This is a genomic window from Thermostichus sp. OS-CIW-20 (genome assembly GCF_054061455.1).
Genome location: NZ_JBSSEF010000002.1, coordinates 57330 through 114236, shown reverse-complemented (window position 1 = coordinate 114236; position 56907 = coordinate 57330). Strand labels below are relative to the sequence as shown.

The window sequence follows — 56907 nt, the reverse complement described above, 5'->3', positions numbered from 1 at the left end:
ACTCGAGAACGGCTCGGGCGCATCTTGTCCAAGCGACGCTGCGGGGGCAGGGATCCCCTCTGTTGCTGCGCCCACCCCCAACCCAATGGCCGACGATCCGGCCTCCGAAGGACAGGGGATCCCGCCCTGGTCTTGTTACAGAAATTTAGAATCGTTACAATAGTTAGCATCTTTGCATTGCAGGTTGCATCTCATGGCACTCACTCAGCAGTTTCCCGTGCTGCTCGTCTCGGTTTTGCGTCACGACAGCGTTCCTCCGCGGTGGTCCCAGTTGGGGTGGACCGTCTTGCGGGTGGTGGCGGGGCTATTCATGATTCACAACGGCCTCGACAAGCTGGCCGATATCGAAGGGTTTGCGGCGGCCTATGTGGAAGTGATCGGCTTGCCGTTCCCCATCTTTTTCTCCTATGTAGCCGCCTACACTGAACTGATCGCAGCTCCCCTGGTGGCCCTGGGCCTGTTCACGCGGCCCGCCGCATTGAGCCTGGTGGCCACGATGGCGGTGGCCATGTTTCACCACATCAAGGTGGCCGGCTTCAGCATTCCTTACCTGGAGCTATCGGCCATCTACGCGGCCATCTTCTTGGCCTTTGCCGTCAATGGCGGCGGTTGGTTCTCTCTGGATCAGCTCTTGGTGAACGGCATTGAGGCGGGGCTGAACCGCTCCAGCCGACAAAAGTTGGAGAGCTTGCAGTCTTCGCTGCAGGCCACCGAGCAGGTGATCGCCCTGGGCGAGCAAGAGGCCGAAGCTGCCCAAACCCCTCGCTCCTAAGCCAACTTCCCAGAGGGAGAGGGGACCGGGGGTGAGGGCTAAAGGCGGCTGGCGGCCCGCTCCATCAGGCGTTGGTGGGTGGAGCGTACCGGCTCTCCCGGCTTGGGCTGTCGCTGTACGTAGGTGCCATCGGGACGCAATTCCCAAGCTTGCCGGTTATCCGTCAGACAGATCTCCAAGATCGCCTTCAGCTCTTGCTGCAACAGGGGATCCTCTACAGGGGTTACCACCTCGACGCGGCGATCCAGGTTGCGGGTCATGTAGTCGGCGCTGCCGATGAAGTACTCTTCCTGGCCGCCGTTGTAGAAGTAGAAGATGCGGGAGTGCTCCAAGAAGCGCCCGATGATGCTGATGACACGGATGCGCTCGCTCAGGCCCGGGATCCCTGGCTTCAGGCAGCACATGCCACGCACAATGAGGTCGATCTCCACCCCTGCCTGGCTGGCCTCGTAGAGCACTTGGATCATGCGCGGGTCGGTGAGGGAGTTGACCTTGACGATGATGCGTCCCCGCTGGCCGGCTTGGGCATGGCGCATCTCTCTCCGGATCAAGGCTTCCATCCCCTGGCGCAGGGTGCGAGGGGCCACCAGCAGCTTGCGGAAGTGCCGTTGCCGCGAATAGCCCGTCAGCAGGTTAAACAATTCTGTTACATCGTTACAGAGAGTCTCATCGCAGGTAAACAGGCCCAAGTCAGTGTAGATGCGGGCGGTCTTGGGGTTGTAGTTGCCGGTGCCGATGTGGACATAGCGGCGCAGGGATCCCCCCTCTTCCCGCACCACCAGCGCCAGTTTGCAGTGGATCTTCAGCCCCGGCAGGCCGTAGGCCACGTGCACCCCAGCTTTTTCCAGCTTCTTGGCCCAGAGGATGTTGTTTTCTTCGTCGAAACGGGCTTTGAGTTCCACCAGGGCGGCCACCTGCTTGCCGTTCTCGGCAGCCTGGATGAGGGATCCCACCACCGAGGAGTCGCCGGAGGTGCGGTAGAGGGTTTGCTTGATGGTGAGCACCTGGGGATCGTTGGCCGCCTCCTCCAAAAACCGTTCCACACTGGCAGCAAAGGAATCGTAGGGGTGGTGCACCAGCAGATCCCCTTCCCGGATGACGGAGAAGATATCCACCGGCTCATCGCTGACCGAGGCAGTACGCAAGCGGGGAGGGGTGACGGGCCCCCAAGGGGGATCTTTTAAATCAGGGCGGTTGAGGTTGAGAAACGCCATCAGCCCCCCCATGTTGAGGAGCCCATCCACCTCGTAAACGGAGTCGGCATCCAGATGCAGCTCTTCGCACAGCCGTTGGCGAATGGCAGAGGGCATCGACTTGGCGATCTCCATGCGCACCACCGAGCCAAAGCGCCGTTTGCGCAGCTCTTCTTGAATGGCTGCCAGCAGATCGTCGGCCTCGTCCTCTTGGATCTCCAGATCGGCGTCGCGAGTGATGCGGAAGGGGTAGTACTCCAGCACTTCCATGCCCACGAACAGGGCCTCCAGGTGATGGGCGATCACCTGATCCAGCGGCACGAAGCTCACCCCGTCCCGCAGCGGCACAAAGCGGGGCAGGGTGTTGGGCACCTTGACGCGGGCAAAGTGTTCCTTGCCGGTCTCCGGATCCCGCACCACCACCGCCAAGCTGAGGCTGAGGTTGGAGATATAGGGAAAAGGATGGCCCGGATCCACCGCCAAGGGGGTGAGCACGGGAAACAGGCGGCGGTCGAAATACTCCCGCAGCTCCTGCCGCTCCGGTTCGGCCAGCTCGGAAAAATCGCGGATGTGAATGCCCTGTTCCGCCAGCTTAGGCACCAGTTCCTGCCGAAAACACTCGTGTAACTTTTGAATCAGGGGGCGCAGGCGATTGGAGATCTGCCGCAACTGCTGCTGCGGTGTGAGGCCATCTGGAGTCAGCACCAACACACCCGTCTCCAACTGACGGCGAATCACCGCCACTCGCACCATGAAGAATTCGTCCAGGTTGCTCTCGAAGATGGCCAGAAACTTCAGCCGCTCCAACAGGGGAGTGCGCTCGTCCAGAGCCTCGTGCAACACTCGGGCGTTGAACTCGATCCAGCTCAGCTCGCGGTTGAAATACTGCTCCGGCAAGGCATAGCCCTCCTGGATGGGCGCAGTCGGGATCCCGGGCTGTCCGGCATCGGGATGGCAGCCTGTCGCGTCGGGGTTGTGGGGCGACAAGGGAGAGTCCGTTTCCTGGGGGCGCGGAGTCATGGTGGCAGAGGTCTGGGTTGTCTCAAACACGTCAACAACGGCTGCAGCCGACCCCATCCTATCCTGCTGGGTTCTGCTTAGACGAAACGGAAGTAGCCACAACAGGCTTGGGCGGACGTTCTGGCAACAGCCCTTGGGAGCGCGTGAGAAGAATCACCTGCAGCAAGATCCCGATCAACAAAATGCGCAAGGGGCCGGCCCGGGTGGCCCATTGGGGCGGCAGACGGTTGGTCAACCATTCGCTGCCCGACCACACGCCCCAAATCACCAGCGCCCCCAGCAGGGCGCCGCGGTTGTTGCCGCTGCCCCCGGCAATCAACATCACCCAGACGATGAAGGTGGCAAACTCCGGCTGGAAGGCTTCCGGGCTGATGAAGTTGACAAAATGGGCATAGAGCGCCCCCGCCAGCCCCATGAGCATGGATCCCAGGACAAATGCCTGCAAACGAAACTGGAGCACATCTTTGCCAGCGGCTAGGGCTGCCGGCTCGTCCTCGCGGATAGCCCGCAGCACCCGTCCCCAAGGAGAGCGATAGGCCCGCTCGCTCAGCCAGTAAACCACCGCCAAGACCAGCAGCACCAAGCCCAAGTACAGCAGCGTATCCTGTCCTGGGATCCAGCCGCGAAAGGGCCGCGGAATGCGGGTGATGCCACGCACGCCGTTGGTCAGCCAGCCCTCGTTTTTCAGGATTTGGCTGATGATCTCGGCAATGCCGATGGTGGCGATGGCCAAGTAGTCGGAGCGCAGCTTGAGGGTGATCAAGCCGATCAAAAAGGCGATCGCCCCGGCGGCGACCACCGCCATGGCAAAGCCCACCCAGAACGGCAGATCGAACCCGCCCAGGTGCTCAGGGGTGGGCGGCGTCGTGGCAATGGCGCTGGCGTAGGCCCCCACAGCAAAAAAGGCCCCCACCCCAATGTTGAACATGCCGGCGTAGCCCCACTGGATATTGAGGCCCAGCACCAGCACGCCGTAGATCCCCACTAAAACCAAAAAGAAAATGGCGTAGCTCAACATCAGGCCCGTCCTCCCAACAGCCCTGTGGGCCGCAAGATCAGCAACAGCACCAGAATGGCAAAGGCCACCCCCGTCTTGTAGGCTGGGCTGAGCACCAAAGTAGAAAACTCCTCCGCCAGGCCAATCACCAGCCCCCCGGCGATGGCCCCGTAAGGGCGACCAATGCCGCCGAGGATGGCTGCAGCGAAAACGGGCAACAGCAGCCGCCAGCCCATGGTGGGGTGCAGCCGCGTATCCAGGCCCAGGAAGATGCCCGCCACACAGGCCAAGGCGGCGCCAATGGCCCAAGTCCAGAGAATGATCCGCTCCGTATCGATGCCGGTCACCTTGGCCAAGTCAAAATTGTCGGCCATGGCCCGCATGGCTTTCCCCACCCGCGTGTGCTGCAAAAACAGGTGCAGCGCCACCACCAACAGCGCCGTTCCCACCAGAATCGCTACCCAATCCGGCTTGACGCGCAGCCCCCAAAACTGCCAGGGCAACTGGATGCCGCTGCGGTACACCTGGTTGTTGGGCCCCCAGAGAATCTGCACCAAGCTGCGCAAGATCAGGGCCGTGCCAAAAGAAGAGATCAGCAAAATCACCGGCGCTTCCCGGCGCAGGCGGCGATAGACCAGTTGGTCGATCCCCACCGCACACAGTGCTGTCGCCAAGGCCGCCGGGATCCAGCTCACCTCTAGCGGCCAACCCCAGCCGACAAACGTCAGGGCAAAGTAGGCCCCCAAGGTCATCAGATCCCCGTGGGCAAAGTTGGCAAAGCGCAAAATGCCAAACGTGAGAGACACCCCAATCGCCCCCAAAGCATAGATGCTGCCCAGGACGAGGCCGTAGATGAACAGTTGCAACAGTTGGGTCACACCTGCCCCCGCAATACCCTGCCCTGATGATGCCACAGCGGGATCCCATCCGGCCCAGCGGCAGGGTAAAGCTAGGGTAGGAGAAAGCGCGCAAGAGAGAGAGCCATGCAGCCCAGTTCTTCTCGGATCCTAGGTTGGCTAGTGGTTTTGGCCCTGCTGAGCGCTGCCTGTGGTGGGCCGGAGCCACCCCCGGCCAGGGATCCCGAGGCTCCTTCCGCACCCATCTCCACCCCCCAGTTGATCTACGAAGACATCACCCTCACCCAGGCCAAACCCGATGGTGGCCTGCTCTGGCGCCTCCAGGCTCGCCTGGCCGAATACGAGTCCCCCCCAGAAAATGGCACCACTCCCGTGCAGTTGGGATCCGCCCATTTGCAGTCTATCGAGGGAGAGTTTTTCGACGCAGAGGATCGCGCCATTCGCGTCCGGGCCGAGCGGGGATCCGCCTACCCCGGCGAGCGGCGGCTGGAACTGACGGGCCAGGTGGAGGTGGAATCGGAGCGGGACAACCTGCGCCTGCAGGCAGAGCGGCTGCAGTGGTTGCCGGAACAGCGCCTCCTCGAAGCCGAGGGCCAGGTGCAGGTGGAGCTGTTGGACGGCCGGGGATCTCTGGAGGGGGATCGCTTGCGCATCGACTTTGGCCAAGCCCAGATGCAACTGGAGAATCGGGATCCGAGCCAACCGGTGCGGGCCAAGTATCGGGATCCGGAGCTGGAGCTGGCCGCCCGCCGTTTCTTGTGGGAATTTGGCGCCGGCGAGGTGCAGGCGCTGGGAGCAGTCGAGGTGGATGCCCCCCAGCAAAGGGTGCGCCTCAGCGGCGAGCAGTTGCGGGCTCCGCTGCCCCTAACCGAGCTGCGCCTGCTGGGCAACGTGAAAGCCAAAGCCGTTCGCGTTGGCGGGACGGAGTCCCTGCAAACCGGCCAAGAGTTGCAGGCCCAAGAGATCCGCTGGCGCATCGGCTCCACCCAACTGCAGGCCCTGGGCAATGTGCGCTACCGCCAACCTGGTCAGGCTTTGACTGTGAGTGGCGACAGGGGCCTGCTCGACTGGCAGAGCAACACCATCCGGATCCAAGGCAACAGCCAAACCCATCTCACCCTGCCCTAAGGGCCAAAAGGCCGGCGGGAGCGTGTCAAGATAGTTTAAGAACCCTCTGGGGTGGGTTGTGGTGAGGTTTCCAGAAATGGCAGAGATGCCGAAGGGGGAGCGCCCCAACATTCTATTGATCGTGCTCGATACCCAGCGGGCAGATCGTCTCTCTTGCTACTGGTCGGAGGAAGAGCGGGCCCGCCAAGTCCCCACTAGCCCCAACCTGGATCGGCTGGCGGCAGAATCCACCCTCTTCGAGCGGGCCATCGCCCCCGCCCAGTGGACGATCCCCTCCCACGCCTCCCTGTTTACGGGGGAATATCCCAGCACCCACCAGACTGTCCAGGCAGACCTGGAGCTGAGCCCCGCCCTGCCCACCCTGGCGGAGCTGTTGAAACTGGGCGGCTACACCACCGTGGGCTTTTGCAACAACCCCCTGGTCGGGATCCTGAAAAACGGACTGCGGCGCGGCTTTGACACCTTCTACAACTACGGCGGGGCCCTGCCCACCCGCCCCCCCGAAGGCAATCCCTTGCCCACCCCCCTCAACCGCTGGCTGGCCGCCTACACCCAGTTTTGGCGCCGCCTCTCCTACCCGGTGCAAAACGCCTTTGCCCGCTCTGATACTCTCTTCCAACTGGCGCTGCACCCCTGGTTTGCCTCCCTCTGGACTCGGCTGATGAACTTCAAGGGCAACACGGCTGCCTCCATTGCTGACCTCAACGGTTACTTGCAGCAGATGGCCCGCCGCCAGTTGGATGGGCAAGCGCCGCCCTTCTTTTGCTTTGTCAACCTGATGGAGCCCCACCTGCCCTACTGGCCGCCGGAGCCCTTTGTGCAGAAATATGCTCCCTACTTCAAGACCAACCGCGAGGCGCGCGACTTTTTGCGGGAGTATAACGCCCAGCCCTACCGCTGGATGGCGCCCCTGCCCCAGCCGCTTTCCCCGCTGCAGGCCCAGGTGCTCAGGGACATCTACGATGCCGAGGTGGCCTACCAGGATCACCTGCTGGGATCCGTCTTCGAGACCCTGCGCCACACCGGCCTAGAGCAGAACACCCTGGTGGCCATCGTCGCCGATCACGGCGAAGGCTTAGGGGAACACGACTTTGTCGGCCACGCCTTTGTGGTTTACGAAGAGCTGATCCGCGTCCCCCTGATCCTGCACTACCCCGGCTACTTTCCAGCAGGAAAGCGCGTGGCCACCCCCGTTTCCACCCGCCGCCTCTTCCATACTCTCTTGGAAGCAGCCGGCTTCCGCCCCAGCCTTTCTCTAGCCAACGGCGCCCCCCGCGTCAGCCTCCAGCTTCGCCGCGAGATCGCCCGCCTCAGCCTGAGCCGCACCCTGGCCGGCGAGGATCCGGAGCAGGGAGTGGTGCTCAGCGAAGCCTTCCCGCCCCAGATTCTCCTGCGCGCCATGGAAAACCGCAACGACAACCTGCTGCAGGCGCGCGCCTGTTACGACACCCGCCGCGCTCTCTACGAAGGGGTGACCAAGCTGATCCAAACCGGAGATCGCCCCAGCCTCTACAACCTGGAGCAGGATCCGGCGGAACTGCAGGACTTGCTGGCGGCCGGGATCCCTTCTGAGCCGGGATCCCTTTCCCCCCAGGCTTGGCTAGACCGCCTGCGGCAAGGGCTGAGGCAGTGGTTGGAGTGGGCAGAATCGCGCCGGCCCAGCACCGCTCCTCGCCGAGTTGACATGGAAAGCAACACAGACTTGGTGCGGCGGATGCAAGAGCTGGGCTACCTGGAGTAGGAGCTATTCCAGCTCTCCCTCTTCCCCCCAATGATCCCGCAGGTAGCCGTTGAGATCATCATAGACATCGGTCTCCTCGGGATCCGGTGTTGGCCAGTCCTCGTTCTGCCCGCCGATGATGACGCGGCTGAGGTTAATGTACTCGAGGCTGAGGGTGCGCAGGGCGTTGATCAGCACATCCAGCGCCAAGGCATCGGCCGTGCCCAGGTCAAACCAGCAGCGGGCCCAGTTGCCCTTTTCTTCCAAGGATCCCATGTTGTGCATCAGGGAGGTCAAGGGAGCTGAGTCGCTGGGGTACTCCAAATAGCTCAGATCCACCTCCGCCTCTTGGGCCACCAGGCGCTCGGCGTTGAATCCCCCCAGCTTGCCCAGCACATACCAGGATTCCAGCACCTCCTTGAGGTACTCCAGCTCCGCTGGAACCGGCGGCTCCGCAAACTCAAACCAGATCCAGAGATTTCCCGGATCGCACTCGCGAAACTCCACTTGCATGGACGGTTCCTCGGCTAGGCCTAGCCATCGATCTTAATCTGGCCCAGCTTACTGGTTTCTCCCCAGAGGGCAAGGATCCTCCTGGCGTCAGCGCTTAGGGAACACCGTTCCGCTTGCGCGAGCAGCGACAGCACCTACCGTTGGGGCCTGCGGCCCGCTGACGCGAGGGGGTCTCCCCAGCCAGTTGCTCAAACGCTCCGCGCTGCTGATGCGACCAGCCGCGGCCCCTCTCCCAAGAGGAGCTAGCCCTCACCCCCAGCCCCTCTCCCAAGAGGAGAGGGGAGTTTGGGATCGAGGCGACAGGCGGTCTCATCGCTGTTGGAACGGCCATAGGGGGGAGTCTTCCCGCCCCAGACAAGGCCAAAGCATCCTATACTGTTGCGGCGGTAGAAATAAGCGGGAAGCTGCTGCCTATGTCTGAACTTCTCCCCTTGCCCTCGCTCCATAACCAGGTGGCGGTGGTCACCGGAGCCAGCCGGGGCATTGGCCGGGCCATTGCCCTTCACTTGGGGGCGATTGGCGCCAAGGTGGTCGTCAACTACGCTCGCTCCGCCGCCGAGGCCGAGTCGCTGCTGCAGGAGATCGCCGCCCTGGGGGGCGAAGGGATGGCTGTGGCCGCCGATGTCTCCCAGCCGCAGGCGGTGGAACAACTCTTCGAGCAGGTGATGGGGCGCTGGGGCCGGGTGGACGTGCTGGTGAACAATGCCGGCATGGCCCGCGACACCTTGCTGCTGCGCATGAAGCCAGAAGATTGGCAGGCGGTGCTGGATCTCAACCTGACGGGGGTCTTTCTCTGCCTGAAGGCAGCCGCCAAGATCATGGTGAAGCAGCGCCAGGGGCGCATCATCAACATCACCTCGGTGGTAGGCTTGGTGGGCAATCCCGGCCAGGCCAACTACAGCGCCGCCAAAGCAGGGGTGGTGGGCCTGACCAAGACGGCAGCCCGCGAGCTGGCCAGCCGCAACATCACCGTCAACGCCGTGGCACCGGGGTTCATCACCACCCAAATGACCGAAAAACTGGATCCTGGCCCGATTTTGGCGCAGATCCCCCTGGGGCGACTGGGATCCCCGGCAGAAGTGGCGGGGCTGGTGCGTTTTTTGGCGGCAGATCCGGCGGCGGCCTACATCACGGGACAGGTTTTTGCCATCGATGGTGGCATGGTGATGAGCTAGGCACTCTACCACGCCAGGGCTAGGCCATCGGCACGGGGTTCGGAAGCCGCAATGAAGTGATCCCCATCCCGCAAGAGGATCTGTCCCCGGCCAAAAAGACCGCAATCCTCTTCTGCGTCCACCACCTGCACTGCATGGCCGCGGGCGGAGAGTTCGCGCACCACCTGGGGCGGCACCGTGCTCTCCAGCGCCACCTGCGGGATCCCCTGATCCCACAGCACTCGCCAGCGGGGCGCATCCAGAGCCGCCTGGGGGTTCAGGCCGTAATCCACCAAATTCACCACCACCTGCACATGGCCTTGGGGCTGCATCGTCCCTCCCATCACACCAAAAGGGCCGAGAGGGATCCCTTCTCTGGATAGAAAAGCGGGGATGATCGTATGGTAGGGGCGCTTGCGGGGGCCCACCTGGTTGGGATGGCCGGGCTCCAGGGTGAAACCCGTGCCGCGGTTGTGGAGAGCAATGCCCGTGCCCGGAACCAGCAGACCACTGCCGAAGCCATCGAAATTCGACTGAATCAAAGACACCATCAACTCACCATCAGCTGCAGCCAGGTAAACCGTTCCCCCCTCCGGCAGCCCTGGCTGGGCCAGGGGGATCGCCTCCCTCTCGATCAACTGCCGCCGCCGCTGTGCATAAGCCTTATCCAGCATCTGGGCAGGACTGACCCGCACATACTCCGGATCCGCCACCTGTCGGCTCACATCGGCAAAGGCCAGCTTCATTGCCTCAATCTGCAGGTGATAGCGCTCGCCGGCATCGTAGGAGATCCGACCCAGCTCAAAACCCTCCAAAAGGTTGAGCGCCATCAAAGCGGCAATGCCCTGCCCGTTGGGGGGGATCTCCCAGACGGTGTAGCCGCGGTAATCTGTATGGATGGGTTCCACCCAATCGGCCCGGTGCTGGGCCAAGTCGGCGGGGGACAGGAAGCCGCCCGTGGCCTCCGAGAAAGCCAGCAACTTCTCCGCCAGCTCCCCCCGGTAAAAACTCTCCCCACCGCTACGGGCAATCTCTTCTAGGGTTTGAGCATGCGGGGGGCTGCTCCAGCGCTCCCCAGCCCGTGGGGCACGCCCTTGGGGAAAGAAAACGGCCTTGAAGGCCTCGTGGCGGGGATCTGGCAGGGGCAAATAGATGGACTCCGCCGCCTGCCACAGTTGGGCCACCCGGGGAGAGACCGGAAATCCCTCTTGCGCCAGACGAAGGGCAGGCACAAACAGACGCTCGAACGGCAGCTTTCCCCAGCGCCGGTGCAAGGTCTGCCAAGCGGAAACTGCCCCCGGCACCGTCACCGCTAACCAATCGTAGGGGGGGATCCGCCCATGGTCCCGGTACCGCTCCGGCGTCAGGGCGGCTGGGCTGCGACCGGAAGCATTCAACCCGTACAGCTGACCCTCCTCCCCCCCCTCCCACACCAGAGCAAAGGCATCGCCGCCAATGCCATTGGAGGTTGGCTCCACCACCGTCAAAGCCACCGCCATTGCCACGGCTGCATCCACAGCATTGCCGCCCGCCCAGAACATCTCCATGCCCGCCATTGCCGCCAAAGGTTGGCTGGTGGCCACGGATCCCTGTCTGCCCATCACCACCCGTCGCCGCGAAGCAAACGGATAGCGATCCAGGGCCTGCCGCAAAAAAGTGGGTGCTGGAGTGGGTGCTGGCATATCGCTACGCGACGCTCTCGCGAATGGGCTGGGCTCCCTACACAGGCAGGTTATCGCTACGCGACGCTCTCGCGAACAGGAGTGCGGCCAACTCCGCAAAGCTGTCCACCACCACATCTGCCCCGGCGTGGCGCAGTTCCTCGGCGGTGAAAGCCGTGGTGAGGCCCACCGCAAAACAGCCAGCCCCCTTAGCGGCGCGGATCCCATGGGTAGAATCTTCAATCACCCAACACAACGCCGGATCCAACCCCACAGCGGCAGCCGTTTTCAGGTAAGGCTCTGGGTCGGGCTTGGCCCGCTGAATGTCTTCGGCGGTAATCACCGCGTCAAACCAGCGGTGCAGGTCGAAGCGCTGGAAAATCTGCGCTTGATCCCGGCGGATGGCCGAAGTGGTGACGGCCAGGGCAGAAAAGCGCTGGCGGCTGGCCGCCAAAAACTCCAGCACCCCCGGCACCAGGGGTACCTCTGCCAGCAGCTCGCCAAAAGCCTTGGCCTTTTCCTCGATCAAGCGCTGCACCAGCAGGGGCTGTTCCGCAGGCGGGGTGTCTGTCTGGTGTTGGACGAGGTACTCGAACATATCGCGGTCGGTGCGCCCTTTGAACTGCAGGGAGATGGGGGCCAAATCCAGGGATAGGTGGCAGCGTTGCAGGGCAATGGCTCCGGCGCGGGCATGGATTGGTTCCGAATCCACAATCACCCCGTCCATATCGAAGAGCAAGCCGGCAGTCACGTCAGCCTTCCCCTGTTGTAGGCACAGCACTTTGGATTGCATAGACATTATATTGCATAGACATTATCGCTACGCGACGCTTTCGCGAATGGGCAAGCACGGGACAGGGATCCTCTTAACAACCATACTGCCCCGTCTCCATCCCCCACCCGCAGAAGCGGCTGGTGATCTGCCAGATGGGATCCAACACATCCGTCAGGGCGTGGTCACTCTCCACCGCCACCAGTTGGGCCCAGGGGCGACGGGCCACATAGTCTCGGCTGGCTTGAATGGGGATGGTGTCGTCTTGGATCCCATGCACAATTAGGGTGGGCACAGGCCGTCGCAACGCCCCATCCGGGTAGCGCTGGGCATCGGCAACAAAGCCGTACTCCAAAGGGAGAGGGCGGCCTTCTCCGTAGTGAAACACCATGAGTTGTCCGGTTCGCTGCCAAGTCTCCACCGCCTCTGCCCCCAGCCGCGGCAGCCAATGGCCCAGAAAGCCAAAGGCCGGTGCCAAGAGCACCAGACGCTGCACGCAGGGTTGCTGCTCGGCCACCCAGGCGGCCACCAGTCCCCCCAAGCTCGAACCAATAAGGGTAACGGGAGGATGGCCCATTTGCGCCAACTGCTCAGAAACCTGCCGGATCTGGCGGGTCAAGGTAAGCTGGGCAAAGTTGCCCTGGTTGAGATCGGGCACCTGCAGAGGGATCCCAAGCTGCTGCAGCCGCTGCCGGAAAAAAGTAGCCTTAGCCGATTGAGGCCCAGAGCCGAATCCGTGCAAGTAGATGACCGCCACGATGACAGGGATCCCTAGGGGCCTGTGGCTGCCGAGAGCCAGCCTGCCCCCAACACCACGCTGATGGAGAGGAAGAGGGTGGCCACCGTCCAGGTGATGCGGTTGAGGTTCTGCTCGGCACTTTTGGAGCTGGAGAACAATTGGGCCTGGCCGCCAATGCCCGCCAGCCCATCCCCTTTGGGGCTATGCAACAACACCAGTATCACCAGCAAAACGGCCGAGGCAGACCAAAGGAACTCGAAGAAGGCTTCCATCGCAGAGGATCCCACTAGGGCACGTTGCTGAAGCTATTATCGCCTGTATCTCCACCCTGGCACACCCTGCGCTCCCCTTCCAAAATCCATTAGATTGGAGTTTCAGCGTGGGATCTCTCACTGCCAACTTTTCCCTCTCTGGGGGACGTTATACAGCCGAGCCTGACCCCGTCTTGACACTTCCCCGACTAAGGGGGGGGATTCTTACGCAGTTCAAAAACGAACTTGTAAAGGCGTTGCCAAACCGCCTCTAGACAGTTCTTTCAGTCAAAGCCCCAAGGTTCTGCTTACTTGTCTGATCGCGTCAGCGGGACGGAGTCCTTGCAGGTTGGCCGAGAGGTTGGCATCTCGCAGACGCTTGCCACCGGTCGGGTTTTTCACCGTGATTAGAGGCTCGCCTGGGAACGGTACGCCTCGTCTACACTATTGGCAAGCAACTAAAGCTGCTTACGGGCTTTTCCGCTCCGCACTAAAGTACGGGGCTAGCAAGCTATCCTTCTGTATTGCCGGTGTCCTGTATGAGCTCTCTTCCGCCTCCTCTGAGCGGGGCCATCGCGTGGCTATTGCTACTCTTGCCGTTGTGGACGGTGGCCAGAGCAGTCGCGGACTTCTTGCATCAAGCTCAACAGATGCACCGCATCCCCTGCCACAAGTGCAGGTTTTACAGCGGCGATCCCCACCTCAAGTGCGCTGTCCATCCTCAGCAAGCTCTGACAGAGGCGGCAATCGGCTGCCCCGACTGGCTTCCAATTTCTGGAGATCCTCGCCAGGGGAGCGCAGTAACCAACAACTGAGCTGCCAGAAGGTGATACTTGCGAGTTTCCCAGGGGATCCCCTAAGTGGGGGGAAACAGTCTCTGATGAACATCGCCGACAAAGGCTTCCACCGCTTCTCGGATCACCTCTCGCAGGTTGGCGTAGGCTTTGGCGAAGGGCGGGATCCGCTCGCTGAGGCCGAGCAGGTCGTGGGTGACGAGAATTTGGCCGTCGCAGGCCGGGCCAGCCCCAATCCCCAGAGTCGGGATCCCGACTTGCTGGGTGATCTGGGCAGCCAATTCCGCCGGCATGTGTTCCAAAACCAGGGCAAAGGCTCCTGCTCGCTCTAGGCTCAGGGCTTCCTGGCGCAGCCGCTCCGCCTCCGAGGGGGTTTTCCCCTGCTGGCGATACCCCCCCAGTTGATGTTTGGCCTGTGGGGTGAGGCCGATGTGGCCCAAGACCGGGATCCCTCGCTGGACCAGAAAGGCCACTGTTTCCACCATGTCTGGGTAGCCCCCCTCCAGCTTCACCCCATTCACCCCTGCCTCCTTCATCAGACGTCCTGCCGAGAGGAGGGCCTGCTCTTTGCAGACTTGGTAGCTCAAGAAAGGCAAGTCGGCCACCAAAAAGGCTCGTTCTACGCCGCGGCGCACTGCCTGGGCGTGGTGGATCATCTGTTCCAGAGTCAGGGGCAAGGTGCTGCTGTGCCCCAAGCTGGTCATGGCCAGGCTGTCGCCTACTAAGATCAAGTCGATCCCGGCCCGATCCAAGATCTGCGCTGTGGCGTAGTCAGCAGCCGTGAGGGCCACCAACGGTTGACCCGCCTGTTTGGCCTGGCGAAAGTGGTGAATGGAAAGGGCAGCCATACCTCTATGATCTCATTTGCCCCGCCATTTCCGGCTGGTCGGGCCGTACCCCCCAAGGGCTTTGGCCCTGGGGTGCTTGGCCAGCTTGCATCTGCCCCATTCCACGAGAGGGGATCCGGGCAGGATAGCCCGTTTGCCGCTAAGATGGTAAAGCCCTATGCAGACTGGAAGGGTGACAGAGTGGTTGATTGTGACGCTCTCGAAAAGCGTTGTGGCCGCAAGGTCACCGTGGGTTCGAATCCCACCCCTTCCGTCCTCGATCAATCCAATGGCGCTCAACGCTGCCAACGCCCGCTAGGGTCAGCATCCGGCCCTCTCCACCTCCGCCAAAGCCCCCGGCAGCCCTGGACTGGCTGGGATCCCTCGCTTTATTAAGTCCCACCTCAGCTTCCTGAAACCTGGATCTCAGGAGGGCACCTTTGCGGATTGGCCCGGCAGGGCTTTCGAGGACTTGTCGCTTAACCGGTCTTCTTGGCTCCCATGTTCACCGCCCCTGCTCTGCAAGCGCAACTGCATCCCCTCATCCAGCGCCTTTCGGAGGCGATTCTGAGCATTTGGGGATCCCACCTCAGCCTGGCTCCCTATGCCCTGCCGGCGGAGCTGGGCTATGTGGAGGGCCGCCTGGAAGGCGAGAAACTGCAGATCGAAAACCGATGCTACCAAGGGGATCCCTTTCGCAAGCTGCACCTGGAGCTGGCCCAGGCCGGGCAAAGCCTGGATATCCTCCACTGCGTCATGTTTCCGCAGCCGCAGTACCCGCTGCCGCTGTTTGGCTGTGACATTGTGGCCGGCCGCGGCCAGGTGAGCGCCGCCATCGTCGATCTCTCGCCGGTCACCCCCACTTTGCCGGATCCCTACATTCAAGAGCTGGAAGCCTTGGGAGCTCATCTCGCCCCTTTCCAAAACCGGCGCCAGTTGCCGCCGTGGGGGACGATTTTTTCTCCCTACTGCCTGTTCATCCGGCCCGGCGATGAGGCGGAAGCCGACCGCTTTTTGTATTTTGCCTGCCGTTACCTGGAAATCCACTGCCGGCTGGCGCAACAGATCCCCCCGCAGACAGATCCTGTCCAGATCCTGGCCCACTACCAAGGGCAGCAGCGCTACTGCAGCCAACAACAGCAAAACGACCGCACCCGCCGCGTTTTGGAAAAAGCTTTTGGCCCCGCCTGGGCCGAGCGCTACCTGAGCACCGTCCTTTTCGATTTGCCCCCCAGTCCTATGCAGATCTAGTGCCGATTAGACGGGATCCCCTTGTAGCCGCTGCTGGATGCTCAACGCCAATTTTTGCCCTAGGAACTCCGGCAGGGTTGGAGTTGCATCCGGCCCCAGCAAGTAGAAAATGAAGCGCGTCTGCTTGCGGCGGAGCATCAGATTGAGGTGAACAACGGTCAACTCCTCCTGCGCCAGAGCGGTCATCACCCGGTAAAACACCCCCGGCTGGTTGTCCACATCCACCAACAGCGTGGGCAGATGAAACACCGGGTCAAAATAAAAAGAAACCTGGGTGTCTTTCAAGCCGGCCTTGAGATCAAACTCCAGCGCCAAGGTTTCGTGAACGGGAAACACCCCCGCCAAGCACTCGTGAATAGCCCGTTCTAGGTTGAGCTTGGTCTGGGCAGAAAGGCTGTGGCCATCGCGCGAGACGGTGACGCGGATAAACACCAAGTGCGGTGAGTAGATCTGCCCGTAAAGGTGGATGCCGTGCACCGAGAGATTGAAAGCGGTGAGCACCCCAAACAGGTCGCTGAGCAGAGAAGGGCGGTTGCGATAGGCCAGACAAACCACCGTCTTGCTGCGCTCGTCCCGCATCTGTACCACGGCCTTGCGGGTTTGGTAGAGGGCATAGGCCAAGCGCAGATTTTGAGCCTGCACCTCGCTGCTGACGAACTGGCTATAAAAAGGCGGAAAGCTGCGGTTAAAGCGCTGCATGAGAGCCGTTCGCGCCAGCGGGACGGAGTGCTTGCGAGTGCTGACTGCGAGCGGCTGGGGATCCTCGTGGCCAGCCCTTTCCCCTCTGGCAAGAGGAGCCACCTTCGGCTGCTGCGCTGACTGCTCGGTTGACATCGACTTTGCCGCCTGCATTGCTTCCTCTCCATCGTTACTCAGCATGCCCCGGCCAAACCTCATCTATCAGTAAAATCACTGAGGCTGGAAAGCACGTCAACGCTGTACCCAATTCTTGTTCAATGCTTTTGGATTTAATCTATCTCACAAGGCCGAGCTGGGCATCCAAGGAACCGCTGAGGGCCATCCCCCAATTGGGGGGAAGTCCATCCCTGCGTCGCTGCCAAGCCGACGGGTGTGCGCCTTCAAATCCCAGACCAACCAGGAACAGTGGGGCAGGCTCTTAAAGCCTAAACTATGAATTGAGGGGAGAACTGCAATTTTTGATATAGAGTGCTGGATTAAGTGCTAGCCTGCTGGCAACTTGGAGTGCTATTCTGTTAGCCAAAACTTCGGTTTTCCTTAGGTTTGTTGAAGGGATCCCCGTGAGCACAACCGTTGCCGACCCCAGCCTGCTCTCGCCTGCCCAAGCGCCGGATCCCGGTGGGGCCTGGTGGGCTCTCAACATCATCGCTTCCCCTGCCCAGGAGGATCAGATCTTTTGGCGGCTGGAGAGCTTTGGCTGTCAGGGCATGGCCAGCCAGGCTCATGGCGAAGATCGAATCAGCATTCACGCCTATTTGCCCTGGTTCCGCGCCACCCTTTTGGATTTGGCCGCTCTGGCGCTGCGCCTGCGGCAAGACGCCCTTGTGGCTGGCCAGCCCATCCCCAAACTGCGCTGGGAACGCATAGAAGCGGAGGATTGGAGCAACAGTTGGAAGCAGCACTGGCAGCCCGAGCCAGTTGGGGACAAGCTGCTCATCTGTCCGGCCTGGCTGGATCCCCCCCCCCATCCCGGTCGTCTCCTGTTGCGGCTGGATCCGGGCATGGCCTTTGGCACGGGCACGCACCCCACCACCCAGCTCTGCCTGGAGGCTTTGGAGATGCGCCTGGGGGCGGGCACAGAGGGGGTAACAGTGGCCGATGTGGGCTGTGGATCGGGCATTTTGTCGGTGGCGGCGGCTCTTTTGGGGGCAAAGCGGGTGTTTGCGGTGGACATCGACCCGCTGGCGGTGCAGGCCACGCTCTACAACCGCGACCTCAACGGCCTCACCGATCGCATTGTGGTGGCCCAGGGGAGCCTGGAGCACATTCCCGAGATGGTGGACGGGCTGGTGTGCAACATTCTGACGGACGTGATCCTGGATATGATCCCAGAGTTTGGCCTGGTGGTGAAAAAGGGGGGGTGGCTGATCCTCAGCGGTATCCTCCTCGAGCAGGCCAAGTTGGTGGCGGAGATGTTGGAGGCCAACGAATGGGCGGTGGCAGCCCTCTGGCGACGGGGAGAATGGTGCTGTCTGAACGCACGCATGACCTGAGTTCTCTGCCCCGCCTGGCCATCGACCCGGCTCAACGGGATGCCGGCGGTGTTCTCCGTTTAACCGGCCCGCAAGAGCACTACTTGCAGCGGGTGCGCCGCCTCAAGCCGGGGGATCCGTTCTTGGTTTTGGATGGCTCCGGCAAGCTGTGGCTGGCCCATTGGCAGCCGCAGGGATCCCAGGTTATGGGCGAGGTGGAGGCGCTGCCGCGGGAGCTGCCCGTTTATTTGCATCTGGGCTTGGCAGTGGTCAAGGGGCCGGGGTTTGACGAGGTGTTTCGCCAGGTCACCGAGCTGGGAGCGGCGCGCATTACCCCTCTGCTGACGGAGCGCACCGTGGTGGAGCCGGGATGGGGCCGGCGGGAACGCTGGCAGAAAATTGTGCAGGAGGCCGCCGAACAATGTGAGCGGCTGCGCTGGCCCCAGGTTGATCCCCCTACCCCTTGGACAAGTTGGCTGGCCGAGCTCAAAGCCGATTGGTGGGGCATTGCTGTGGCGCGGGAGAACGCTCCCCTCCTGCTGCAAGCCCTGCCGAAGCTGAGGCTCTCGGAGAGGGATCCCGTCTTGGCGGTGGCCATCGGCCCAGAAGGCGGCTGGACGGAGGCCGAGCACCGTCAGGCGGAAGCCCATGGCGGAGTGCCGGTTTCCCTGGGCACCACCATTTTGCGCTCCACCACCGCCGCTGTGGCTGCCAGCAGCCAAGTGGCCGCCACCTACTCCTGTTGGGGTTTAGCTCAGGCTCAGCTTGCCCCGTCGGCAATGGGGAACGCGGCTGCCGATAGCCGATAATCGATAATTGAGTTGATAGGAAAAAACTGACGCCGACCATTGGCGCAGCAAGCCGTGGTTCTGGGCGGGGGAGAACAGGCATGGAGATGATCCAGGCGGTGCGCGGCACCCGAGATATCCTGCCGCAGGAGGTACGGCTTTGGCAGCAGGTGGAGGCCAGCGCCCGCGAGATCTTGGGGCGAGCCAACTACCAGGAGATCCGCACCCCGATTCTGGAGCTGACAGAACTCTTTGCCCGCAGCATTGGCAGCGCCACCGACGTGGTGGGCAAGGAGATGTACTCCTTTAGCACCCGCGGCGAGCAGGAGGTGAGCCTGCGCCCCGAGAACACCGCCGGCGTGGTGCGGGCCTACATCCAGCATGGGTTGCAGGTGGCCGGCGATGTGCAGCGCCTCTGGTACTGTGGGCCGATGTTTCGCTATGAGCGTCCCCAGGCGGGGCGGCAGCGCCAATTCCACCAGTTGGGGGTGGAGCTGCTGGGCAGCCGCGATCCCCGCGCCGATGCCGAGGTCATCGCCTTGGCCTGGGATCTGCTGCGGGCAGTGGGGGCGGAAAACCTCACCTTGCGGCTCAACTCCCTCGGGGATCCGCAGGATCGGCGGGCCTATCGCCAAGCCCTGGTGGACTACCTTACCCCTTTGAAGGAAGAGCTGGATCCGGACTCCCAGGAGCGCCTTGTCCGCAACCCGTTGCGCATCCTCGACAGCAAGGATCCCCATACCCGCACCATTGCTGAACAAGGGCCCAAGCTGCCCGATTACCTCAGTGCTGACTCGCGGGCCTTCTTCGAGCAAGTGCAGGCCCATCTCCAAGCCCTAGACATTCCCTATGAGCTGGATCCCTACCTGGTGCGCGGCCTGGACTACTACACCCACACCGCCTTTGAGATCGTCTCGCCGGAGCTGGGATCCCAAAGCACCGTCTGTGGGGGTGGCCGCTACGACGGTCTGGTGGAGGAGCTGGGCGGGCCTCCCACCCCGGCGGTGGGCTGGGCCATCGGCCTGGAGCGGCTGGTTTTGCTGCTGCAGAAGAAACAACAGGAGATTCCGCCAACATCGGTCGAGGTTTACGTGATCTCCCGCGGCGCCAAAGCGGAGGCCCAATCCCTTCAGATTGCCCAAGCTCTGCGCCAAGCCGGCTTCTGCACCGAGCTGGATCTGAGCGGCAGCGCTTTCAGCAAGCAGTTCAAGCGGGCCAGCCGCAGCGGTGCGACCTGGGCTGTCGCGCTGGGGGATGCGGAAGCTGCGGCCGGGGAGGTGCAGCTCAAGCACTTGCCCACGGGGCAGCAGCAAACCCTCTTGCAAGCTGACCTGGTGAAGTATTTGGTGTCCCAGAGGTGAGGGAGCGATGTTGAGTTTTTGGGTGCGGCGCAACGGCCGAGAAGACTGGCAGCCGGTACCAGCCGAGGGAGCCATTCTGGAAGAGGACACCTACACCATCGTTGCCCGTTCTCCCCAGCCCCACTTCACCATCACAGTGGAAGTCCGCCAGCGCCCTCTGCCGACCGAAAATAGCGGATCCCCAGCGGTAGCCAACCCCAAGACAGCCGCCTCGCTCATGCAAACCCGTTCTGTTCGCACCAACGAGGAGGGGATCGGCGTCATCCTGCCGGCCACCCACCTCGCCCCTGGTTTTTGGGAGTTGCACTGCCGAGATGCCGATTTGATCGCCGAGTTATTTGGCGAGGCGGAGCTGAACAATTGCCTGCGCTTCCAGGTTGTGCCCGCCCCGGTGCAGCGGAAACAGGCACTATCCCCGGCGGCCCAAGAAGTCGCGTCTGAACCTCCTGAGCTGGCTCAGAAAAAAGAGGTTGCCATCCCGCCAGAGCTGTTTTCCCTGATGCACAGCGAATTGGAGGGATCTCCGGGGGAAGTGCTGGTGGTGACGGGGCGGATTGGCTGTAGTGGCGAGCTGCGGGTACGAGTTTGGCAAGAAGATGAAGGGGAGCAGAGCCCGGTTTTCGAGGGGCAACGGCTGATTCAATTTCCGACTGAAGCCCGGACGGCAGTGTTCAGCATTCCCATCACCCTGCCGAGCCATACCTGGAGCCGTCCGCTGCGGGGGGAACTGCGCCTCACTCCCTCTTCCTGGTCGGATCCAGAGCCGCTGCGGATCTCCTTTTCCGTTCGCTGTCGCGGCCAGGGGGAAGTCCTCCCACCCTCCCCAGGGATCCCTGCCGGTCAGCAGCGGCAAGAAGAAACGCCAGCCGCAGCCGGCAGTTCTTCCCCGCCCTCACCCTTGCTGTCCCCCGAACGCACCCTGCAGAAGTTGTTGCGCATCTCGCAGCGCGGCGCCCCTGCGGAAAAAGAGGAGGCTGGAGAAGTTTTGGGCCCGCTTCAGCCAGAAGAGCTCCCAGCCTCCCTAGCAGACACCGCGCCCGAACCTGCCGCCCAACCTGAGGTTGGGCCAGTGCCCATCTCATCCTCTTCTCCACCACCCCAACCTGAGCCACCTCGCGAGGAGGCGGTTCCGCCGCCACCGCTCGCCGCCGCCAGTCCGGGAACCTCGCCTCTTTCCCCGCAGGTGCCGGGAGCTTGCCCGGCGCCGCAACTGGTGGTGCCTGAGCAACTGCGGGCAGGTGACAACTTCGATGTAGTGCTGCGTTTGCCGGCTTCCGTCAATTCTGCCAGTAGCTCCACCGCTCAGCCTCCTTTGTGGATTAAGTTTTGGGTCAAGCACGGTCACACCCGCTCTTTGGTGGATGGCCCCCGGTGGTTGTTGGACTTCTCCCGCGACGAGCAGGGGCGGTGGCAAGCCCTCACCCGCATGACCATCCCCCCTGGCGTCCCTGAGCTCATCTTCGAGGCTTGGGCCGTCAGCCCGGATCGCCAGCAGCAAAGCGACCGCGTGACGGAGCGCCGTTCTATCCTGCCTTAGGGAGTGACCAGTCTCTAGTCTTGAGCAGACCGCACCATCAGCACGGGGCAGCCGATGTGCACCCGCACATAGTCGGAGATGGAGCGCCCCAGCAGGCGATCCAAATCGGGGATGCTGCGGGCAATGCTGGGCCGGCGATCTGGGGATCCCATCACCAGCAGGTCGGCCTTGCTCTCTTCCGCCAGGCGCACGATCTCGGCGCCGGGATCGCCGACCGCCGTAAACACCCGGTGGGGGATTTGGCGGCTTTTGAGGGTGGCAATGGCCTTATCCAAAGCCTCGTCCCGGCCTTGGGCATCGGCATCCAGTTGCACCGAGGCCAAAAAGATCTGGGCCCCTGGGATGCCGGCAACCAGATCCAGGGCCGTGGCAAAGGCGGCCTGGGCGGCGGGGGAGTTGTTGAGGGCCACCATGACGTGGCTGGGGTATTTGACGTAGGCGTCGTCTTTGACCAGCAGCATGGGGCAGGAGGCGAGCTGGAACACGTATTGGCTGACCGAGTTCTGCAAAATGGCCATGAGGCGGTTGCGCCCCCGCGATCCCATCACGATCAGGGGATCGGGCAGGGACTCGGCCACCTGCAGCACCACCACCTTGGGATCCCCTTCCACCAGTTGGGTGGTGATTTTGACGCCGGGCTGGGCGGGAAAACTCTGCAGGGTTTTGGCCAGCAGCTCCTGCCCCTTTTGCCAGGCAGCTCGCATCTCCTCGGCAGAGGTCTGGGAAGGCACCGCATGCAGCAGGGTCACGTGGCACTGGGCAAAGGCCGGCAGAGACAGCAGCGTGTGCAGCATCTGCTCGGTGGGGCCGCTGCCGTCGATGGCGGCAATGATGTTCTCAAAGCGAGGCATGGGATCCGTTCTCCGGGCCGTAGTTTGCCAAGACTCATCCTAGATCTGCCCCTGCGGATCCCTGTTACCGTAGGGGATGTCCTGCAACATTTTGTTGGGTTTCAGTAACTTAGCCACACATAGCCGGTAAAGCCGCCGCCGGCATTGGTGTTGCGACCGGCCAGGAACTGAAACCCCCCCAAGCCCAGCGTTAACCCTCCCTCCAGCCGCCAGTTGAGCTGGCCCGAAAGCTTGAGGTTGTCGTAGTCGGGATCCTGAACGGCCAAATCCCCGAACAACAAAGGCGCGCCGTTGCCCAACGTAAAATCCCCATCCAGGGCCAGGATGGCCTGCAGCTCAGGAGTCAGGTCTGCCCCGAAGGTCAGGTTGGCCTTGACCCGATCCCCGGGATAGCCCAAGTAATCTCGGAACGTGAGGCAGGAGTCGAAAAAGGCGGGCAGGGATCCCAACTGGGTATTGGCTGCCGCCCCAACTTTGAGATCATAGCCGAAGACGCCGTACCCCAAGGGCAGGGGGATGTCTCGGGTGGCGTATCCCGGCGGGATCAAGGCCGTTAGCTGAGCCGAGAAGAAGGGATCCCCGTTCCCCCAAGTATGGCGCAGGCCCAGTTCCAGATCCCGCAGGCCCTGGTTGCGCTGGGTAACGGTGTCAGCCCCGCTGGCAAAGCGATTTTCGATGAAAACGTAGCTGGTGTTGAGGTTGAGAGTGAGCTGATCGCTAAGGCCAGTCTCGGCGAAAAGGTTGAGGCGGGTTTCTCCGTACTCCGAAAGGGCCGGCTGCAGGCGTCCCCCCTGATCAAAGCGGGTGCGAGGCCGATAGACCTCGGGCTGCAGCGAAAAGAAAGTCTTGCCTGCACCGCGGGGAAAGCCGCAGCCCGCCCAGGCCAGCTGCTCCGGCGGCATTGCACTAACCACCAGACTCGCCAGCAGGCTTGCCCTTAGAAATCTCAGCTTCTCCATGGCAGGGATCCCGGCAGCTTCAGGGGGATTGTATCCCCAGGATCAAGCTCTGGGCCAAGATCCGGGACAAAACCGGCTTTGGAACGACTGCTAACTATGAGGTGGCAGCCGGTAGGCCCACCTGTGCCCGGAATTGGCGAGCGGCGGTCAGCGCTCCGAAGGGATCCCCCTTATACAGGCCGTAGTGCATCAAGGACAGGTGCCGCAGCCCCAGTTGAGACACTTCCTGCAGCCACTCCGGCTGGCTCATGAGCTGAAAGTCTGTATGGACGGTGTCGGCCCGTCCGCCGCTGGGGTGCTTGTCCTTAATCGATGGCTCGTAGTGGGCCAACATCAGGTTGGGGTGGATGGGGGAAAACAGGCGGCAACAGAGGCGGATCTGCTCCGGGTTACCGGGATCCGGGCCGTTCAGCTCTGGATTAAACTCCCCTGGCCGCCGCTGGCGCATCGACTGGAAGGCGATCCCGTCCATCCGGCTCATGGTCTCGGCAAAGGGCTCCACCATGCTGCGGCCTGCCCCCCGGGAAGGGTCGTCAAAGGTGGCAATCCAGCCCCCCCAGCACAGGGCCACTTCGGCCTCTGGCAGCCGCTCTTTGATGGCCTGTCGGGCTGTGAGGACATTGCGCATCAGGGCTTGGTAGTAGAAAGCAGTGTCGGCGTTGTAGGTATCTGCTGGGATCCGCCAGTAGGAAAACTCAGTAGCCAAGCTCCAGTAGGTGGGGCGGCCCTGAGGATTGGCTTGGGCAATATAGCCCGCCAGCTCGGCCACGTCCTCCACAAATTGCGGGGAGATGTGATAGTCGCCGCTGGGACGGGTGGTGTCGTCTTCCCAGGTGATGATGTGGAGGGTATAGCCCCGCTCAAACCACTGCCGCAAGAGCCCGGCCTGGTGCCAGTTGCGCCAAAAGGAGAGATCCCCCTGGCGGTGATCAAAGCTGTTCAGCCAGCCGCTCAGGAAATGGGGATCCCACCCCTGCGCCACTGCCGCCACCTGCGGATCCGACTCGATCTCCCAGAGGAAGCGACCGGGATCCTCGCCAATGCCCACCTGCCAGCGGGCCAGCAGCTCTGACAAGTTCATGCTTCCCGTCTCGACATTTTCCGGGCTGCGACTCCCCTGCTGACTCAAAAACTCCTGGCCACAGCCGGCAACCCCATAGGCAGCCAGCAGCGCTCCGCCCGCTTGCAGCACCTGTCGCCGCTGCCAGGATCGTCTCCTTTTCATCTCCTCTCCTCCTGCGGTTCCTCTTGGTGTTGGCGAGCCCACAGCCGCACTTGGGGGGAGCTATAAACCTCCCTGAAGCCCGGCAGCCCCTCAAAATTGAGCTCAGGCCAAAATTGCAGAATGCGATCGGCGCTCCGCAAGGGATCCGCCAGCCCCGCTACCAAGAGGTAGTCCACCCTTTCCTGGGGGTGCTGCAAAGCCAGGGCAAACTCGTACTGGTGAGGGGTGAGAAACAGGCGCGGGTCTCTTGCCCAAAAGATAGCCTCAAAGTGGATGTCGTCGTCCACCAGCACCTTCTCGCCGGGCAATAGGTGGCGATAGAGATACTGCCCAACCTGGCGCTTTTCCTGGCGCTGTCTTCGCCATGTTTCTAGAGCTTGCCCGCTAGGAGTTACTTCGTACAGGTCTTGGGCAGCTTCCAACTGGGGGCTTATGGGTGCTACCTCTGCCACCAGTCGCTCCCAGAGATCCCGCTCTTCGGCTACCAGGGGCATGAGGAAACCCGGCTCTTGGCTCACCCCATAACCGGCAGTGAGGCAGTTCAACCCCAAGAGGGCAGTGATCAACAGGCGCTTAGCCCAGCCGGGGCCGGCTCCGCGACACAAGTAGGCGCCCATCAGCAAAGGCAGCGGCACCCAGAAAAGGCCAAAGCGGCTCAGCTCCCGCAAAAACAGCCCCTGCCCTAGAGAAGCCAGCAGGATGACCAGCGGCATCCCCCAGACCAGAGCCCATACCCAGCGACCCGGTCCTCGGCCCAGCAGGGATCCCATCCCCAACAGCAAATAGGCAGGGGCCAGCACCGCCAGCCATTTCCCAGCCTCCAGCACCCCCCGCCAGCCACCCGCCTGCTGCAAGTCTTCCCGCAATTGCGGCAGCCGCAGACCGCTGCCCACCTGGTAGGTGAAAGCCCAGGGATCCTCTACCGACAGCCAATTCACATACAGCCAGCTCAACATCAGGGCCAGGCTGATAAACCCTGCCACCAGCACCGCCGTCAGCCGGAAACCCCAGGACTGTTTGCGAAAAGCCAACAGCAGCATCCCTGCCACCCAGGGCAGCAGCCACCCACTTTCCCAACGCAGCACCATCAGGGGCCCCAGCGCCAGCCCAATGAGCAGCAGCCGCAGCGCAACGGGCAGCTCGCCAGGATCCGCCCCAGTCTCTGCCCTGGCCTGCTCCTCTTTACTCAAGGGAAACAGCAGGGCCATGTTCACCCCCACCAACCCTGCTGTGGCTGTCCAAACAGGGCTGCGCAGCAGCATCAAGATCAAAGTCGGCTGCACCACCATCAACAAACCCCACAGCCAGCACCATCCCACCTCCACCGGCAAACGGCGTAACTGCCGCCACACCCAGCCCAGCACCAGAGAGCCGAAGACAGTCTGCAACAACAGCGGGGATCGTCCCAGAATGGCCGTAGCCAGCACTAGAGAAGGGGGGAAAGTGGTGCCGACAATGGGCAGGCGCGGATCCGGCCCCAGGGCGGCTACGGATCCCTTGTAGCCAAGAAACTGCATCTCCAGGCTTACCCAGCCCCAGCCTTCCTTGAGCCCCCACAAAAGGCCAGCTAGGAGCAGCAACGGGATCCCGATGGGCGCAAAGAGCCTCCAGAAGGCTTTAAGCTGAGTTGCAAACATAGATGCTTCGTAAACAAATTCAACTACTAAACTTAACAATTGAGCTGGGAGACTTGGATCCTCTAGAGAATCCCAAAAGCGACTGGATGCCAACAAGCTTCAGAAAAACCATTGGGTGATGGGTGGGTGTTTTTGGGGATCCCTGCAGAGCCGTATTTTCGAGGCGTTTCTTCTACGCATTTTGGCGTATTGGGTTCAGCAAAATGGTCGATGAAAAGTTGCTGGGCTGCAGGTGAAGATAGGAAGGTCTTTGAACGGGAACAGGGTGTGACCTCAATGCTACAGTCTGCGCGGGACAGGGACAACGCGGCAATTCCAACGCTGGAGCTTTTGCCCTCCCAGGCAGAAATCCGACCCTGGGGAGCCTTCTGGGTCTTGGATGAAGGGCCGATGTATAAGATCAAGCGCATCGAGGTCAAGCCTGGCCATCGGCTCAGCCTGCAGATGCACTACCACCGCAGCGAGCACTGGATTGTGGTGCGGGGTACGGCGCGGGTCACGCGGGGCGAAGAGGTGATGCTACTCAACTCCAACGAATCCACCTACATTCCCCCCTGCACCAAGCACCGCCTGGAAAACCCCGGCACTACCCCTTTGGTCGTCATCGAGGTGCAAAACGGGGAATATTTGGGAGAGGACGATATTGTACGCTTCGAGGACGACTACGCTCGCTCATAGGGTAGGCCCAAGACAAGAAAGCTCTCTTGTGACCGGCTAATAACTTCTGACTTCTGAAGCCTGGACGGCTGCTCCCACCTTAGCGCTAGGCTTTGTCTGTGCATGTCCAGGGATCCAAACAAAAAGGTGAGCCAGAAGAGAAAACAATGGGCGCTGCTCGTTGCCAGTTTGCTGTGCTGCGTGCCGGTAGAGGCAGGACAAGCAGAGCCTCTTTCGTTCCAAAGGCTAGGTTACGAGCGCTCGGTGCTGCTGCAAGGAGCTAACCCGCGCCTGGATGTTACTGTCCCTGCCCCCCTCAACGGCCTTGACCCCGAGGCCAGCTTTGTGCAGTTGCGGCTGGAGCCCTCACCGGTGCTGAAGCCGACTTCCACCGTGCGGGTGCTCATTAACGACGAGCTGGCCGGGATCTTTCTGGTGCGAGATTTGCGGCAGGAGCCAGTGGTGCGGGTGCCGATCCCAGCTCTGCCCCCTGGGGAGCGCTTTATTACTGTCTCCGTCCAGCCTTTTTTGAGCATCAGCGATGACATCTGCGCCGATCTCAACACCGGCAATCTGTTGCTGACGGTGGGGCGGGACAGTTTCTTTGAGTTGGTGCCCCGCGTTCCGGATACCACGGTGGCTGGCTTTCTGCGCCTGGTATACCCTCAGCTTACTCTGGTGGTGCCAGCCAACCTCACTCCTGAAGCCGCAGAAGCGGCCCTTTGGCTGTATAGCTTGCTTTCCCACCTCTTTCCCCAGACCCCTATTCTCTGGAGCAACCGCCCGGTTGCAGGAGCTCAGGTTACCCTAGAACCGGCCAACTTCACCCCCCACCTGCAGCATGAAATTACCCCCGAGGGATCCCGCCTACGGGTAGCCGCCCGCCGCGAGTCCATTCTTGCCCTCTATGAAGAGTGGAAGCGGGCAGGTCTGGTGAGCCGAGGGATCCAGGTGGTAGCAGTATCCGATTTGGAGAAGGCTCTCAGGGCCAACCGCCTCAGCTTCCGTGAGCTGGGGATTGTGGATCCCCTGCTGCGGGGGTTTGGCAGCCAGTCGTTGGTGTTCAACTTCAACCTATCTCAACTGGGGGGGCGCCCACGGGATCTGGCAGCGCAACTGGATGTGATCATGAACCCAGTGGATGGCCGGGCCGGGGATCGCCTGACGGGCTACGTGTTCTTGAATGGCGTTCTGTTGCGCACCTACAACCTAACCGGGCGCACCCAGCTCAACGAAACTGTGACCCTGCCCACCCGCCTGCTGCGCCGCTTTAATCAACTGGAGCTCCGCTTTGACTATGGCGCCAGCCCCGGTAATTGCCAGGGATCCCTGACCCCGCTGACGGTTCAGGTGCGCTCGGATAGCTCTGGCTTTATCTGGAGCGGCTACCAAGCCCCTAGCGGCGAGCTGCAGGAGATCCCGGCGGTGCTGCAGGGATCTGGACGGGTTGGGCTGGGGGATCCCCAACTGCTGCCGGCTGCCGCCTACCTGGTCGGTGCCCTCAGCCGGCTGGCTGCCCGACCCCTGCTGCCCACCCTTGAGGTTTTGCCCAAAGAGGAAGCCAACCTGGAGGCAGGGAACTTTGCCTGGCAGGTGATCGTGGCTGGGCCAGATCAGGTGGAGCTTAATAGCCCCATCCGGCTGGGATCCGAGTTTGAAATCATCAATCCCCTCAACCAGCAGGTGGCCTTGGCCGCTCAGCCTCAAGAAAACCTCGGCCTTTTGCAGTACTTTCTCCTGAAAGGTAAGCCGAACCTTTGGCTTTCCTGGTGGGGATCCGATCCAGCTTTGGCAGAACGCCTCAGCCGCGGCCTTGCCGATCCGCGCACCCGCCTGGCCAACCAGCTACAGGGAAACGTGCTCACCGCCTATGCCGCTGCCCCCAATCTCACCCAAGTACAGAGTTGGGATCTCACACCCCAAGGCTATCGGGTGCGCTACCCAGGCCGCTTCAGTTGGCAGCTCCTGTTGTGGCAGTACCGCTACTGGCTGGTGCTAGTGCTGGCTCTCCTGCTGGCAGTAGGGGCCTGGAATGTCTACCAACGCTTGGCCCGCCGCCCCGAATCCCCAATCCCCTCGTAGGGGGCTAGTCACGGACTTGCGCTTAAGCCAGACTGAAGCCGAACCCCAACCTAGAGGCCATGCTGCAGTCGATCAAGTCCTGGCTGGTGCAGACAGGCTACCTCACCCGGCAGCAACTGGCGGAAGCCGAGGAGTACCGCGAAGCAGTGGGCTGCTCTTTGGCCAGGGCTCTTTGGAGCTTGCGGGCCATGCACCCCTCCAAGTTTGCTCATCTCTGCTGCCAGATTCTGGATCGGCCCAAGCTAAGAGACTGGCTGCTCAAGCACTCCCTGGATCCAGAGCTGCCTTGGCTGATCGAGCCTATCGATCTGGTGCCGGTGCGCTTTTTGCCCTGTGGCTGGCTCAACCCGCAAACCGTTGTCGTGGCCACTGAAGAGCCGGGCTACCCCGGCGTTTGGCAGGCTGTGAAACGCCTGTGCCCAGGAGTGGAAAAAATCTGGGAGATCCCGGCCACAGAAAAGCAGATCCTGACAGTTATCCTCGAACGCAAGCTTTCTGCCGAACTGCTGGGCAGTCGTCTCACTCTGGAGCAGTGGCAGCAGGCTTTGGACATCCGCCGCCGCACTGGATCCAACCTGGGGCAAGTGCTGACCCGTCTGAGCTATCTCTCGACTCCCGAGTATCTCAGCATCCTGGCCCATCTGCTGGGCTATCCTTCCGTCTCGGAGCTGATGGGGACAGGGCTGCTTTACCGCGACGAGAGCTTGAGCCGCCAGTTCGAGCCCGAGCTGATGATGCGCCACCTCTTCTACCCCTTGAACTGGACGGATGAGAACACCCTCACCGTGATGGTCAATGACCCCCTGGACTGGGCGGTGGATGAGCTGCTCTACAGTTGGCGGCCAGGGTTGCGAATTGAAAAGGTGCTGGGCAGCGAGCAGGATATCACGCAACTGCTCAGCCAAGACCAAGGATCCCGCTTTAGCCAAGAGGCAGTCTACAAGCTGCTGACCCGTCTGCCGGAGGAATCGGCCTCGCGGGTGTTTACCCCCTCCCAAATTGCGGTAGGCTACGGCCTGCTGGTGCTGCTGCTGTGGGGGTTGGCCAGTGCTCCTTGGACAACCCTGACGATTTTGGTGTTGTTGGTCAATCTCTTCTATGTAGCCTCGATCTTCTTTAAGTTCGTGCTCAGCCTGGTGGGATCCGCCGATCGCTTCCACCAGATTACCGATGAGGAAGTGGCTGCCCTCGATGACCACACCTTGCCCATCTACACCATCCTGGTGCCGGTTTACAAAGAGCCAGAAGTGATGCCAATTCTCATCAACTCCCTCTCCAAGCTGGACTACCCCCACGAGCGCTTGGATGTGATTATCTTACTGGAGGAAAACGACCAGGCCACCATCGAAGCCGCTCGGGCCGCCAAGCCCCCCCGCTACGTGCGCCTACTCATCGTGCCAGATAGCAAGCCCAAGACCAAGCCCAAAGCCTGCAACTACGGCCTGGCCTTTGCCCGCGGCGAATACCTCACCATCTACGACGCTGAGGATATCCCCGACCCCGACCAACTCAAAAAAGCAGTCATCGCCTTCAAAAAAGGGGATCCCAGCTTGGTCTGCGTCCAGGCGGCCCTCAACTATTTCAACCGCAACGAGAACTTCCTCACCCGCATGTTTACGCTGGAGTATTCCTATTGGTTTGATTATCTTCTGCCGGGTTTGGAAACTCTGAAAATGCCCATCCCCCTGGGTGGCACGAGCAACCATTTCCGCACCGACCGCCTGCGGGAATTGCAGGGATGGGATCCCTTTAACGTCACCGAAGACGCAGATCTAGGCATCCGCGCCAGCCAGCACGGCTATACCGTGGGCGTGATCAACTCCACCACCTACGAAGAGGCCAACTGTGCCGTTAAAAACTGGATCCGGCAGCGCTCCCGCTGGATCAAAGGCTACATGCAAACTTGGCTGGTCCACAACCGCAACCCCCTGCGCTCCTTGCGCAAACTGGGCCTCAAAAACTGGCTGGCCTACCAATTCTTTATCGGCGGCAGCTTCTTCACCTTCCTCACCAGCCCCATCATGTGGCTGCTGTTTATTTACTGGCTGCTCACCCGCGCCCATTGGCTGCAAAACATTTTCCCGAGTTGGCTGATCTACATAGGCTTGTTCAATCTCCTGGTAGGAAATGCCATCGGGATCTACCTAAACTTGGTGGCTGTCTTCCGACGCGGCTACTACGATCTGGCCTTCTATGCCCTGCTCAACCCCATCTACTGGCAGCTCCACTCCATCGCAGCCTATATGGCCCTGTGGCAGCTTTTTACCAAGCCCTTCTACTGGGAGAAGACCGTCCATGGCATAAGCAAGTTTACCCACGCCAAAGTGCAAGAAGCCACCCAGAAAGCAGGCTAGGCTGCTGACTTGGCTTTCCAAGCCGTGGGGGCGAAGTTAAGGACAGCCGGCGCCCCTTTAGAAGCTGTAGTCCGAATCTACAATCACAGCGCAACCACGCGGGTGGAGACAGCTAGCCATAATCACCTTGACGGAAAAGTTGCCCTCGTAGGGTGCTTGCACAATGGGGAAATCGTCCAAGAGTTCGTCTGTAGCCAACACTTGACCACTGGCATCGTAAAGCACCAGATCCACATCGAAGCAATCCTGGTCGCACTGCGCCCAGATGTTTTCACCTCGGTAGAAATAGCCTGTAACTACGGTCGATTGTCCATTAAGAAGCCACAAACTACGGCTCTGAGCCCAGGCGGCAGCACCCCCGACAACCGCGGCTGCCCCTATCAGGCTTGCCACCAACCAGCCCCGCACCGAAGCCATAAGACTGCCCTCCTACTGAAAAACGGAGATAGATTTTCTACAGGGATCCACCTCAACGCTCACACTATAGCACCCAGATCCGTTTCTCCCGAATGATCCAGATCACGTTAAGGATCTTAAGAATCTCATGCTGAAAATCGCGAAAAAGAGTTACAAAAAAAGGGATCCCGAGTAGAGCAGGGATCCCTCAATTCTGACCAGAAATCCGGCGAAGCTCCCGCATCGGTCTGGCCGACTTCTCATTGCGGCAAATTCAGCCACCTGCAACGTCACCGCAACCGTGTCTGTTGCACTGGCCGGGATCACCCGCGTGGAAAGCACCGCCCCCTCAGCGGTGGGATCCCCGGCAAACACCCCTTGGGGAAATCCGGGCTCTCCCAGCGGCGGGATGGAAGAACTGGAGTTGCCCCCACAGGCGGCCAGGGCAGCTGCCCCACCGCCAAACATCAGCAACTGCAGGAAAAAGCGACGGGAACGCAGGGAACTCATACAGCTAACCTCGGCGACGCAGGCAAATGTAAAGGGATCCGCAACAACGGCCAACCGCCCTCAGTCAAGCATTTTTGCGCCCAAACTGAGGTTGTGGGCCGGTGAAAACTGGGTTAGCTTCTGTTTAAGAACGCCGACCTCCGTGCGCCGGCTTTTCACAACCCTTGCTGAGAAGGCTAAAATTCCATTAAGGTTTTTTGCTTTTTGGCTCTGTTTTCCGGTTTTGCGTTCTAGAACCTCTTGTTGACCCAAGGAGGGATCGTCGTGGCTACGGAGACTCTGGTTAAGCCTTCTGTAACCCCGAAGCACATGCCCATGTACCGGGTGTTGCTGCACAACGACGATGTCAACACCATGGAGTACGTGGTGCAGGTGCTGGTGAAGGTGATCCCATCGATGCTGCCGCCGCAAGCCACCGAAATCATGCTGGAAGCCCACAACAACGGCGTTGCTGTGGTCATCGTGGTGCCGCGGGAGCATGCGGAGTTTTACTGCGAGCAGTTGCGCCAGCACGGCCTCACCAGCTCGATCGAGCCGGAACGCTAACTAGGAGCGGGTTGGGTGGGCCTGCAGATTGCCAGACTAAAAGCTTTTCCATTTCCGCTGCGCCTGTTGCTGTTTTTGGGGATCCCCCTTTTGGCCTGGCTGCCGTGGGTCGGCCTAGGGGGGTTTTTCTTTGGGCGAGAGTACCTCTGGCTGCCGCTGTATGCCCTGCTGCTCCTTTGGCTGTGGCTGTGGGGATCCGGGTTTGCCGCCTATGGCTTAGACAAGAGTTGGGCCTGCCGGGCTGGGATCCTCTGGGGCCTGGGGATGGGTGTTGGCGGGCTTTTTCTGCTCTTTGGCCTAGAGGGTGCCCTGGGCTGGCTGAGCTGGCAGCCGGTGGCAGGGGGATCCCTGCTCGGCTATGGCTTGCTGGGGTTAGGGGTGGGCCTGGCGGTGGCGCTGGCGGAAGAGCTGTTGTTCCGCGGTTGGCTGCTGCAGGAGATGGCCTTGGACTACGGCTGGACAAGCGCTCTGTGGGGATCCAGCCTTCTCTTTGCTTTGGCCCATTTCTTGAAGCCTTTGCCTGAGATTCTCGCCACCTGGCCGCAATTTCCCGGACTGTGGCTGATGGGGCTGCTGCTGGTGCAGGCGAGGGTCTGGAACCAAAACAAGCTGGGCCTTAGCCTAGGGCTGCACGCGGGTTGGGTATGGGGCATGGCCTGGGTCAACAACTTAGCCTGGATCGAATACACCGGGAGGGCGCCAGCGTGGCTCACCGGGATCGGCAACAACCCTCTGGCTGGGCTGATGGGCCTGCTCTTCCTAGGCGGCACCTTCCTGGTTCTCAAGGGGTTGGCTGCCGGCAGAAGCTGAGCAACCTTCCCCCGCCCAAGGGCCGTTCTCATAGTAGGCGGCCACCCTCTCCCGGTCGGGCTGGGTTAGCAGGCTGACCACCACCAGCACGGCTGTGCCGGCGACCACCGCCGGGATGACCGGCAGCCAGCCGCCCGTCCAGCCTTTGGGCAACAGGCCCGACAGCCAGCCCAAGGTGAGGCCGCTGGAGACCAAAGCTCCGGCCACGGCCCCGGCGCGAGTCGCCCGCTTCCAGTACAGGCCGGCGATCAAGACGGGAAAGAGCATGGCGTTGCCCTGGAAGCTCCAGGTGGCAATCTGGGCAATCAGCCCCGGCGGCCTGACGGCAATGGCAAAGGAGACCAGCCCAATCCCCAGCACCACCCAGCGGCCCAACAGCTCCTCCTGGTGCGGGGAAAGCGGGCGCTTGAGGAAGGTGACCACCAGATCCCGCGTCACTAGGGAGCTGGCCGTGAGCAGTTGCGAGTCCGCCGTGGACATCAAAGCCGCCAGCGCGGCTGTAATCACCACTGCCGCCACGCCGCTGGGCAAGCTCTGCAACATCAGCGGCATGATCTGGTCCGGCTGCTGCAGGTTAGGAAAAGCCAGCCGGCCCCAGACGCCAATGAGGGCTGCCGGGAAAAACACCAGCAGAATGAGCAGCGGCCAGACCACCATCAGAGTCTGGAAGGGACGGGCACTTTTGGCCATGTAGAAGCGCTGGAAAAATTGGGGAAAAAGGGGCGTGGCCATAAAAAACAGCAGTTGGTTGCCCAGCAGGGTCTGCCAGCTCCAACGCCCCTGCGGGCCCGGCAAGCTCAGCCAGGGATCCAACTGCCCAGCCGTTTCCGGGGGCAAGCTCAGGGCCACCGCCACAAAGGCCACCCCCATCCCCAAAACCAGGATGATCCCCTGCACCACGTCCGTCCAGACCACCGCCTGGGAGCCGCCGAAGAGGACATAGCCCAAGATCACCAAGGCCACCACCACCGCCAGGGGCCAATAGGGGATCCCTTCTCCCAAAACAGCGGCCAGGGTGCGGGCTCCGCCAATGATCTGGATGCTGATGTAGGGGGCGGTAAACGTCAGGGCGCTCAGGCAATAGAGCAGGGCCAGGAGAGGGCTGTTGAAGCGGTGGCCAAAAAACTCGGAAGGGGTAATAAAGCCGAAGTGCCGAGCTGCCAGCCACACGCGGTAGCCTATCCAAAAAAACAGCCCCGAAATCAAGGCGGTGGTGACCCCCACCCCCAGAAAGATCCCCAGGCCGTGGGTGTAGGCATCTGCCGGCACGCCGAGGAAAGTAAAGGCGCTCAGCAGCGTCGCCAGCGTGGTCAAGGTCAAGGCCAGGGATCCCAGCCCCCGCCCCGCCAAGAAATAGCTCACGGGATCCTGGCCGCTGTGGCGGTAGCTCCACCAGCCAATGGCCGCCAACAGCAGCAGGTACACCCCAACCACACCCAAACTCAAAACCGTGTCACCCATCTCTAGGCCAGCAAACGCGCACAATGTAGAGGTTCAAGGGCACCAGCAGCAACATGGCCAACCCCGCCCCCCAGTACCAAGCCGGGATCCCCAATAGCTGCGGCTGGGCGGAGCGCACGCCCACCCAGGTCAATAGCCACAGCAGGGGATAGATCCCCCACACCCAAGCTTGCCGCAGCCGCCCAAAGCGCAAAAGGCCAGCGGCGGGATCCTGTTCGAGCATCCTCCGACCTCCTGCTGTGCAGGTGCATCTTCAGCGGGACTTCATTTTAAAGCAGGATGGCTCGATTAACCTGGTATTAGCCCCGCGGCAGGGTCGAGGCAGCCAGCCGCCGAGATTCCCCTTTTCGATGATCCAGAGACTTGAGATTGCTTTTTCCTTCCTCCCCCGCTGACAACGCCGGCAGGCCGGGATCCTGCCGCGGCGAACAAGAGCGGCCCTACTGGCTGGCTTGGGCGCAGATTAAGGGCATCGGCCCGCACCGGCTCAAACGGCTGGCGGAGTTTTTTGGATCCCTGAAGCAGGCCTGGCAGGCGGACGCCCTGGACCTGCAGCAGGTAGAAGGCATCGGCCCTACCTTGGCCCAGGCAATTGTCTCTGCCCGGCCTGGCCTCGATCCTGAGGAGATCCTGGAGCAGACCCAAAAGCCTGGGATCCCTTTCCTAACCCCGGCGGATCCCGGCTATCCGCCGCTGCTGTGGGAGCTGCCGGATCCGCCGCCCCTTCTCTATGTCTTAGGGGAATGCCCCGATTGGCAGCAGCCGGCCATTGCTGTTGTCGGCACCCGCGCCCCCACCTCCTACGGTCGGCTCTGGACTCAGAAAGTTAGTGCCGCCCTGGCAGAAGCCGGCTGTGTGGTGGTCTCGGGGCTGGCCACCGGGATCGACGGCATTGCCCACCAGGCCTGCCTAGAGGCAGGCGGCAAGACAGTGGCCGTGGTGGGAACGGGGGTGGATCAGGTTTACCCCGCCCACCATCGCTCCCTCTACCGGCGCATCTTGGAGCAAGGAGCCGTCCTCAGCGAATATCCTCCCGGCACGCCGCCGGCCAAGGAGCACTTTCCCCAGCGCAACCGCATCATCGCCGGCCTCTGCCGCGCCACCTTGGTGATGGAGGCCCCAGAGCGCTCGGGGGCGCTGATTACCGCCCACCTGGCCAACCACTACGGTCGGGAAGTGTACGCCCTACCGGGGAATATCGACACAGCGGCGGCCCGCGGCTGTCTGCAGCTCATCCGCAACGGCGCCGGCATGATCCTGGGGATTGAGGAGCTGCTCCAAGAGCTGGATTTGGTTCAGGGATCCCCTCCCCCAGAACAGCCCCCCTCCTTCGGCCCCAGCGATCCCCAGCAGCAGCTTCTCTGGCAGCTCCTGGGCAACGAAATCCTCAGCCTCGACGCCCTGGTCCAGGCCACCCAGATGGACATTGCCACCCTCTCCAGCACCCTGCTGCTTATGGAACTGGAAGGCTGGCTGGTGCAACTGCCGGGGATGCGCTACCAGCGGGCTCGCTGAGGTTGGATCCCTGCCCAGCTTCTCCGATGGGAGCATGACTCTAGTCAATAATAAGCTCAACTATACTGAAAATAATGTATAATATGTTCAGTACGGATTACTACCAGTTGATCTTTCTGTTTACTTTCGAGTCTGCCAACATGGTAGCCAAAGCAAAGCAGAAAATTGGTAGTAAGACGACACGGAAACTGCGCTTTGGGTATTCTACTCAAAGCTTTGCGGGATACCGCCATTCTGTTTGGAAACAAACAGAATGCTATCGCTGCATAGTTGAACAGTGATGTTCAGCAGTGTTCAGCGTAAATGTATCAGCACGACACGTGGGATCCTCGTGGCGCGGGTTGTTCACATGGGTGCTGACGGGGTAGGCGGCCATGGCCTCTGCCGGGTAGGGGCGGAGCAGGGGCAACAGCAGCTTGGGATCCCGCACCCGTGGATCCAGCCAGAGGTCGTAGTCGTTTTCCGTCAAAATGGCCGGCATCCGCTCGTGGAAAGGCTCCATCATGGCCGGCGTGTTGAGGATGGCGCAAGTTTCTATCTCCACCCCTTGTGGGCTGCGCCAGCGCTCCCAAATACCGGCAAAGGCAAACACAAGAGGATAGCTTGCTAGCCCCGCACTTGAGTGCGCGCCGGAAAAGCGCGCTAGCCACTTTAGTCGCTTACCCATGATGGGGGTCGTTGATATAGTTTCATAGCTCAAACAACCTCTTCCTGACTTCTCCTACCAAGACCTTTTTCCTTCTCTTTGGCCAAAAAATAAGATAAACAACCGCTAGCCCCACACCATGGTTGTAGTGATTGTACCGTTGACTTCCCTCTCGCGCTATCGCTTACTTAGGTTGGAACAAAGAACAAAAACAAGAATGCGGTTTTAACCAAAACTTTGTTTTCATTCCAACAGGTCGGTTCAAGGAGCGTATTGCGCAATTATGTCGGCATTATGGCATGGAGTTTATTGAGGTAGAGGAGGCGTACAGCTCGCAGGCAAGCTTCCTAGATAGAGATGAGCTACCTAATTGTGGTGAAAAACCCGACGGGTGGAGACCCGCTGGAAAGCGTGTCAAGCGGGGCCTGTACCAAACGGCAAAGGGGTGGTTGGTCAACGCTGAGGCAAATGCTGCCGCCAACCTGCTTAAGAAAGTCAGCAGAACCTTGGGGCTTTGCCTTCAGGAACTGTCTAGAGGCGCTTTGACAACGCCGTTGCGGGTTCTTTTGTGGACTGCGTAAGCATCCCCCGCCTTTAGGCGGTGGGAGTGTCAATACTCAGGCGATACTGGAAAAGCTCTTCTCCAGGGATCCCATCATGCCTCACGCCAGTGCCTTTCTCGAGGTGATCCCCGCCATCGACCTTTTACAAGGCCGCGCCGTGCGTCTTTACCAAGGCGATTACGCCCAAGCCGAGCAGGTGGCCGCCGACCCCGTCCAGCAGGCAGAAATCTGGGCCACCCAAGGGGCGCCTCGCCTGCATGTGGTGGATCTGGACGGGGCCAAAAGCGGGGATCCGGTTAACCTGCCCATCATTGCAGACATTGTCCGCAAACTGGCCATCCCGGTACAGGTGGGGGGTGGGATCCGATCCCTGGAGCGGGCGCGGCAGTTGCTGGACTTGGGGGTGGAGCGGGTGATCGTCGGCACGGTGGCTGTAGAGGATCCCGCCCTGCTGGAGGCCATGACCCAGGCTTTGCCGGGACGCATCTGGGTGGGGATCGACGCCCGCCAAGGTCAGGTAGCCACCCGCGGCTGGCTGAGCACCACTCCCCTAGCCGCCACCGAGCTGGTGCAACGGGTCCAAGCCCAAGGGGCTGCCGGGATCATCTACACCGACATTGGCCGGGACGGCACCCTGGCCGGCCCCAACCTAGAGCAGTTGCGCCAGATCCTGGCTGTCTCCCGCCTGCCGGTTATCGCTTCCGGGGGGATTGGCTCGCTCACCGATTTGCTTGCCCTGCTGAGCTTGCCGGGTTTGGCCGGAGCCATTCTGGGCAAGGCCCTCTACTCAGGAGCTATCTCCCTGCCAGAGGCGTTGCGCGCCGTGGGGCCGGGCCGCTGGCAAGATCTGCCGCCAGAAACTGGATCCCGGTGGGCCTAGGGAGAAACAGCCCTGGCAAAACTTTTGCCATACTGCACGGAATCGACATGTAACTGATACATTTACGCTGAACACTGCTGAACATCACTGTTCAACTATGCAGCGATAGCATTCTGTTTGTTTCCAAACAGAATGGCGGTATCCCGCAAAGCTTTGAGTAGAATACCCAAAGCGCAGTTTCCGTGTCGTCTTACTACCAATTTTCTGCTTTGCTTTGGCTACCATGTTGGCAGACTCGAAAGTAAACAGAAAGATCAACTGGTAGTAATCCGTACTGAACATATTATACATTATTTTCAGTATAGTTGAGCTTATTATTGACTAGAGTCATGCTCTAAACAGCTTCTAGGAAACCAACCGGGAAGGAAGATCTTCCCCAGGCTGACTCTTGTCTAAGCGTTTTTTAGGATAGCCATGGAAGTTCCCGCCCTTCGCCCTGCCGTTCAAGCCTTACAGCCGGAGTTGGTGACCTGGCGCCGCCACCTGCACAAGTATCCAGAGCTGGGTTTCCAGGAGAAGCAAACCGCCTCCTACATCAGCCACCGCCTGAGAAGTTGGGGGATCCCGCACCAGACCGGCATCGCCCACACCGGCATTGTGGCCACCATCGCGGGAGAAGAGCCAGGGCCGGTTTTGGCGCTGCGGGCCGACATGGATGCCCTACCCATTCACGAGGCCAACGAGGTCGAATACCGTTCCGCCATCCCCAACGTTATGCACGCCTGCGGCCATGATGGCCACACGGCCATTGCCCTGGGCACCGCCAAGCTGCTGCAGCAGCACCGCCAAAGCCTCAGAGGCACCGTCAAAGTTATTTTCCAGCCTGCTGAAGAAGGCCCCGGCGGAGCCAAGCCAATGGTGGAAGCGGGGGTGCTGAAGAACCCAGATGTAGAAGCCATCCTCGGCTTACACCTGTGGAACAACCGACCTCTGGGCACCATTGGCGTCAAAAGCGGCCCCTCGATGGCCTTTGCCGATCGCTTTCAAATCGAGGTCATTGGGCGCGGTGGCCATGCCGCTCTTCCTCAGCAGACGGTGGACGCCATTGTGGTGGGATCCCACATTGTGAGCGCTTTGCAGACCATCGTCTCCCGCAACGTGGATCCGCTGCAGCCGGCGGTGGTGACGGTGGGCCGCTTCCGGGCCGGCGACACCTTCAATGTCATTGCTCCCCGGGCAGAAATTTGGGGCACCGTGCGCAGCTTTCAGCCGGAAGTGCGGGATTTGCTTGCAAGACGTATAGAAGAAATCGTGGCCGGCATTTGCCAAGCCTATGGGGCCACCTACGAGTTCCAGTACGAGCGGGGCTATCCGGCGGTTCACAATGACCCGGCCATGGCAGCCCTGGTAGAACAAGCCGCCCGCCAGCTGTTCGGTTCAGAAGCGGCGATTATTCCAGAGATGACCATGGGCGGCGAGGACGTCTCGTTTTTCCTCAACGAGGTGCCCGGCTGCTACTTTTTCCTGGGATCCGCCAACCCTGCCAAAGGGCTAGATTATCCCCATCACCATCCCCGCTTTGACTTTGACGAAGCTGCCCTCGGCATTGGGGTAGAGCTGTTCTTGCGCTGCATTGAAAACTACACTGGAAAGACTTTGGATTAAAGGGGGCACTTCCCAAAAAAGCTGTGACCATTTGAATAAGCCGTTCGCTACGTCAAATCCTAGCTCCCCTCTCCCTCAGGGAGAGGGGCCGGGGGTGAGGGGAGACTCCCTCTAGGGCCGAAGTAGGTCGGCGGAGCCAGCGCCGGGAATCGGCAAGCGTTCCAGCGGTTTTGGGGTGGCAGGAGCGGGGACAGGATTCAAGTCGGCGGGAATGTACAGGGGCTTGGGATCGGGATCCCCGCCGAAGGCGAGCACAAGCTCCCGCAGCAGGGCCTGTCGCTGTTGCCGGCTCAGGGCTTGCACGGCTGCCTTGTCTTGGGCATAGGGGTTGACCGTCAGCCGCTCGGCACCGGGGTAGCGCTGGGCAACTATCGGCTCGTTGGCGTCCAGATAGTCTGCTAGCGTCAGTTGCCAGTCAAAGCGGTCGGTAGGAGAGCGACCGACCACCTGCAAGTGATAGACCATCATCCGCCGCACCAAGGTATCTTCCTCAGGCGCGGGGCCGCCGTCATTGGGGTTCACGGGGGTATAGGTGTTTTCCAGAGGCAGATCTGGCAAGGCCTCGTAGACCTGCCGCGCCGCCTCAGGGATCAGCCGCAACTGGGCATAGGCAGGGCCGGATCCCAGCAGGGCCACAGCGGCAATGCCCACCCAGCCTCGCCAAAGAGCTTGCTTTTTCACCACGACTTTCTTCTCCACCGGTAGCAAACCATCGCTCAAATTTTTGAGCGGCAACTCTTATCTCTCCTGATTGGAAAGAGCTTGGGATCCCAGAGCAGTTGGGAAGCGTTGCAATCTAGACATGGACATGAACCATTCTAAGCTGCATAGATTTTTTTGGCTCAGCGTTTATAGACAGGATAGCCGGCTGCCAATTGACCCCAGCTTTTAACGATCTCTAGTCAATGCTCAATCCCTCGACCACCTGAGGCTGAGAACGTGGCCTGAGAGGGGCAGATTGGGCTACGCGATCCTGTCGTCGGTGGGGCTGAAAGTGATTTTGCCACAAGCCGAGGATATCAAGTGTTTCGCCACCATGCTGGGTGTAGCGCTGCCGTACTTTACACAGAACAGGGGTATTGACACACACGCCGGAGACAATCACCTGACCCTTGCTCAAAGCCGGCAATTCCTGTAACAAATCCCGTCCGGCAGCCTCAACACTGTGGCGCAGATTTTCTTGATCGGAAGGGTTGACAATTCGCATCAAAAATTGGCTCATGCATTGCGATAGAATGTCCGAGTCCAGCTTGCCGGGGCGTTGCGTGATTAGACCTACTCCTAAGCCAAACTTCCGCCCTTCGCTGAGAATGGTGCGCAACACCTGCTTGCAGCGGGAGGGCTCGTGGGCAGGGGCAAAGCGATGGGCCTCTTCCAACAAGATAAAAACAGGATAGGGCAGGTAATTTTCATCCCCCGGTTGGATCTTGCCTTTATGGGTGTTAATGCGGGCGTAATTGGCCTGGCGCAGGATGGCGGCGGCAATGACTTGCTGCTCTTCCTGGCTAATCTCGTGCATCTGCAAAATGGTTACCTGCCCTGGCTCAAACAAATCCTTGGGGGCCAGGTGTTCCACATTGCTAAAGTAGGGAGAGCGATCGATCTGCTCTAGCTTCCACTCCAAAGCAGCGGCTGAGGATCCCCGGGATCCGTCCTCTGCCGAATCTTCTTCGTTGACGGTGTCGATCAGATCCCGAATTGTCCAACGTAGTGGATTGAACTGGGTAACCTTGCGGAAAGCTTTCTCTAGGAAAGATTTCTGCCGGTCGGTGGTCTCTGGCAAGAGGGTAAGGATATCGAAAAAGTTGAGAGAAGACACGCGGATCTTGATTTCCTGTGGGGAGAGAACCTTAACCTTAGGGCGGTAGCCGTCTTCGCCCAAAAACTTGGGGTGGGACTGCATCTCTGCCAGTGTATGGTATTCCCCATGGGGATCAAAAATGAGAACAGCAGCCCGGTTTTTGGGCAACATCAGCTCTTCAATCAAGACCCCCGCCGTGTAGGATTTTCCGGATCCCGTCCCCGCCAAAATAGCCAGATGGGTGCTAACCATTTCCTTGACATCCAGCACCACGGGCACCGCTCCCTCGTCGCGCAACAACAGGCTGCCCAAGTGAGCGCCCCCAACGGCTGTTTCATCTCGTTTGTTCAAAATCGATTTCAGCAGACGATTGGAGGCCAAAAAGACTTTGGCACCGGGATCCGGAGGGCGACGGGGGTTAATAAAGCCCATGGCGCGGTGAAAATAGCCGATGACCTCGACGGTAACTGCGTAGATTTCCGGGTTGGGGTGGGTAAAGCCCACCAAAGCCACAATGGTGCTGGGATCGATCTCGGTGTCGGCAAAGATGCGATCGGGAATGTGATCCAAGAGCTGGACTTGCCTGATCTTGCCGAGAATTTTCAGGGTTTGGGACTGGGTATCCTGAACCTCATAGTAGACAAAATCGCCTACTCTTACAGCTTGGGTATTGGAGGTGATAAAAACATACTGGTTGGAGGTTTCACCGGGGCCCTTGACAGTGCCGATTACTTCTGGGGCCTCTTCATCGGAGGAGAAGACAGCTTTTGGATAGTGTCCATTGTCAAGAGACTGGGCGATCCCTACAGTTTTTTTGGTCATCAGCGCATCGCTCCTACGGTCATTTTCCAGGCCAGTTCTTTGCTTAGAATTTGCAGGGCCCGCCGTTGAGCCGGATCGGAAAACATGGGTATGATATCATTCAAGACTTGATAAACAAGGTGGTCGGCAAAGTTGCCGCCGCTGCTCAAGAGCAATCCATAATACGAAAATTGGGTTTGACCTTGGGGATCTTGGTGAAAACGTAGGATTTCTTCTTGGCTCATGCGAAAAACGGGCGTGTTCACAGGCACCACCACGCGCGGGATCCCTTGCCGGCCACAGCCCCGCTCTTCGTCCAAAGCTCCGATGAGAACCACCGAAAGCAGCGTGCGCACCTCGTTTTGTAAATCGGGGGAAAAATAGGGATCCGGCTGGCTGGAGAGGCGCGGGCCGGAGTTGAGAAAGAGCGGGTTTACAATTTGGGTGTTATAGACCAGACCTACAGCCCAGTGCCGTTGATCATTCTCCAGCTTAACAAAGCTGCCAAAGCCATAGTCATCAGGAGAGGGAGGATTTTTGACTTCTAGGGCGTCATCCACCTGCACTATGTAGTCACAGTGATTGTTGGAGCGAACCACCTTGCCCAATCTCATCGGACTCGCCTCCGCTGCAGTTTACTCACCGTTTTCCGAGATAACCTGAGGTTGAGCTTCTCGCGGCTTGCCCAATCTTGCATCAGGCGCAGGAAAAGGTTGCGATCCTCATTGCGAATAACGGCTATTTGATCGGCTGTCTCTAACACATAGGGATAGCCTCTACCAATGATGACCTCGCAGCGCACCAGATCCACGACCCAGTCCAAAAGTCCTGCCTCGTAAACCCAAACCGGTATCTCCAGCCGGGCCGGAAAGTTGTCGTTGGTGCGCAAATAAACAAATCCCACTCGCTCTCGCATTTCTTGGTAAGAGTTGAGGATCCCATCTTGAGGGTTAAGGCTGCCGCCGCGAGCACAGATAAAAAAAGGGGTGCGCTCCCCCCACTCCAGCCACGGGCTGAGGAGTTGGGCATCGTGAAGCTGAGGAGCTTCAGGAAGATCGAAGCAATGCCGCAGCAATGTCACCAGATCTGAGGTATAGGTAGTGTCGATGTAGGCCACAACAGGGATCTGGTTTTGCTCGCTGGCCCGCAGCACCTGGAGTAAACATTGTACGTAGAAATCTCGGCTTTCTGGCTCAAGGGCTTCCGCAAAGGTAGCCACCAGAGCCCCATCTAAAAAGGCCAACTTTCGGGATCCAGGCTGAGCTCCCCGGATATATTCCACCAGCTTTTCTGCTTCCATTTGGAAGCGACGCATGTTGACGACGCGCTCTTTGGGCTCGCCGCTGCTATCGGATCCCAAATCCTTTGGAGTCAGTACATCGACTTGAATATCTTTTTCGTACAGGCCTTGGGCACAGTGATGATTCTCATACCAGCCGATCTGCACCAAGGCCACCGGAATTGACAGATCCTTGCTGGGATAGATTTGGGATCCATCTACTGCAAAGGTGGAAATATTTTTAATAATCGACCTTGCCCATTCATCGCTTTCCTCATGGCTAGTCCATGCCTGTTCAAAAGGAACTGACCAACTGGAGTAAAGATCCCACTCTTGAGTAGGTAGAGCACCCGGAAAGTCCAAGGGCGCTATTTTTTCGGCAATCTCTGCGCTCGACCACTGGCACAATCTTTCCATGGCCTGCCGATATCCCTCTCTGCGCTCCGATAGCCCTTGATCAAAAGTGACGAAAGCCTCCCGCTTTTGCTGCAATACTGCCAGAACCCGGTCAGCTCTAAATACCATAGGTGGGATCCCTCCTCATCTGGCCAGAGCCAGCGTGCCTCTCCACCCGAATGATGTTCTCCGTTACTTGCTCAAAGGTATCGTCGTGGCTGATCACAAATAGCTGCTCAAAAGAGCGCAAATTGGTAATGGACTCGGCCAATCGCTGTCGGCGCTGGGCGTCCATGTTGGTGGTGGGCTCGTCGAAGAAGGCAATATCCAACTGTCCTAACACCTTGAGCAAGGCTAGGCGAACTGCCAGAGCTGCCGACATCTGCTCTCCTCCAGAAAGGCTGGCAAAACGTCGTTTGGGGCCGCCTCCCTCTTGAACGCGGATCTCGTAGTCGGCCTCCCAGGTGAGGGCAACATTGGGGCGGTTGAGGATTTCCCGGAAGAGGTGATCGGCAATGTTGTTGATCTGCTGTAGATAGTATTGGGTAATTTGAGGGCCAGCCTTTTTGTAGGTATCTCGGCTAAACTTAATGAAGCGATGCAGACGCTCTTTCTCGATTCGTTGCGTCTCGACTTGTTTTAAGGTTTCTCTCACCCGCTCCAGTTGCTGTAACCTTTCCTGGATTTTCTGTAGTTGAGGGGCAAGGCTTTCCAGGCGAGCTTGAGCCTCGGCCTTTTGAATTTCGGTGGCCTGCAAAAGGGAGCGCAGACGTTGGTGCTCCTGAGGCTGATAGAGGGAAGCCAAAGGATCCCGCTGTGCCCGCAATTGGGACAGTTGGGTTTGCAATGCTTGCTGTTGCGCCTTCAGTTCACTGAGCTTCCGTTCTCGTTGGGGGAGCAGTTTGGCAATAGGCTCCAGACCTAGATATTGCTCGTGATCCGCTCGGTAGTGTTCGCGCTGTTCTTGCAGGGATCCCAGCTCTCGATCCAGGTGTTCGGTTTGCAGCAGCGCTTCCTCGAGGGGGCGGAGTGCTGCCTCCAAATCCTGGATTTGCTGTAGGCAACCTGCCTGCGTTTGCAGGTACTGTCTTTCCAGCTTGAGCTCCGCTTTCAGCCACTCAGCCCGGCTTCTCGGATCCCCCAGGGACTTCAAGGTTTCGGCGGCTTTTACAATTTGGGCTTGCAGGTAATCTTTGGATCCCTCTATTTTCTCCCAGCGATCAATTTGGGCTTGTTTTTCCTGCTTAGCTTGCTGGATCTGTTCTAGAGCCAACTGAGCTGTTTGCAGTTCATCTTTTCGTTGTGGCAAACTTTGGACAAGTGGTTGCATACGGATAACGGTTTCATAGCTGTTGCGATGGCAACTCTGCTCCTCCCGTAAAGCGGCAATTCTCTCGTCTAGATCGGCAAGGGGCTGAAGCTGCTGCTCTAGGGCTTGTATCTGTTGTTGAAGTTGCTGGATGCTGGCTACAACTTGCTGGTACTCTTGCTCAACTCTCGGCTTATTGTTGAGCTCCTTTTCCAGGCGCTGGATTTGCCCCCTGGGATCCCCCAGTGCCTGCAGCGCTTGGCCAATTTCCTGTTGTTGCCGAAGAAAGTCTGGCTCTGCCTCGAGGCTCCACTGAAGATCCTCAATTTTGCTCTGGCGTTCGTTTTGCCATTGCAGCAACTGTTGAATTTGAGCTTCTAACTCGGGAATCTGCGCCGTTAAGCCCAGCAGGGGCTGCAAAGTCTTGAGTTGCTCCTGGATATCAGCCAGTTGCTGGCGTAGCTGAGGCTCGCAAGTTTGGGGGGAAAGATCCTGTAGGATTTGTTGGATGGATTGCAGTAACTGTTGGCTGAGGGCTGAAGACTGGGCCAGAACTTGCGGGATCCGCTGCCATAGAGGTTGGAGTTGCGGATAACTCTGTTGGCAAGCGGCCAGCTCCTCCACAAGAGTTTGAATGCTGCGGTTGTGCTGGGCCAGTTGGTGAGAGCCCTGCTCGAAAAGGGCTTGGAGTTCCCGCTGAAATTGCTGCGCCGCGGCTAGGCGGCTGAGCTGAGTTTGCAGTCGCTCTTGTTGAGCCTCCAGGAGGGGAATCTTGGCTACGTGCTCTCGATCGGCCTGTCGCTGTCGAAGCTGCAGCCGCAACTGTTCCAACTGGGCCCGGCCCTGTTCCTGTTCTGTTTCTCTCTGTCTTAGCTCTAGGCGCAGGGCCTGAAAAGAGGCCAACTTCTGGCCAATTTGAGAGTACCGTTGTTCCAGGACGGTTTGCTTTTCGCAGAGCGTTTGCAGGTGTAGCTTTTCCTCCTCGATTTTCTGGAAGAGTTGGAGCTGCTGTCGATATTCAGATTCTCGCAGTTGGAGTTGGTGGAGCTGCTGCCGTAAAGTTTCCCGCTGAGCTGTCAAGGTCTGCCGTGTTCGTCGCAACGCCTCTTGCTCTGCCACCCAAGCCTCCAACTCCAGATAACGCCTGTAGGCCGATTCGTGCTGTTGACAGATGGCCTGCGCCTGTTCAGCCTCTTGGACGCGGCTTTGCAGCAGTTGACAGCGCCCGGCGTGGGCTGACCATTCTCCCTGAAGCTGCTCCCATTCGCGGTGCAGTTGGAGCAAGGTGTCGAGCTGCTGAGCCCAATGGCTTTGCCGGCGCTCTAGCTCCTCTTGGGCTTGAATTTGGGGAGCCAGCTCCTCTAGCTCCTGCTTGCAGCGCTGTTGTTGGCTGAGTTTTTCCTGCAGCCTCGCCAGTTGGTTTTCGAGGTTCTGCTTTTGCGAGAGCAGGGCCTCCCGCCGCTTCAGCCACTCCAGGCGCTGCTGCCGTTGCTTTTCCAGCTCCCACAACCGATCTTCTATGGCCAAAAAGCGCTGAGATCCCTCTTGGTGGTGCTGTTGTTGTGCCTGCGCTCGCTGGGCCTCTGCCCACAGCTTTTCGGCTTGCTCAAGGGCTACTGCCAGCAGGGATCCCTCTTGCTCCAGTTGAGCAATTTGCCGGTCGAGCGTTTGGATTTGCTCAAGCAGCTTCTCCAGCCGCTCCAGCTCCAGCTTCACCTCGGCCAAGGTATGGGTATGGTGGCTTAAGCGCTCCTGCCAGTGGCTCAGTTCTTGCTCGATTCTCTGCTGCTCTACTTGCAGCGGATCCCAGTCTTGCATCTGTTGATGGAGCAGCTCAATTTGATGCTTGACGGCCAGAACTTGCGCCTCGCTGTATTTTTCAACTGCCAGCAGATCCTTTGCAACTTGCTGGTACTCTTCTACCTTCAAGATGCGGTCGAAAACTTCTTTCCGCTCCCGACTGGTTTTGAGAAAATCTGCTGTGAAAGTGCCCTGGGGCACCCCAATCGTTGTAGCAAAGAGCCGCGCCAAATCAGTACCGGCGGGCACACCCAAATGTTGCCTCAGCCACGCTAGCACATCTGCCTTGCGCTCGTAATCTAGGCGCTGCTTCAATTGCGGATCGAAGAGGCGATATCCCTGCCTGACACTGCGGCGAACGTCGTAGGTGCGCTGATCCCACTGGGAGATAAACTGGACAGTAGCCACCGCATCGCTGGCCCCTGTGCGGATGAGTTCTTCTTGGTTGTAGGGGCAGTAGTCAAACAAAACCCAGGCGATGGCCTCTAGAATGCTGGTTTTGCCTGCTCCATTTTCTCCACAAATGGCGTTGATACCGGGCTCAAACTCGAAGAAGGCGTCCTCATGAGACTTGAAGTTCTGCAGAGCCAAAGAGAGGATCCGCATGGTCAGTCTTCTTCCCCCAGAAAGGCGCCGCTCAGGTGAGCGTACACTTCCGCTTCGCCTTGCTCCTCTAAGATTTTCTCTTTGAGATCTAAGAGTAACCGTGCCAGCTCTTCGCTGCGCTTGCGGTAGTGGGCATGGCTGCTCAGCAGATCCCTGTAGATTTTCTCTTCAATTTGCAGCCTGCGCCCTTCTTCTTCGAGGGAAAGAGCAGCCGACCCGATCTCCAAAGTAGTGGCTTCGAAGCGGAAGAGAACCAGCAGGGCACCGGTAAGCTGCTGAATCTGCTGCTGCAGGGCGCGGCTATCCAACTCGTGCTTGGCAAAGCCCACCTGCCCCGCCAGCCGAAACTCCACCATTGGCGCTGGCCCACCTTCGGGAAGGTCGGATCCCTTGGCCAAGGCAATTGCGGCTGCAGCAATCTCTTCGGGCGTTTCCCGGCCCTTGGCCTCAAGAGAGATCCGTCGGTGAGGCCGCCGGTAGTAGTCCTGCACCAGCTCAGCCTGAGGCGGGCCCTCTCCCCAGCGGACGCGGTAGGCTCCCCGCGGAAAGTCCCACTCGGCAGTACTGTTAGCCTCCAGGGATCCCGGATTGAAGATCCAGCCTTCTTCTGTATAGCTTTTGTGGATATGTCCCAAGGCTAAATAGCCCACCCCTGCCTCCCGCAAAGGCAGCAGATCCCGGTAGCGCAAGGCGCCCTGGTAGCGAGCAATTTGGCCTTCCAGGCCGTGGTGGAACATGAGCACCACCCGCTCAGGGCCAGGGGGCAACCGGCGAATGGCCGCCGCCAACTGCTCAATCGACTTGGGGGCCGCCGACCCATACCACTGGGATCCGATCACCCGCACCCCACAGGGCAGATCCAGATAGCCCCCCCGCCCACCTGACCAGGGGCGCAGCTCTAAACCCTCCTCGCCTGCTTCCGGCTCCAGCAGGATCAGGTCGCCGTGATCGGCCAGGTAGCGCAGCCAACTGGTCTTGACACCGTAGGGGCGGCTGTCGTGGTTGCCCTCAATGGCCAAGACGGGGATCCCGGCCTGCTTCAGCTCCCGCAAGACAATCTGGGCTTGGTTGAGGACACCGGGCTGAATTTGCCGGTGCTCAAACAGATCCCCGGCAATGAGGACAAAATCCACCGGGTTCTGGATGGCATGGCGGCGCACCACATCCCGAAAGGCCAAAAAGAAATCTTTGCTCCGCTCCGGGCTGTTGTAGCGGTCGTAGCCCAGATGCACATCGGCCAGGTGCAAAAAGGTGCAGGTGGAAGTGGCCATCGCCCGAACCTGCCAGCAAATTGCCCACAGTTTAGCAGACAAACCTCAGTGCTCAACTAGATATAGGGATCCCTTCCCGGCCATTTGCGGCTTTGCTCGGGTTGCCACCCCTAGAGCTAGGCGCCGCCCCGCCGCGCTGCCTGTTGCCCAGTTCCAACCTTTCATGGGCACAGCTTGGGTTGGTGAAAGTTCGTTACATATATTTACATCTTTATTGGAGAAACGATTGCCAAGCAACCCTAACTCCGATAGGGCAAGGGATCCCTGGTTTAATTATTGTGAAGCGACGGGGGGGTTACAAAGGCTGACCTATAATGCCAGGTAAATCCCGCCTTGGGGGAGATCCCCGAGCTTCACGGCTGCAGACAGGCGGGAGCGCTTCGTTCCTTGTCGCAAGAGAGGAGTTCTTGATGACAACTACGCCAAAGGAGCGAGAGCCAAAGGTCAAGGTTTCGGTGGATATCGATCCGGTCCCCACCTCATTTGAGAAGTGGGCCAAGCCGGGGCACTTCGATCGCAGCCTGGCGCGTGGGCCCAAGACCACGACCTGGATCTGGAACCTCCATGCTCTTGCTCATGACTTCGACAGTCACACCAGCGACTTAGAAGACGTCTCTCGGAAGATCTTCTCCGCTCACTTCGGCCACCTGGCGGTGGTCTTTGTCTGGCTGAGCGGCATGTACTACCACGGAGCTCAGTTCTCCAACTATTCTGCTTGGCTGGCGGATCCGATTAACATCAAGCCCAGCGCCCAAGTGGTCTGGCCCATCTTCGGCCAGGAGATCCTCAACGGCGATGTGGGCGGCGGCTTTGAAGGGATCCGCATCACGTCGGGTCTATTCCACCTCTGGCGAGCTGCCGGCATCACCAATGAGTTTCAACTCCTCTGCACCGCTATCGGCGGTCTGGTGATGGCTGGCCTCTGCCTGTTCGCCGGCTGGTTCCACTACCACAAGCGGGCTCCCAAGCTGGAGTGGTTCCAAAACGTGGAGTCGATGCTCAACCACCACCTGGCGGGCCTGCTGGGGCTGGGCTCGCTGGCCTGGGCCGGTCACCAAATCCACGTGGCCATCCCCATCAACAAGATGTTGGATGCGGGCGTGCCGGCGGCTCAGATCCCTCTGCCCCACGAGTTCATCCTCAAGCCGGCCCTGATGAAGGAGATGTTCCCCAGCGTGGATTGGGGCCTCTTCAGCGGGGTGGTGCCTTTCTTTACGTTGGACTGGGGCAAGTACGCGGAGTTCCTCACCTTCAAGGGTGGCCTGGATCCGCAAACGGGCGCCCTCTGGCTGACGGATCAGGCCCACCACCACCTGGCCATTGCCGTGCTCTTTATCGTGGCCGGCCACATGTACCGCACCAACTGGGGCATCGGCCACTCCATCAAAGAGATCCTGGAAGCCCACAAGGGCCCCTTCACCGGCGAGGGCCACAAGGGTCTCTACGAAGTGCTGACCAGCTCCTGGCACGCCCAACTGGCCATTAACTTGGCCATGGTGGGATCCCTGAGCATCATCGTGGCGCAGCACATGTACGCCATGAACCCCTACCCCTACATGGGCATCGACTACGCCACCCAGATCTCCCTCTTTACCCACCACATGTGGATAGGCGGCATCTTCATCGTTGGCGGCGCTGCCCACGGGGCCATCTACATGGTTCGCGACTATGACCCGGCGGTGAACCGCAACAACGTCTTGGATCGGGTGATCCGCCACCGCGACGCCATCATCAGCCACCTGAACTGGGTGTGCCTGTTCCTGGGCTTCCACGCCTTCGGCTTCTACGTCCACAACGACACGATGCAGGCGCTGGGCCGTCCGCAGGACATGTTCTCGGACACCGGCATCCAACTGCAGCCCATCTTTGCCCAGTGGATTCAATCCCTGCACACTAAGGCCATCGCCAGCACCGCTCCCTATGTGGGCGCTTCGGTCAGCCCCATCTTCGGCGGCGACGTGGTGGCTGTGGGCGGCAAGGTGTCGATGATGCCGATGGTGTTGGGCACGGCGGACTTCATGGTGCACCACATCCACGCCATGACCATCCACATCACCGTGCTGATCCTGCTCAAGGGGGTGCTGTTTGCCCGCTCTTCCCGCCTGATCCCCGATAAGGCCAAGCTGGGCTTCCGCTTCCCCTGCGATGGCCCGGGCCGCGGCGGCACCTGCCAGGTCTCCGGCTGGGATCACGTGTTCCTGGGGCTGTTCTGGATGTACAACGCCATCTCGATTGTGATCTTCCACTTCAGCTGGAAGATGCAGAGCGACATCTGGGGCACCGTCAACCCCGATGGCACGATCGAGCACATCACGGGCGGCAACTTCGCAACCAGCGCCATCAACATCAACGGCTGGCTGCGGGACTTCCTGTGGGCGCAATCGGTGCAGGTGATCAACTCCTACGGCTCGGAGCTGTCGGCCTATGGGTTGCTCTTCCTGGGTGCCCACTTCGTCTGGGCCTTCAGCTTGATGTTCCTGTTCAGCGGCCGTGGCTACTGGCAGGAGCTCATTGAGTCCATCGTCTGGGCCCATAACAAACTGAAAGTCGCTCCGGCCATCCAACCCCGCGCCCTGAGCATCATCCAGGGTCGGGCGGTCGGTGTGGCCCACTACCTGCTGGGCGGGATCGTCACCACGTGGGCGTTCTTCCTGGCACGGTTTGCCGCACTCGGCTAAGGCAAGGAGGAAGAGAAAACCATGGCAACTACTGCAACTCGTTTTCCCCAATTCAGCCAAGACCTGGCCAGCGATCCCACCACTCGGCGTCTGTGGTACGGCATTGCCACCGCCCACGACTTCGAGACCCACGATGGCATGACGGAGGAGCGGCTTTACCAAAAGCTGTTTGCCACCCACTTCGGCCATCTGGCGATCATCTTCCTGTGGGCTTCTGGCAACGTCTTTCACATCGCCTGGCAAGGCAACTATGAACAATGGGTGGCCAACCCCACGGGGGTTACCCCCATCGCCCACGCCATCTGGGATCCCCAGTTCGGCAAGGCGGCGGTGGAGGCCTTTACCCAACCTGGAGGCGGCGGCCCTGTCAACGCGGCTTACTCCGGCCTCTACTACTGGTTCAACACCATCGGCCTGCGCACCAACGGCGATCTCTACGCCGGCGCCATCGGCCTGTTGTTGTTGGCGGCGGTGTTCTTGTTTGCCGGCTGGCTGCACCTGCAGCCCCGCTTCCGCCCCAGCCTGAGCTGGTTTAAGAACGCCGAGGCCCGCCTCAACCACCACCTGGCCGGCCTGTTTGGTGTCAGCTCCTTGGCCTGGGCAGGCCACCTGGTGCACGTGGCCATCCCCGAGTCGCGCGGACAGCACGTGGGCTGGGACAACTTCCTCACCACGCTGCCCCATCCGGCGGGCCTAAAGCCCTTCTTTACCCTAAACTGGGGGGTCTATGCCCAGAACCCGGATACGGCCAACCATGTCTGGGGCACGGCAGAAGGGGCGGGCACGGCCATCCTCACCTTCTTGGGCGGCTTCAACCCCAACACCCAGTCCCTGTGGCTGACGGACATGGCCCACCACCACCTGGCCATTGCCGTGATCTTCATCGTGGCTGGGCACATGTACCGCACCAACTGGGGCATTGGCCACAGCATCCGCGAGATCCTGGGCGCCCACAACCCCCCCAAGGGCACTCCCTTCGGAGGCCTGCTGGGAGAAGGCCACAAAGGTCTCTACGACACGGTCAACAACTCCCTGCACTTCCAGTTGGCGTTGGCGCTGGCCTGCTTGGGAGTGGTGACCTCGCTGGTGGCGCAGCACATGTACGCCCTCAACCCCTACGTGTTCATGTCGATGGATCACACCACGGAGGCGGCTCTCTACACCCATCACCAGTACATCGCTGGCTTCTTGATGGTGGGGGCCTTTGCCCACGGGGCCATCTTCCTGGTGCGGGACTACGATCCTGAGGCCAACAAGAACAACGTGCTGGCGCGGGTGCTGGATCACAAGGAGGCGATCATCTCCCACCTGAGCTGGGTGTCGCTGTTCCTGGGCTTCCACACCCTGGGGCTGTACGTCCACAACGACGTCATGCAGGCCTTCGGCACGCCGGAGAAGCAGATCCTGATTGAGCCGGTGTTTGCCCAGTTCATACAAGCCTCCCACGGCAAGATGATCTACGGCATGGACGTGTTGTTGTCCAACCCGGATAGCATCGCCTCTACGGCTTGGCCCAACTACGGCAACGTGTGGCTGCCTGGCTGGCTGCAAGCCATCAACGATCCCAATGGGTTCCTCTTCCTGCCCATTGGCCCCGGCGACTTCCTGGTGCACCACGCCATTGCCCTGGGCCTGCACACCACCACGTTGATCCTGGTCAAAGGGGCGTTGGATGCCCGTGGCTCCAAGCTGATGCCGGACAAAAAAGACTTCGGCTACAGCTTCCCCTGCGACGGGCCGGGGCGGGGCGGCACCTGCGACATCTCCGCCTGGGATGCCTTCTACCTGGCCATGTTCTGGATGCTGAACACCATCGGCTGGGTGACCTTCTACTGGCACTGGAAGCACCTGGGGATCTGGAGCGGCAACACCGCCCAGTTCAACGAGAACTCCACCTACCTGATGGGCTGGCTGCGGGACTACCTCTGGGCCAACTCTGCCCAGTTGATCAACGGCTACAACCCTTACGGGATGAATAACCTGGCGGTTTGGGCCTGGATGTTCCTGTTTGGCCACCTGGTCTGGGCGACAGGGTTCATGTTCCTCATCTCCTGGCGCGGCTACTGGCAAGAGCTGATCGAGACGCTGGTGTGGGCGCACGAGCGCACCCCCTTGGCCAACTTGATCCGCTGGAAGGACAAGCCGGTAGCTCTGTCGATTGTTCAAGGTCGTCTGGTGGGCCTGGCTCACTTCACGGTGGGGTATGTGCTGACCTATGCGGCCTTTGTGATCGCCTCGACAGCCTCTCAGTCGGGGTAGCCAGCCCATAACCTGCTGAATAGGGATCCCTTGGCTTGTCCAGGGATCCCTTTTTTGTGGGTTGGTAGAGTGGTGATATGAAGTTTAGGGTCTGATGAGTTTGGTCGATGACTCTAGCCGCCCGATTGGATCCCTATATCAGGCGATATACCTTTGAGGAGTTTCATCGACTGATTGAGTCTGGACAGATTGAAGAGCCCAATCAGTTGGAGCTGATTGACGGGCTCCTGGTTCAAAAGATGACGAAAGGGGAGAGGCACGCCGCCTACTGTAGCCGCCTGTACCGACTGTTGGTGGGCCTTGTGCAGGAGCAAGCTATTGTGCGCACCCAGGATCCGGTGCAACTGCCCCCCAATCACGAGCCAGAGCCCGACTTTGCCATTGTGCGCTTTCAGCAGGATGAGTACCGCTCTCGGCATCCTCAGCCCGAAGACATCTATCTCATCATCGAAGTGGCTGATTCTTCCCTTACCTATGATCGGGAAGTCAAACTCGGACTCTACGCCAAAGCCGGGATCCCCAACTACTGGATCTTGAACTTGCAAGAGAACTGCCTAGAGACGTACAGCTTGCCAACGGAGTCGGGAGTTTACCAGAGAAGAGAGGCTTACACCCCCAAGGAAAAAGTTGGGATCCCTGGGATCCTGGCTGGAGAGTTGAGTCTGGATCAGGTTTTTTCCATCGGTTAAGGCAGGGATCCCTTGCCGGCAGATCGAGTCTTGGCTGGCAGGAGTATTGTGGGTGGGGAAGCGTTTGCAGAAGGATTGTTGATGAGCTACGACGCGGTGGTGATTGGGGCCGGGCACAACGGGCTGGTGAGCGCTTGCTATTTGGCCAAAGCGGGGCAAAAAGTGCTAGTGCTGGAGCGCTATCACACCGTTGGTGGGGCTGCCATTACAGAAGAAATTCACCCGGGCTTTCGCGTGTCGGTGGCTTCCTATTCCTGTAGTTTGCTGCGACCGGAGATCATTCGCGATCTGCGCCTGCCGGACTATGGCTTTGAGGTCTATGCCAAGCAACCTTCCTATTTCATGCCCTTCCCGGATGGGCAGCACCTCTTCCTGTATGCCGATAACCGCGCCAAGAGCAAAGCGGAAATTGCCAAGTTTTCTCGCAAAGATGCGGAAGCCTACGACCGCTGGGAGGAGTTTTGGGATCGGGTGAACGAGGTGGTGGAGCCAACCTTAATGCAGCCGCCGATTTCACTGGGCCAACTGGCGGATCGCTTTGCAGCCGCTGGCTATGAAGACGATTTCCGCCGCATTATGCTTCTCTCGACCACCGATCTTTTGGATGAATTCTTCGAGTCGGAGCAAGTCAAGGCGGCGATGGCTCCCCAATCTTTGATCGGCACCTCTGCCGGGCCGATGACTCCGGGTACGCCTTACATTTGGCTAGTCCATGCGGTAGGTCGCGCCATTGGCTCGCGTGGGGTCTGGGGCTATGTGCGCGGTGGGATGGGATCCATTACCCAAGCGATGGCCAAGGCAGCTCTGGACTTAGGGGTGGAGATCCGCACTTCTGCTCCAGTGGCGGAGATCTTGATGGAGAGTGGGCAGGCCGCTGGGGTTATCCTCGAATCGGGGGAAACCGTGCGGGCGCGGGCGGTTCTCTCCAATGCCCATCCCCAAATCACCTTTTTGCGACTCTGCTCCTCTTTGCCCCCAGACTTGCGTGACCGGCTAGAACGGCACTACCGCACCTCAGGCCCGGTGTACAAGCTCAACTTGGCCCTGGAGGAACTGCCCCGCTACACGGCGGCCCCTGCTGAAGTGCCCCCAGAAGTGGTCAGTTCCGCCACGGTAGACATTGCTCCCTCGGTGGCCTATCTGGAGCGGGCTTGGGATGATTGCAAATACGGGATCCCTTCCCGGGATCCGTTTATCGAGATCTACAGCCAATCCCCCACCGACCCGACAATGGCTCCCCCAGGCAAGCACATCCTCTCCTGTTTCTGTCAGTTTGTGCCTTACCAACCCAAAGGGCGAGATTGGAACGATGGCCTGCGGGAAGAATTTGCCGATCGGGTAATCGACAAAATTGCCCAATTTGCCCCCAACATTAAAAACGCCGTGATCGCACGGCAGATGTTGTCGCCCGTGGATCTGGAGGCCCGCTTCGGCCTTGTGGGGGGCAGCATTTTTCACGGGGAAATGACGCCGGATCAAAGCTACAACCTACGGCCCATCTCCGGCCTGGCCGACTATCGATCCCCCATTCCCGGCCTTTACCTCTGCGGCTCAGGGGCGCACCCAGGAGGCGGAGTGACCGGGATCCCTGGCCACAACTGCGCACAGGTGGTGCTCAGCGATCTGCCCAAGCTTTAACAGACAAAAAAGGCTCAGCCACAAGAGCCAAGCCGGAGTGGATCCCTGGTTGGAGATTAGACGGGTTGCCTGGGTTACAGCCGTACTTCCGTTCCCTCAAAGAACCCACGGATGATCAAAATGGCCCCTTCCTGAGTAGCAGGAGTTCCTGGTTCATCCGCCGTCCCACCTTCAATG

General features: G+C 60.1%; 49 protein-coding genes, 1 tRNA gene and 2 pseudogenes (1 of these 52 cut by a window edge). 24 read left to right on the top strand and 28 right to left on the bottom strand.

The window, feature by feature from the left end; translation table 11 throughout:
* The first annotated feature begins 193 nt into the window (after positions 1–193).
* On the top strand, positions 194–772 hold the full coding sequence (locus ACVWXC_RS01430; RefSeq protein WP_041438584.1) for a DoxX family protein: 579 nt from the start codon (positions 194–196) through the stop codon (positions 770–772).
* Between the two features lie 38 nt (positions 773–810).
* Here the strand turns inward: ACVWXC_RS01430 and ACVWXC_RS01425 are convergent, their stop codons facing one another.
* The 3 genes from ACVWXC_RS01425 to ACVWXC_RS01415 are packed head-to-tail and all read right to left on the bottom strand — an operon-like array spanning position 811 to position 4860.
* The gene (locus ACVWXC_RS01425) at positions 811–3042 is read right to left on the bottom strand and encodes an RNA degradosome polyphosphate kinase (protein ID WP_240527329.1); all 2232 of its coding nucleotides are present in this window, start codon (positions 3040–3042) and stop codon (positions 811–813) included.
* A gap of 1 nt (position 3043) precedes the next feature.
* Complete coding sequence (locus ACVWXC_RS01420) at positions 3044–4003, bottom strand: branched-chain amino acid ABC transporter permease (RefSeq protein WP_011431272.1); 960 nt, start codon at positions 4001–4003, stop codon at positions 3044–3046.
* Positions 4003–4860, bottom strand: a complete 858-nt coding sequence (locus tag ACVWXC_RS01415; protein ID WP_011431273.1) for a branched-chain amino acid ABC transporter permease — start codon at positions 4858–4860, stop codon at positions 4003–4005. The genes ACVWXC_RS01420 and ACVWXC_RS01415 overlap by 1 nt, the downstream gene beginning before the upstream one ends.
* A gap of 105 nt (positions 4861–4965) precedes the next feature.
* On the opposite strand from ACVWXC_RS01415, the gene lptC reads away from it, so the two are divergent.
* Together lptC and ACVWXC_RS01405 are read left to right on the top strand one after the other, a co-directional pair.
* Entirely contained in the window at positions 4966–5967 is a 1002-nt protein-coding gene (lptC, locus tag ACVWXC_RS01410; protein ID WP_457390682.1) for an LPS export ABC transporter periplasmic protein LptC, read from the top strand.
* A gap of 76 nt (positions 5968–6043) precedes the next feature.
* Positions 6044–7708 (top strand): sulfatase, encoded by a 1665-nt coding sequence (locus ACVWXC_RS01405; RefSeq protein WP_457390684.1) that lies wholly within the window; start codon positions 6044–6046, stop codon positions 7706–7708.
* A 3-nt stretch (positions 7709–7711) separates the two neighbouring features.
* Here the strand turns inward: ACVWXC_RS01405 and ACVWXC_RS01400 are convergent, their stop codons facing one another.
* Positions 7712–8200, bottom strand: coding sequence for a DUF3531 family protein (locus ACVWXC_RS01400; RefSeq protein WP_011431276.1), 489 nt, complete (start codon positions 8198–8200; stop codon positions 7712–7714).
* Between the two features lie 413 nt (positions 8201–8613).
* Between ACVWXC_RS01400 and fabG the strand changes: the two genes are divergently transcribed.
* Positions 8614–9375, top strand: coding sequence for a 3-oxoacyl-[acyl-carrier-protein] reductase (gene fabG, locus ACVWXC_RS01395; RefSeq protein ID WP_011431277.1), 762 nt, complete (start codon positions 8614–8616; stop codon positions 9373–9375).
* Between the two features lie 5 nt (positions 9376–9380).
* Here fabG and ACVWXC_RS01390 read toward each other — a convergent pair whose 3' ends face one another.
* The 6 genes from ACVWXC_RS01390 to panB form a co-directional block, all read right to left on the bottom strand.
* Complete coding sequence (locus ACVWXC_RS01390) at positions 9381–11036, bottom strand: gamma-glutamyltransferase family protein (RefSeq protein WP_457390687.1); 1656 nt, start codon at positions 11034–11036, stop codon at positions 9381–9383.
* Positions 11037–11073: 37 nt separating this feature from the next.
* The gene (locus ACVWXC_RS01385; protein WP_011431279.1) at positions 11074–11766 is read right to left on the bottom strand and encodes an HAD family hydrolase; all 693 of its coding nucleotides are present in this window, start codon (positions 11764–11766) and stop codon (positions 11074–11076) included.
* 115 nt (positions 11767–11881) lie between these two features.
* Positions 11882–12544: a YqiA/YcfP family alpha/beta fold hydrolase gene (locus ACVWXC_RS01380; RefSeq protein WP_011431280.1), complete on the bottom strand. Its 663-nt coding sequence runs from the start codon at positions 12542–12544 to the stop codon at positions 11882–11884.
* 14 nt (positions 12545–12558) lie between these two features.
* Positions 12559–12798: a preprotein translocase subunit SecG gene (secG, locus tag ACVWXC_RS01375; protein WP_011431281.1), complete on the bottom strand. Its 240-nt coding sequence runs from the start codon at positions 12796–12798 to the stop codon at positions 12559–12561.
* A 566-nt stretch (positions 12799–13364) separates the two neighbouring features.
* Complete coding sequence (locus ACVWXC_RS01370; protein ID WP_255322492.1) at positions 13365–13496, bottom strand: hypothetical protein; 132 nt, start codon at positions 13494–13496, stop codon at positions 13365–13367.
* Between the two features lie 137 nt (positions 13497–13633).
* Positions 13634–14419: a 3-methyl-2-oxobutanoate hydroxymethyltransferase gene (gene panB, locus ACVWXC_RS01365; RefSeq protein ID WP_011431283.1), complete on the bottom strand. Its 786-nt coding sequence runs from the start codon at positions 14417–14419 to the stop codon at positions 13634–13636.
* A gap of 166 nt (positions 14420–14585) precedes the next feature.
* Here panB and ACVWXC_RS01360 point away from each other — a divergent pair.
* Both ACVWXC_RS01360 and ACVWXC_RS01355 read left to right on the top strand, forming a co-directional pair.
* Positions 14586–14672, top strand: a tRNA-Ser gene (locus ACVWXC_RS01360).
* Between the two features lie 227 nt (positions 14673–14899).
* Entirely contained in the window at positions 14900–15649 is a 750-nt protein-coding gene (locus ACVWXC_RS01355) for a phycocyanobilin:ferredoxin oxidoreductase (protein ID WP_099812816.1), read from the top strand.
* A gap of 6 nt (positions 15650–15655) precedes the next feature.
* Here the strand turns inward: ACVWXC_RS01355 and ACVWXC_RS01350 are convergent, their stop codons facing one another.
* Positions 15656–16483 carry an ACT domain-containing protein gene (locus tag ACVWXC_RS01350; RefSeq protein ID WP_206336831.1) on the bottom strand — a complete coding sequence of 276 codons (828 nt, stop codon included), beginning with the start codon at positions 16481–16483 and terminating at the stop codon, positions 15656–15658.
* A gap of 425 nt (positions 16484–16908) precedes the next feature.
* On the opposite strand from ACVWXC_RS01350, the gene prmA reads away from it, so the two are divergent.
* The 4 genes from prmA to ACVWXC_RS01330 all read left to right on the top strand — a co-directional run bounded on the left by prmA (position 16909) and on the right by ACVWXC_RS01330 (position 21506).
* Entirely contained in the window at positions 16909–17841 is a 933-nt protein-coding gene (gene prmA / locus ACVWXC_RS01345) for a 50S ribosomal protein L11 methyltransferase (protein WP_457390690.1), read from the top strand.
* On the top strand, positions 17811–18629 hold the full coding sequence (locus ACVWXC_RS01340; RefSeq protein WP_457390692.1) for a 16S rRNA (uracil(1498)-N(3))-methyltransferase: 819 nt from the start codon (positions 17811–17813) through the stop codon (positions 18627–18629). The genes prmA and ACVWXC_RS01340 overlap by 31 nt, the downstream gene beginning before the upstream one ends.
* Positions 18630–18709: 80 nt before the next feature.
* Complete coding sequence (gene hisS / locus ACVWXC_RS01335) at positions 18710–19969, top strand: histidine--tRNA ligase (RefSeq protein ID WP_099812814.1); 1260 nt, start codon at positions 18710–18712, stop codon at positions 19967–19969.
* 7 nt (positions 19970–19976) lie between these two features.
* The gene (locus ACVWXC_RS01330; protein ID WP_457390694.1) at positions 19977–21506 is read left to right on the top strand and encodes a hypothetical protein; all 1530 of its coding nucleotides are present in this window, start codon (positions 19977–19979) and stop codon (positions 21504–21506) included.
* A 14-nt stretch (positions 21507–21520) separates the two neighbouring features.
* On the opposite strand, the gene ACVWXC_RS01325 is transcribed toward ACVWXC_RS01330, so the two are convergent.
* From ACVWXC_RS01325 to ACVWXC_RS01310, 4 genes are all read right to left on the bottom strand, one after another.
* The gene (locus ACVWXC_RS01325) at positions 21521–22357 is read right to left on the bottom strand and encodes a universal stress protein (RefSeq protein ID WP_457390696.1); all 837 of its coding nucleotides are present in this window, start codon (positions 22355–22357) and stop codon (positions 21521–21523) included.
* 101 nt (positions 22358–22458) lie between these two features.
* On the bottom strand, positions 22459–23259 hold the full coding sequence (locus tag ACVWXC_RS01320; RefSeq protein WP_457410459.1) for a hypothetical protein: 801 nt from the start codon (positions 23257–23259) through the stop codon (positions 22459–22461).
* Between the two features lie 151 nt (positions 23260–23410).
* Positions 23411–24541 (bottom strand): hypothetical protein, encoded by a 1131-nt coding sequence (locus ACVWXC_RS01315; protein ID WP_457390700.1) that lies wholly within the window; start codon positions 24539–24541, stop codon positions 23411–23413.
* On the bottom strand, positions 24538–26178 hold the full coding sequence (locus tag ACVWXC_RS01310) for a hypothetical protein (protein WP_457390702.1): 1641 nt from the start codon (positions 26176–26178) through the stop codon (positions 24538–24540). The genes ACVWXC_RS01315 and ACVWXC_RS01310 overlap by 4 nt, the downstream gene beginning before the upstream one ends.
* A gap of 276 nt (positions 26179–26454) precedes the next feature.
* Between ACVWXC_RS01310 and ACVWXC_RS01305 the strand changes: the two genes are divergently transcribed.
* The 3 genes from ACVWXC_RS01305 to ACVWXC_RS01295 all read left to right on the top strand — a co-directional run bounded on the left by ACVWXC_RS01305 (position 26455) and on the right by ACVWXC_RS01295 (position 31271).
* Positions 26455–26856, top strand: a complete 402-nt coding sequence (locus tag ACVWXC_RS01305; protein ID WP_414411200.1) for a cupin domain-containing protein — start codon at positions 26455–26457, stop codon at positions 26854–26856.
* Positions 26857–26982: 126 nt separating this feature from the next.
* Positions 26983–28917, top strand: a complete 1935-nt coding sequence (locus tag ACVWXC_RS01300; protein WP_457390704.1) for a cellulose biosynthesis cyclic di-GMP-binding regulatory protein BcsB — start codon at positions 26983–26985, stop codon at positions 28915–28917.
* 59 nt (positions 28918–28976) lie between these two features.
* Entirely contained in the window at positions 28977–31271 is a 2295-nt protein-coding gene (locus ACVWXC_RS01295) for a glycosyltransferase family 2 protein (RefSeq protein ID WP_457390706.1), read from the top strand.
* A 57-nt stretch (positions 31272–31328) separates the two neighbouring features.
* Here the strand turns inward: ACVWXC_RS01295 and ACVWXC_RS01290 are convergent, their stop codons facing one another.
* On the bottom strand, positions 31329–31688 hold the full coding sequence (locus ACVWXC_RS01290) for a hypothetical protein (RefSeq protein ID WP_457390708.1): 360 nt from the start codon (positions 31686–31688) through the stop codon (positions 31329–31331).
* Between the two features lie 150 nt (positions 31689–31838).
* Positions 31839–32177, bottom strand: a complete 339-nt coding sequence (locus ACVWXC_RS01285; RefSeq protein ID WP_457390710.1) for a hypothetical protein — start codon at positions 32175–32177, stop codon at positions 31839–31841.
* A 264-nt stretch (positions 32178–32441) separates the two neighbouring features.
* Here ACVWXC_RS01285 and clpS point away from each other — a divergent pair, with 264 nt between their 5' ends.
* Together clpS and ACVWXC_RS01275 are read left to right on the top strand one after the other, a co-directional pair.
* The gene (gene clpS, locus ACVWXC_RS01280) at positions 32442–32723 is read left to right on the top strand and encodes an ATP-dependent Clp protease adapter ClpS (RefSeq protein ID WP_011431300.1); all 282 of its coding nucleotides are present in this window, start codon (positions 32442–32444) and stop codon (positions 32721–32723) included.
* Between the two features lie 15 nt (positions 32724–32738).
* Entirely contained in the window at positions 32739–33533 is a 795-nt protein-coding gene (locus ACVWXC_RS01275; RefSeq protein WP_457390712.1) for a CPBP family intramembrane glutamic endopeptidase, read from the top strand.
* Here the strand turns inward: ACVWXC_RS01275 and ACVWXC_RS01270 are convergent.
* Together ACVWXC_RS01270 and ACVWXC_RS01265 are read right to left on the bottom strand one after the other, a co-directional pair.
* On the bottom strand, positions 33483–34994 hold the full coding sequence (locus tag ACVWXC_RS01270) for a sodium:solute symporter family protein (RefSeq protein ID WP_457390714.1): 1512 nt from the start codon (positions 34992–34994) through the stop codon (positions 33483–33485). The genes ACVWXC_RS01275 and ACVWXC_RS01270 overlap by 51 nt on opposite strands.
* Positions 34987–35217, bottom strand: coding sequence for a hypothetical protein (locus tag ACVWXC_RS01265; protein ID WP_011431304.1), 231 nt, complete (start codon positions 35215–35217; stop codon positions 34987–34989). Before ACVWXC_RS01265 ends, ACVWXC_RS01270 begins: the two co-directional genes overlap by 8 nt.
* 146 nt (positions 35218–35363) lie before the next feature.
* On the opposite strand from ACVWXC_RS01265, the gene dprA reads away from it, so the two are divergent.
* Together dprA and ACVWXC_RS01255 are read left to right on the top strand one after the other, a co-directional pair.
* Positions 35364–36509 carry a DNA-processing protein DprA gene (gene dprA / locus ACVWXC_RS01260; RefSeq protein WP_011431305.1) on the top strand — a complete coding sequence of 382 codons (1146 nt, stop codon included), beginning with the start codon at positions 35364–35366 and terminating at the stop codon, positions 36507–36509.
* 86 nt (positions 36510–36595) lie between these two features.
* Positions 36596–36779 (top strand): annotated as a pseudogene (locus ACVWXC_RS01255) (hypothetical protein); the annotation flags it as partial.
* Here ACVWXC_RS01255 and ACVWXC_RS01250 read toward each other — a convergent pair.
* Positions 36766–37101 carry an SOS response-associated peptidase family protein gene (locus tag ACVWXC_RS01250; RefSeq protein WP_414390612.1) on the bottom strand — a complete coding sequence of 112 codons (336 nt, stop codon included), beginning with the start codon at positions 37099–37101 and terminating at the stop codon, positions 36766–36768. The pseudogene ACVWXC_RS01255 and the gene ACVWXC_RS01250 sit on opposite strands and share 14 nt — an antisense overlap.
* Positions 37102–37201: 100 nt before the next feature.
* A pseudogene (locus ACVWXC_RS01245) lies at positions 37202–37336 on the bottom strand (IS200/IS605 family transposase); the annotation flags it as partial.
* Here ACVWXC_RS01245 and ACVWXC_RS01240 point away from each other — a divergent pair.
* The 3 genes from ACVWXC_RS01240 (at position 37335) to ACVWXC_RS01230 (ending at position 40203) form a co-directional block, all read left to right on the top strand.
* Complete coding sequence (locus ACVWXC_RS01240; RefSeq protein ID WP_457410460.1) at positions 37335–37736, top strand: zinc ribbon domain-containing protein; 402 nt, start codon at positions 37335–37337, stop codon at positions 37734–37736. The pseudogene ACVWXC_RS01245 and the gene ACVWXC_RS01240 overlap by 2 nt on opposite strands.
* 76 nt (positions 37737–37812) lie before the next feature.
* On the top strand, positions 37813–38598 hold the full coding sequence (gene hisA / locus ACVWXC_RS01235) for a 1-(5-phosphoribosyl)-5-[(5-phosphoribosylamino)methylideneamino]imidazole-4-carboxamide isomerase (RefSeq protein ID WP_011431306.1): 786 nt from the start codon (positions 37813–37815) through the stop codon (positions 38596–38598).
* 414 nt (positions 38599–39012) lie between these two features.
* Positions 39013–40203, top strand: a complete 1191-nt coding sequence (locus ACVWXC_RS01230) for a M20 metallopeptidase family protein (protein ID WP_457390717.1) — start codon at positions 39013–39015, stop codon at positions 40201–40203.
* Positions 40204–40314: 111 nt separating this feature from the next.
* Here the strand turns inward: ACVWXC_RS01230 and ACVWXC_RS01225 are convergent, their stop codons facing one another.
* From ACVWXC_RS01225 to ACVWXC_RS01200, 6 genes are all read right to left on the bottom strand, one after another.
* Positions 40315–40938, bottom strand: a complete 624-nt coding sequence (locus ACVWXC_RS01225; protein WP_228375336.1) for a hypothetical protein — start codon at positions 40936–40938, stop codon at positions 40315–40317.
* 163 nt (positions 40939–41101) lie between these two features.
* Positions 41102–42826, bottom strand: coding sequence for an ATP-binding protein (locus ACVWXC_RS01220; protein ID WP_011431309.1), 1725 nt, complete (start codon positions 42824–42826; stop codon positions 41102–41104).
* Positions 42826–43419, bottom strand: coding sequence for a hypothetical protein (locus ACVWXC_RS01215; RefSeq protein WP_457390720.1), 594 nt, complete (start codon positions 43417–43419; stop codon positions 42826–42828). The genes ACVWXC_RS01220 and ACVWXC_RS01215 overlap by 1 nt, the downstream gene beginning before the upstream one ends.
* Positions 43416–44501 carry a DNA double-strand break repair nuclease NurA gene (locus tag ACVWXC_RS01210; RefSeq protein ID WP_457410458.1) on the bottom strand — a complete coding sequence of 362 codons (1086 nt, stop codon included), beginning with the start codon at positions 44499–44501 and terminating at the stop codon, positions 43416–43418. The genes ACVWXC_RS01215 and ACVWXC_RS01210 overlap by 4 nt, the downstream gene beginning before the upstream one ends.
* Before the next feature lie 97 nt (positions 44502–44598).
* Entirely contained in the window at positions 44599–48195 is a 3597-nt protein-coding gene (locus ACVWXC_RS01205; RefSeq protein WP_457390723.1) for an AAA family ATPase, read from the bottom strand.
* Positions 48196–48197: 2 nt separating this feature from the next.
* Positions 48198–49466, bottom strand: a complete 1269-nt coding sequence (locus ACVWXC_RS01200; protein ID WP_099812801.1) for a metallophosphoesterase family protein — start codon at positions 49464–49466, stop codon at positions 48198–48200.
* Between the two features lie 410 nt (positions 49467–49876).
* Here ACVWXC_RS01200 and psaA point away from each other — a divergent pair, with 410 nt between their 5' ends.
* From psaA to ACVWXC_RS01180, 4 genes are all read left to right on the top strand, one after another.
* Positions 49877–52144, top strand: a complete 2268-nt coding sequence (gene psaA, locus ACVWXC_RS01195) for a photosystem I core protein PsaA (protein WP_011431314.1) — start codon at positions 49877–49879, stop codon at positions 52142–52144.
* A gap of 21 nt (positions 52145–52165) precedes the next feature.
* Positions 52166–54403, top strand: a complete 2238-nt coding sequence (psaB, locus tag ACVWXC_RS01190) for a photosystem I core protein PsaB (RefSeq protein ID WP_457390726.1) — start codon at positions 52166–52168, stop codon at positions 54401–54403.
* 107 nt (positions 54404–54510) lie between these two features.
* On the top strand, positions 54511–55092 hold the full coding sequence (locus tag ACVWXC_RS01185; RefSeq protein WP_457390728.1) for a Uma2 family endonuclease: 582 nt from the start codon (positions 54511–54513) through the stop codon (positions 55090–55092).
* Positions 55093–55173: 81 nt separating this feature from the next.
* Complete coding sequence (locus tag ACVWXC_RS01180) at positions 55174–56730, top strand: phytoene desaturase family protein (RefSeq protein WP_099812798.1); 1557 nt, start codon at positions 55174–55176, stop codon at positions 56728–56730.
* 74 nt (positions 56731–56804) lie between these two features.
* On the opposite strand, the gene ACVWXC_RS01175 is transcribed toward ACVWXC_RS01180, so the two are convergent.
* On the bottom strand, positions 56805–56907 hold the final stretch of the coding sequence (locus tag ACVWXC_RS01175; protein WP_457390730.1) for a hypothetical protein. Its footprint extends 1367 nt past the window's final position; the window shows 103 of its 1470 coding nt (coding positions 1368–1470); its start codon lies beyond the right edge, outside the window — the gene reads right to left on this strand; it ends in the stop codon at positions 56805–56807.

Excerpts from the sequence above, each read along its gene's own strand:
- ACVWXC_RS01330 (WP_457390694.1), top strand. The coding sequence starts at position 19,977 with ATGTTGAGTTTTTGGGTGCGGCGCAACGGCCGAGAAGACTGGCAGCCG.
- ACVWXC_RS01185 (WP_457390728.1), top strand. The coding sequence starts at position 54,511 with ATGACTCTAGCCGCCCGATTGGATCCCTATATCAGGCGATATACCTTT.
- psaA (WP_011431314.1), top strand. The coding sequence starts at position 49,877 with ATGACAACTACGCCAAAGGAGCGAGAGCCAAAGGTCAAGGTTTCGGTG.
- secG (WP_011431281.1), bottom strand. The coding sequence starts at position 12,798 with ATGGAAGCCTTCTTCGAGTTCCTTTGGTCTGCCTCGGCCGTTTTGCTG.
- hisS (WP_099812814.1), top strand. The coding sequence starts at position 18,710 with ATGGAGATGATCCAGGCGGTGCGCGGCACCCGAGATATCCTGCCGCAG.
- ACVWXC_RS01200 (WP_099812801.1), bottom strand. The coding sequence starts at position 49,466 with ATGGCCACTTCCACCTGCACCTTTTTGCACCTGGCCGATGTGCATCTG.
- ACVWXC_RS01305 (WP_414411200.1), top strand. The coding sequence starts at position 26,455 with ATGCTACAGTCTGCGCGGGACAGGGACAACGCGGCAATTCCAACGCTG.
- ACVWXC_RS01180 (WP_099812798.1), top strand. The coding sequence starts at position 55,174 with ATGAGCTACGACGCGGTGGTGATTGGGGCCGGGCACAACGGGCTGGTG.
- hisA (WP_011431306.1), top strand. The coding sequence starts at position 37,813 with ATGCCTCACGCCAGTGCCTTTCTCGAGGTGATCCCCGCCATCGACCTT.
- ACVWXC_RS01340 (WP_457390692.1), top strand. The coding sequence starts at position 17,811 with ATGGTGCTGTCTGAACGCACGCATGACCTGAGTTCTCTGCCCCGCCTG.
- ACVWXC_RS01210 (WP_457410458.1), bottom strand. The coding sequence starts at position 44,501 with ATGGAAAGATTGTGCCAGTGGTCGAGCGCAGAGATTGCCGAAAAAATA.
- ACVWXC_RS01295 (WP_457390706.1), top strand. The coding sequence starts at position 28,977 with ATGCTGCAGTCGATCAAGTCCTGGCTGGTGCAGACAGGCTACCTCACC.
- ACVWXC_RS01325 (WP_457390696.1), bottom strand. The coding sequence starts at position 22,357 with ATGCCTCGCTTTGAGAACATCATTGCCGCCATCGACGGCAGCGGCCCC.
- ACVWXC_RS01310 (WP_457390702.1), bottom strand. The coding sequence starts at position 26,178 with ATGTTTGCAACTCAGCTTAAAGCCTTCTGGAGGCTCTTTGCGCCCATC.
- ACVWXC_RS01405 (WP_457390684.1), top strand. The coding sequence starts at position 6,044 with ATGGCAGAGATGCCGAAGGGGGAGCGCCCCAACATTCTATTGATCGTG.
- panB (WP_011431283.1), bottom strand. The coding sequence starts at position 14,419 with ATGGCTGCCCTTTCCATTCACCACTTTCGCCAGGCCAAACAGGCGGGT.
- ACVWXC_RS01285 (WP_457390710.1), bottom strand. The coding sequence starts at position 32,177 with ATGAGTTCCCTGCGTTCCCGTCGCTTTTTCCTGCAGTTGCTGATGTTT.
- psaB (WP_457390726.1), top strand. The coding sequence starts at position 52,166 with ATGGCAACTACTGCAACTCGTTTTCCCCAATTCAGCCAAGACCTGGCC.
- ACVWXC_RS01320 (WP_457410459.1), bottom strand. The coding sequence starts at position 23,259 with ATGCCGCCGGAGCAGCTGGCCTGGGCGGGCTGCGGCTTTCCCCGCGGT.
- ACVWXC_RS01290 (WP_457390708.1), bottom strand. The coding sequence starts at position 31,688 with ATGGCTTCGGTGCGGGGCTGGTTGGTGGCAAGCCTGATAGGGGCAGCC.
- ACVWXC_RS01430 (WP_041438584.1), top strand. The coding sequence starts at position 194 with ATGGCACTCACTCAGCAGTTTCCCGTGCTGCTCGTCTCGGTTTTGCGT.
- ACVWXC_RS01400 (WP_011431276.1), bottom strand. The coding sequence starts at position 8,200 with ATGCAAGTGGAGTTTCGCGAGTGCGATCCGGGAAATCTCTGGATCTGG.
- lptC (WP_457390682.1), top strand. The coding sequence starts at position 4,966 with ATGCAGCCCAGTTCTTCTCGGATCCTAGGTTGGCTAGTGGTTTTGGCC.
- ACVWXC_RS01420 (WP_011431272.1), bottom strand. The coding sequence starts at position 4,003 with ATGTTGAGCTACGCCATTTTCTTTTTGGTTTTAGTGGGGATCTACGGC.
- ACVWXC_RS01270 (WP_457390714.1), bottom strand. The coding sequence starts at position 34,994 with ATGGGTGACACGGTTTTGAGTTTGGGTGTGGTTGGGGTGTACCTGCTG.
- ACVWXC_RS01355 (WP_099812816.1), top strand. The coding sequence starts at position 14,900 with ATGTTCACCGCCCCTGCTCTGCAAGCGCAACTGCATCCCCTCATCCAG.
- ACVWXC_RS01220 (WP_011431309.1), bottom strand. The coding sequence starts at position 42,826 with ATGACCAAAAAAACTGTAGGGATCGCCCAGTCTCTTGACAATGGACAC.
- ACVWXC_RS01265 (WP_011431304.1), bottom strand. The coding sequence starts at position 35,217 with ATGCTCGAACAGGATCCCGCCGCTGGCCTTTTGCGCTTTGGGCGGCTG.
- ACVWXC_RS01350 (WP_206336831.1), bottom strand. The coding sequence starts at position 16,483 with ATGTCAACCGAGCAGTCAGCGCAGCAGCCGAAGGTGGCTCCTCTTGCC.
- fabG (WP_011431277.1), top strand. The coding sequence starts at position 8,614 with ATGTCTGAACTTCTCCCCTTGCCCTCGCTCCATAACCAGGTGGCGGTG.
- ACVWXC_RS01205 (WP_457390723.1), bottom strand. The coding sequence starts at position 48,195 with ATGCGGATCCTCTCTTTGGCTCTGCAGAACTTCAAGTCTCATGAGGAC.
- ACVWXC_RS01425 (WP_240527329.1), bottom strand. The coding sequence starts at position 3,042 with ATGGGGTCGGCTGCAGCCGTTGTTGACGTGTTTGAGACAACCCAGACC.
- ACVWXC_RS01370 (WP_255322492.1), bottom strand. The coding sequence starts at position 13,496 with ATGGACAGCGCACTTGAGGTGGGGATCGCCGCTGTAAAACCTGCACTT.
- ACVWXC_RS01315 (WP_457390700.1), bottom strand. The coding sequence starts at position 24,541 with ATGAAAAGGAGACGATCCTGGCAGCGGCGACAGGTGCTGCAAGCGGGC.
- ACVWXC_RS01215 (WP_457390720.1), bottom strand. The coding sequence starts at position 43,419 with ATGAGATTGGGCAAGGTGGTTCGCTCCAACAATCACTGTGACTACATA.
- ACVWXC_RS01230 (WP_457390717.1), top strand. The coding sequence starts at position 39,013 with ATGGAAGTTCCCGCCCTTCGCCCTGCCGTTCAAGCCTTACAGCCGGAG.
- ACVWXC_RS01390 (WP_457390687.1), bottom strand. The coding sequence starts at position 11,036 with ATGCCAGCACCCACTCCAGCACCCACTTTTTTGCGGCAGGCCCTGGAT.